This is a genomic window from Roseobacter sp. AzwK-3b (assembly GCF_000170875.1).
Lineage (GTDB): Bacteria > Pseudomonadota > Alphaproteobacteria > Rhodobacterales > Rhodobacteraceae > Roseovarius > Roseovarius litoreus.
Map to the genome: position 1 here is coordinate 221,551 of NZ_ABCR01000003.1, position 57,671 is coordinate 279,221.

At 60.0% G+C, this 57,671-nt stretch carries 51 protein-coding genes and 4 pseudogenes (2 of these 55 only partly in view); 7 read left to right on the top strand and 48 right to left on the bottom strand.

The window, feature by feature from the left end:
• The 8 genes and pseudogenes from RAZWK3B_RS07380 to RAZWK3B_RS07410 form a co-directional block, all read right to left on the bottom strand.
• Positions 1–116: pseudogene (locus RAZWK3B_RS07380) on the bottom strand (FAD-dependent oxidoreductase) (it extends 1,245 nt beyond the left edge of the window).
• Between the two features lie 7 nt (positions 117–123).
• Positions 124–255 (bottom strand): hypothetical protein, encoded by a 132-nt coding sequence (locus tag RAZWK3B_RS21805; RefSeq protein ID WP_286131801.1) that lies wholly within the window; start codon positions 253–255, stop codon positions 124–126.
• A gap of 13 nt (positions 256–268) precedes the next feature.
• The gene (locus tag RAZWK3B_RS07385; RefSeq protein WP_007813712.1) at positions 269–1,696 is read right to left on the bottom strand and encodes an aldehyde dehydrogenase family protein; all 1,428 of its coding nucleotides are present in this window, start codon (positions 1,694–1,696) and stop codon (positions 269–271) included.
• A gap of 16 nt (positions 1,697–1,712) precedes the next feature.
• Positions 1,713–2,873 (bottom strand): iron-containing alcohol dehydrogenase, encoded by a 1,161-nt coding sequence (locus RAZWK3B_RS07390; RefSeq protein WP_198133261.1) that lies wholly within the window; start codon positions 2,871–2,873, stop codon positions 1,713–1,715.
• 79 nt (positions 2,874–2,952) lie between these two features.
• Complete coding sequence (locus RAZWK3B_RS07395; RefSeq protein WP_198133262.1) at positions 2,953–4,707, bottom strand: ABC transporter permease; 1,755 nt, start codon at positions 4,705–4,707, stop codon at positions 2,953–2,955.
• A gap of 314 nt (positions 4,708–5,021) precedes the next feature.
• The gene (locus RAZWK3B_RS07400) at positions 5,022–6,104 is read right to left on the bottom strand and encodes a quaternary amine ABC transporter ATP-binding protein (protein ID WP_007813718.1); all 1,083 of its coding nucleotides are present in this window, start codon (positions 6,102–6,104) and stop codon (positions 5,022–5,024) included.
• A 133-nt stretch (positions 6,105–6,237) separates the two neighbouring features.
• On the bottom strand, positions 6,238–7,233 hold the full coding sequence (locus RAZWK3B_RS07405) for an ABC transporter substrate-binding protein (RefSeq protein ID WP_007813720.1): 996 nt from the start codon (positions 7,231–7,233) through the stop codon (positions 6,238–6,240).
• A 222-nt stretch (positions 7,234–7,455) separates the two neighbouring features.
• On the bottom strand, positions 7,456–7,797 hold the full coding sequence (locus RAZWK3B_RS07410; protein WP_007813722.1) for a GMC family oxidoreductase N-terminal domain-containing protein: 342 nt from the start codon (positions 7,795–7,797) through the stop codon (positions 7,456–7,458).
• Between the two features lie 164 nt (positions 7,798–7,961).
• Between RAZWK3B_RS07410 and RAZWK3B_RS07415 the strand changes: the two genes are divergently transcribed.
• Both RAZWK3B_RS07415 and RAZWK3B_RS07420 read left to right on the top strand, forming a co-directional pair.
• Positions 7,962–9,158 carry a mandelate racemase/muconate lactonizing enzyme family protein gene (locus RAZWK3B_RS07415; protein ID WP_083799050.1) on the top strand — a complete coding sequence of 399 codons (1,197 nt, stop codon included), beginning with the start codon at positions 7,962–7,964 and terminating at the stop codon, positions 9,156–9,158.
• A gap of 241 nt (positions 9,159–9,399) precedes the next feature.
• Positions 9,400–10,200, top strand: coding sequence for an alpha/beta hydrolase (locus RAZWK3B_RS07420; RefSeq protein ID WP_007813726.1), 801 nt, complete (start codon positions 9,400–9,402; stop codon positions 10,198–10,200).
• A gap of 3 nt (positions 10,201–10,203) precedes the next feature.
• Here RAZWK3B_RS07420 and betI read toward each other — a convergent pair whose 3' ends face one another.
• From betI to RAZWK3B_RS07470, 10 genes and pseudogenes are all read right to left on the bottom strand, one after another.
• Positions 10,204–10,887, bottom strand: a complete 684-nt coding sequence (gene betI / locus RAZWK3B_RS07425; RefSeq protein WP_007813728.1) for a transcriptional regulator BetI — start codon at positions 10,885–10,887, stop codon at positions 10,204–10,206.
• A 170-nt stretch (positions 10,888–11,057) separates the two neighbouring features.
• A pseudogene (locus RAZWK3B_RS07430) lies at positions 11,058–12,679 on the bottom strand (ABC transporter ATP-binding protein).
• 3 nt (positions 12,680–12,682) lie between these two features.
• The gene (locus RAZWK3B_RS07435) at positions 12,683–13,597 is read right to left on the bottom strand and encodes an ABC transporter permease (protein WP_007813733.1); all 915 of its coding nucleotides are present in this window, start codon (positions 13,595–13,597) and stop codon (positions 12,683–12,685) included.
• A 4-nt stretch (positions 13,598–13,601) separates the two neighbouring features.
• Positions 13,602–14,555 (bottom strand): ABC transporter permease, encoded by a 954-nt coding sequence (locus RAZWK3B_RS07440; RefSeq protein ID WP_007813735.1) that lies wholly within the window; start codon positions 14,553–14,555, stop codon positions 13,602–13,604.
• A 104-nt stretch (positions 14,556–14,659) separates the two neighbouring features.
• Positions 14,660–16,231: an ABC transporter substrate-binding protein gene (locus RAZWK3B_RS07445; protein WP_007813740.1), complete on the bottom strand. Its 1,572-nt coding sequence runs from the start codon at positions 16,229–16,231 to the stop codon at positions 14,660–14,662.
• A 117-nt stretch (positions 16,232–16,348) separates the two neighbouring features.
• Positions 16,349–16,696 (bottom strand): annotated as a pseudogene (locus RAZWK3B_RS07450) (AMP-binding enzyme); the annotation flags it as partial.
• A gap of 532 nt (positions 16,697–17,228) precedes the next feature.
• Positions 17,229–17,720, bottom strand: coding sequence for a DUF1993 domain-containing protein (locus RAZWK3B_RS07455; protein ID WP_037295243.1), 492 nt, complete (start codon positions 17,718–17,720; stop codon positions 17,229–17,231).
• A 124-nt stretch (positions 17,721–17,844) separates the two neighbouring features.
• Positions 17,845–17,970 (bottom strand): hypothetical protein, encoded by a 126-nt coding sequence (locus RAZWK3B_RS21810; protein ID WP_286131802.1) that lies wholly within the window; start codon positions 17,968–17,970, stop codon positions 17,845–17,847.
• A gap of 133 nt (positions 17,971–18,103) precedes the next feature.
• Complete coding sequence (locus RAZWK3B_RS07465) at positions 18,104–18,370, bottom strand: hypothetical protein (RefSeq protein ID WP_007813747.1); 267 nt, start codon at positions 18,368–18,370, stop codon at positions 18,104–18,106.
• Between the two features lie 193 nt (positions 18,371–18,563).
• The gene (locus RAZWK3B_RS07470; protein WP_198133263.1) at positions 18,564–19,253 is read right to left on the bottom strand and encodes a DUF924 family protein; all 690 of its coding nucleotides are present in this window, start codon (positions 19,251–19,253) and stop codon (positions 18,564–18,566) included.
• A 3-nt stretch (positions 19,254–19,256) separates the two neighbouring features.
• Here RAZWK3B_RS07470 and RAZWK3B_RS07475 point away from each other — a divergent pair, with 3 nt between their 5' ends.
• On the top strand, positions 19,257–19,937 hold the full coding sequence (locus RAZWK3B_RS07475; protein WP_007813751.1) for an SDR family NAD(P)-dependent oxidoreductase: 681 nt from the start codon (positions 19,257–19,259) through the stop codon (positions 19,935–19,937).
• Between the two features lie 512 nt (positions 19,938–20,449).
• Here the strand turns inward: RAZWK3B_RS07475 and RAZWK3B_RS07480 are convergent.
• The 20 genes from RAZWK3B_RS07480 to puuE form a co-directional block, all read right to left on the bottom strand.
• Positions 20,450–22,003 carry an amidase gene (locus RAZWK3B_RS07480; RefSeq protein WP_050774205.1) on the bottom strand — a complete coding sequence of 518 codons (1,554 nt, stop codon included), beginning with the start codon at positions 22,001–22,003 and terminating at the stop codon, positions 20,450–20,452.
• A 131-nt stretch (positions 22,004–22,134) separates the two neighbouring features.
• The gene (locus RAZWK3B_RS07485) at positions 22,135–23,121 is read right to left on the bottom strand and encodes an acetamidase/formamidase family protein (RefSeq protein ID WP_007813755.1); all 987 of its coding nucleotides are present in this window, start codon (positions 23,119–23,121) and stop codon (positions 22,135–22,137) included.
• A gap of 296 nt (positions 23,122–23,417) precedes the next feature.
• Positions 23,418–25,436: a nitric oxide reductase activation protein NorD gene (locus RAZWK3B_RS07490; RefSeq protein ID WP_232279487.1), complete on the bottom strand. Its 2,019-nt coding sequence runs from the start codon at positions 25,434–25,436 to the stop codon at positions 23,418–23,420.
• Positions 25,423–26,232, bottom strand: coding sequence for a CbbQ/NirQ/NorQ/GpvN family protein (locus RAZWK3B_RS07495; protein ID WP_037295247.1), 810 nt, complete (start codon positions 26,230–26,232; stop codon positions 25,423–25,425). The genes RAZWK3B_RS07490 and RAZWK3B_RS07495 overlap by 14 nt, the downstream gene beginning before the upstream one ends.
• Positions 26,233–26,313: 81 nt before the next feature.
• Positions 26,314–27,357 (bottom strand): aliphatic amidase, encoded by a 1,044-nt coding sequence (locus tag RAZWK3B_RS07500; RefSeq protein ID WP_007813762.1) that lies wholly within the window; start codon positions 27,355–27,357, stop codon positions 26,314–26,316.
• 106 nt (positions 27,358–27,463) lie between these two features.
• Positions 27,464–28,291, bottom strand: coding sequence for an urease accessory protein UreD (locus tag RAZWK3B_RS07505; RefSeq protein ID WP_007813764.1), 828 nt, complete (start codon positions 28,289–28,291; stop codon positions 27,464–27,466).
• The gene (ureG, locus tag RAZWK3B_RS07510) at positions 28,288–28,947 is read right to left on the bottom strand and encodes an urease accessory protein UreG (protein ID WP_007813766.1); all 660 of its coding nucleotides are present in this window, start codon (positions 28,945–28,947) and stop codon (positions 28,288–28,290) included. Before ureG ends, RAZWK3B_RS07505 begins: the two co-directional genes overlap by 4 nt.
• Entirely contained in the window at positions 28,944–30,656 is a 1,713-nt protein-coding gene (gene ureC, locus RAZWK3B_RS07515; protein WP_037295249.1) for an urease subunit alpha, read from the bottom strand. The genes ureG and ureC overlap by 4 nt, the downstream gene beginning before the upstream one ends.
• A 2-nt stretch (positions 30,657–30,658) precedes the next feature.
• Positions 30,659–31,342, bottom strand: a complete 684-nt coding sequence (locus RAZWK3B_RS07520; protein WP_007813769.1) for an urease subunit beta — start codon at positions 31,340–31,342, stop codon at positions 30,659–30,661.
• Between the two features lie 14 nt (positions 31,343–31,356).
• The gene (locus RAZWK3B_RS07525; RefSeq protein ID WP_007813771.1) at positions 31,357–32,043 is read right to left on the bottom strand and encodes an urease accessory protein UreF; all 687 of its coding nucleotides are present in this window, start codon (positions 32,041–32,043) and stop codon (positions 31,357–31,359) included.
• Positions 32,040–32,501, bottom strand: coding sequence for an urease accessory protein UreE (gene ureE, locus RAZWK3B_RS07530; RefSeq protein WP_007813773.1), 462 nt, complete (start codon positions 32,499–32,501; stop codon positions 32,040–32,042). Before ureE ends, RAZWK3B_RS07525 begins: the two co-directional genes overlap by 4 nt.
• Positions 32,501–33,193, bottom strand: coding sequence for an urea ABC transporter ATP-binding subunit UrtE (gene urtE / locus RAZWK3B_RS07535; protein WP_007813774.1), 693 nt, complete (start codon positions 33,191–33,193; stop codon positions 32,501–32,503). The genes ureE and urtE overlap by 1 nt, the downstream gene beginning before the upstream one ends.
• Positions 33,193–33,939: an urea ABC transporter ATP-binding protein UrtD gene (urtD, locus tag RAZWK3B_RS07540; protein WP_007813777.1), complete on the bottom strand. Its 747-nt coding sequence runs from the start codon at positions 33,937–33,939 to the stop codon at positions 33,193–33,195. Before urtD ends, urtE begins: the two co-directional genes overlap by 1 nt.
• A gap of 12 nt (positions 33,940–33,951) precedes the next feature.
• Positions 33,952–35,100 (bottom strand): urea ABC transporter permease subunit UrtC, encoded by a 1,149-nt coding sequence (gene urtC, locus RAZWK3B_RS07545; protein WP_007813778.1) that lies wholly within the window; start codon positions 35,098–35,100, stop codon positions 33,952–33,954.
• Positions 35,101–35,106: 6 nt separating this feature from the next.
• Complete coding sequence (gene urtB / locus RAZWK3B_RS07550; RefSeq protein WP_007813780.1) at positions 35,107–36,000, bottom strand: urea ABC transporter permease subunit UrtB; 894 nt, start codon at positions 35,998–36,000, stop codon at positions 35,107–35,109.
• Between the two features lie 60 nt (positions 36,001–36,060).
• Positions 36,061–37,326 (bottom strand): transporter substrate-binding domain-containing protein, encoded by a 1,266-nt coding sequence (locus RAZWK3B_RS07555; RefSeq protein ID WP_232279497.1) that lies wholly within the window; start codon positions 37,324–37,326, stop codon positions 36,061–36,063.
• Positions 37,327–37,635: 309 nt separating this feature from the next.
• Positions 37,636–38,241: an ANTAR domain-containing response regulator gene (locus tag RAZWK3B_RS07560; protein ID WP_007813784.1), complete on the bottom strand. Its 606-nt coding sequence runs from the start codon at positions 38,239–38,241 to the stop codon at positions 37,636–37,638.
• The gene (locus RAZWK3B_RS07565; RefSeq protein WP_232279489.1) at positions 38,241–39,410 is read right to left on the bottom strand and encodes a transporter substrate-binding domain-containing protein; all 1,170 of its coding nucleotides are present in this window, start codon (positions 39,408–39,410) and stop codon (positions 38,241–38,243) included. Before RAZWK3B_RS07565 ends, RAZWK3B_RS07560 begins: the two co-directional genes overlap by 1 nt.
• A 372-nt stretch (positions 39,411–39,782) precedes the next feature.
• The gene (locus tag RAZWK3B_RS07570; protein WP_007813790.1) at positions 39,783–40,592 is read right to left on the bottom strand and encodes a bifunctional allantoicase/(S)-ureidoglycine aminohydrolase; all 810 of its coding nucleotides are present in this window, start codon (positions 40,590–40,592) and stop codon (positions 39,783–39,785) included.
• Positions 40,593–40,601: 9 nt separating this feature from the next.
• Positions 40,602–41,843, bottom strand: a complete 1,242-nt coding sequence (gene puuE, locus RAZWK3B_RS07575; RefSeq protein ID WP_007813792.1) for an allantoinase PuuE — start codon at positions 41,841–41,843, stop codon at positions 40,602–40,604.
• 215 nt (positions 41,844–42,058) lie between these two features.
• On the opposite strand from puuE, the gene RAZWK3B_RS07580 reads away from it, so the two are divergent.
• Complete coding sequence (locus RAZWK3B_RS07580) at positions 42,059–42,556, top strand: ureidoglycolate lyase (protein WP_037295353.1); 498 nt, start codon at positions 42,059–42,061, stop codon at positions 42,554–42,556.
• 43 nt (positions 42,557–42,599) lie between these two features.
• Here the strand turns inward: RAZWK3B_RS07580 and RAZWK3B_RS07585 are convergent, their stop codons facing one another.
• The 7 genes and pseudogenes from RAZWK3B_RS07585 to RAZWK3B_RS07610 all read right to left on the bottom strand — a co-directional run bounded on the left by RAZWK3B_RS07585 (position 42,600) and on the right by RAZWK3B_RS07610 (position 48,800).
• Positions 42,600–43,262: an aspartate/glutamate racemase family protein gene (locus RAZWK3B_RS07585; RefSeq protein WP_007813796.1), complete on the bottom strand. Its 663-nt coding sequence runs from the start codon at positions 43,260–43,262 to the stop codon at positions 42,600–42,602.
• Positions 43,259–44,272, bottom strand: a complete 1,014-nt coding sequence (locus tag RAZWK3B_RS07590; RefSeq protein ID WP_007813798.1) for an ABC transporter ATP-binding protein — start codon at positions 44,270–44,272, stop codon at positions 43,259–43,261. Before RAZWK3B_RS07590 ends, RAZWK3B_RS07585 begins: the two co-directional genes overlap by 4 nt.
• On the bottom strand, positions 44,269–44,556 hold the full coding sequence (locus RAZWK3B_RS21815) for an oligopeptide/dipeptide ABC transporter ATP-binding protein (RefSeq protein WP_007813802.1): 288 nt from the start codon (positions 44,554–44,556) through the stop codon (positions 44,269–44,271). The genes RAZWK3B_RS07590 and RAZWK3B_RS21815 overlap by 4 nt, the downstream gene beginning before the upstream one ends.
• Before the next feature lie 209 nt (positions 44,557–44,765).
• Positions 44,766–45,242, bottom strand: a pseudogene (locus RAZWK3B_RS21820) (ATP-binding cassette domain-containing protein); the annotation flags it as partial.
• On the bottom strand, positions 45,239–46,126 hold the full coding sequence (locus tag RAZWK3B_RS07600) for an ABC transporter permease (protein WP_007813805.1): 888 nt from the start codon (positions 46,124–46,126) through the stop codon (positions 45,239–45,241). The gene RAZWK3B_RS07600 and the pseudogene RAZWK3B_RS21820, both read right to left, overlap by 4 nt.
• 3 nt (positions 46,127–46,129) lie before the next feature.
• Complete coding sequence (locus tag RAZWK3B_RS07605) at positions 46,130–47,083, bottom strand: ABC transporter permease (RefSeq protein ID WP_007813807.1); 954 nt, start codon at positions 47,081–47,083, stop codon at positions 46,130–46,132.
• Between the two features lie 67 nt (positions 47,084–47,150).
• Positions 47,151–48,800: an ABC transporter substrate-binding protein gene (locus RAZWK3B_RS07610; RefSeq protein WP_037295253.1), complete on the bottom strand. Its 1,650-nt coding sequence runs from the start codon at positions 48,798–48,800 to the stop codon at positions 47,151–47,153.
• Positions 48,801–49,088: 288 nt separating this feature from the next.
• On the opposite strand from RAZWK3B_RS07610, the gene RAZWK3B_RS07615 reads away from it, so the two are divergent.
• Together RAZWK3B_RS07615 and RAZWK3B_RS21825 are read left to right on the top strand one after the other, a co-directional pair.
• Positions 49,089–49,802 carry a GntR family transcriptional regulator gene (locus RAZWK3B_RS07615; protein ID WP_007813810.1) on the top strand — a complete coding sequence of 238 codons (714 nt, stop codon included), beginning with the start codon at positions 49,089–49,091 and terminating at the stop codon, positions 49,800–49,802.
• A gap of 398 nt (positions 49,803–50,200) precedes the next feature.
• Positions 50,201–53,620, top strand: coding sequence for a Hint domain-containing protein (locus tag RAZWK3B_RS21825; protein WP_007813812.1), 3,420 nt, complete (start codon positions 50,201–50,203; stop codon positions 53,618–53,620).
• A gap of 131 nt (positions 53,621–53,751) precedes the next feature.
• Here RAZWK3B_RS21825 and RAZWK3B_RS07625 read toward each other — a convergent pair whose 3' ends face one another.
• Both RAZWK3B_RS07625 and RAZWK3B_RS07630 read right to left on the bottom strand, forming a co-directional pair.
• The gene (locus RAZWK3B_RS07625) at positions 53,752–54,051 is read right to left on the bottom strand and encodes a hypothetical protein (protein ID WP_157132190.1); all 300 of its coding nucleotides are present in this window, start codon (positions 54,049–54,051) and stop codon (positions 53,752–53,754) included.
• An 81-nt stretch (positions 54,052–54,132) separates the two neighbouring features.
• Positions 54,133–54,753, bottom strand: coding sequence for an exopolysaccharide biosynthesis protein (locus tag RAZWK3B_RS07630; protein WP_007813816.1), 621 nt, complete (start codon positions 54,751–54,753; stop codon positions 54,133–54,135).
• A gap of 201 nt (positions 54,754–54,954) precedes the next feature.
• On the opposite strand from RAZWK3B_RS07630, the gene RAZWK3B_RS07635 reads away from it, so the two are divergent.
• Positions 54,955–55,914: a calcium/sodium antiporter gene (locus tag RAZWK3B_RS07635; protein WP_007813818.1), complete on the top strand. Its 960-nt coding sequence runs from the start codon at positions 54,955–54,957 to the stop codon at positions 55,912–55,914.
• Between the two features lie 45 nt (positions 55,915–55,959).
• On the opposite strand, the gene RAZWK3B_RS07640 is transcribed toward RAZWK3B_RS07635, so the two are convergent.
• On the bottom strand, positions 55,960–57,671 hold the 3' portion of the coding sequence (locus RAZWK3B_RS07640; RefSeq protein WP_007813819.1) for a sensor histidine kinase. Its footprint extends 100 nt past the window's final position; only the last 1,712 of its 1,812 coding nucleotides appear in the window; its start codon lies off the right edge, out of view; its stop codon occupies positions 55,960–55,962.

Below are 57,671 nucleotides of genomic sequence, written 5' to 3' on the forward strand. Positions count from 1 at the left end.
CCGGCCCGCGCTGCCGCAAGAGCTGCGGCAAGCCCCCCGGGGCCGGATCCGGCCACCAAGACGTCCGTGGTATGGATGACCGGCGTCTGCTGGGCGGGTTCGGTGATAATCGTCATTTCGTCCTCAATGGAATGGCAATTCGCACAGGGTGCCGTCGAAGACTCCTGCCGTGCGACTCCCGATGACACGGTCGCCCAGCTGATGCCGTTTCGGCGCCTCGGCCGCGATATAGCGCAAGGCCTCGATTCCGATCATATCATATTGTTTCTCATCCAAGGCCGTGCAGCGTCTTGGTTTCCAGATAGTCCTCCAACCCCATCAGCCCGCCTTCCCGGCCGTTGCCGGACTGTTTGTAGCCGCCGAAGGGCGAGCCGTAGTTGAAGCCACCGCCGTTGATATGGATTGCCCCGGCGCGCAGCCGTCCAGCGACGCGCAGCGCTCGGCCGGGATCTCCGGTTTGCAGATAGGCAGCAAGTCCGTAGGGCGTATCGTTCGCGATCTCGATGGCTTCAGCTTCGTCTTCGAACGGAATGATCACCAGCACGGGGCCGAAAATCTCTTCCTGGGCGATACGCATATCGTTTGACACATCGGCAAAGATCGTGGGCTTAACGAACCATCCCGTCGTGACACCATCGGGCCTGCCAAGGCCACCGGCCAGAAGCCTCGCCCCCTCGGCAAGCCCAACTTCGATCATGGATTGCACGCGGTCGAATTGAATCTTGTCGAAGAGCGGGCCGATATGATCGCCGTCTTGTGCGGGGTCGCCGACAGCGATGCTTTCGGCGGTTCTCTTAGCGATGCGCAGCGCGTCGTCGTAGCAGGCGCGCTCGACCAGCAGCCGGGTTGGCGCGTCGCATGACTGGCCCGTGTTGAACATGCATTCGCGCACAGACTCCGCCACCCGTGTCTCAAGATCGCAGTCGGCGAACACGAGGTTGGGCGACTTGCCGCCCAGTTCCAGCGTCACGCGCTTTACCGTTTCGGCGGCGTCGCGTGTGACGGCGATCCCGGCGCGGGTCGATCCGGTAAAGGACATCATCTGGACGTCGGGGTGACGCGACAGGGCGGCACCCACAGTGGGGCCATCCCCGTTCACCAGGTTGAAGACCCCCGGCGGATAGCCTGCCTCGTCGATAATCTCGGCATAGACCATCGCCGAGATCGGCGTGTGTTCCGACGGTTTGAGGACACAGGTCGATCCTGTGGCCAGCGCCGGGATGACCTTGAGCGCAATCTGGTTCATCGGCCAGTTCCAGGGTGTGATCAGCCCGCAGACACCGATCGGTTCACGCAACAGAACGTCGCCATTGGCCAGCACCTGGCGCTCATCCAGCTGTTCCAGCGCGTCGATGAAGCCCTGCAGATGACCGATGGCCGCGTCCGCCTGGGCGGACCGCGCCATTGTGATCGGGGCACCCATCTCCATCCGCATGGCCTGCGCCAGATCCTCGAAGCGCCGCTCGGTCGCAGACTTCAACCGATGCAAAAGATCGAGCCTGTCTGCCTTTGACGTGGTGGAGAAGTCCACAAAACCCGCCTTTGCAGCCGCTACGGCGCGATCCACGTCCTGCGCATTGCCCATAGAAACGGTGCCGATCTGTGCCTCGGTCGCCGGGTTCAGAACCGGCAAGGTGACCGAGGATTGCGGGGCAACCCATTTCCCATCGATGTAGAATTTAGTCAGGTTCAGCATTCTTCCCGCCCTATTGTCAGCGCGCATGCGCGATGGCGTTTTCGATCATCGCTTGCACTTCGGCCTGTGTTGCCACACGGGGGTTGGTGCGGGCGGCACTGTCTTTCAACGCCTTGTCCGCGATCCTTGCAGCACAATCTGCAGGTACGCCAATCTCGCCCAGAGACTTCGGAATTTCAATCTGGTCGAGCATGGTTTCCACGGCAGCCATAAACCCTTCGACGGACATATCGGACAGATCCATAGCTTGGGCCATGCGGCGCACCTTTTCTTCCTGACCCGGCAAGTTGAAGCGCAGCACGACGGGCAGAAGGATCGCGTTGGTCAAGCCGTGTTGCGTGTTGAATTCGGCTCCGACCATATGGGAAATCGCATGGACCATGCCGAGACCCTTCAGAAAAGCGATCCCGGCGAGGCTTGAGCCGACCAGCATCCCCCCCCGTGCGTTCAGATTCTGTGGCTCTTCTACGGCGACCGGCAGCCACTTTGCAATCAGGGCCAGCCCTTCCAGCGCCAGGCCATCGCACAACGGGTTAAAGCCCGGCACGAGATAGGCCTCGATCGCATGAACCAGCGCATCCGCCCCGGTCCAGGCCGTGAGCGTGCGAGGAAGGCCAACCGTCAGTTCCGGGTCCAAGAGCGCCAGCGCCGGCTTCAGGTCCGGGTGCCAGACGCAAAACTTCATGCCCTTGGCCGCGTGCGTCACCATGGCGGTGCTTTCGGTTTCGGCACCGGTACCCGCGGTTGTCGGAATGGTGATCAGGACCGGAAAGTTTTCGCCCTGCCCGATAACCGGCACAGGCTGTTCGAATTCAAACGCCCAGAGGTCATGATCGTTGTTGGCCGTCAGGCAGATAGCCTTGCCGCCATCCATGGCGCTCCCGCCGCCGATCGCGATGACTGCATCATGACCGCCCGCGCGGAACGCCTTGCGCCCCAATCCGATTTCGCTGTCCACCGGATTGGGGGAAATGTCCGAAAAGATTGTCGCGCCTAGTTCTTGATCCTCAAGCAAGGATTGAAGTTGACCGATAAAGGGCAAGTCACGGCTGCCGCGATCAGTCACTATCAGCGGATTGCGGATACCAAGTTCTATACAGCGACGCCCCATCTCGGCCAATCGTCCCGGACCATAGGCAATCGGGACCGGAAAGTCCCAGTCGTGTGCGGCCAGCATCGTCAGATCATCTATTTTCATTGTCTTTGGGTCCTTTGGAGAAGCGCGAGGCGCCTGCATTGGGGGGAAGGAAGGGCCATTATCCGGTGCCGAAACCGAGGGCTGACTGGCGCTTTCGGCTCCAACCGTTTGTCATTCGGTCGGCGATGATGGCGATGACCGCCATAGCAAGGCCTGCGATCAGGCCCTCACCCACGTTGCCGTCGGTCAGAGCGGTGTAAACGGTTTGCTCCAATCCTCCCGCACCCACGAGCGCGGCAATCACGAGCATGGCGATGCCGTAGAGAATTGTCTGGTTCAGGCCCAGCATAATGACCGGAAGAGCCAGCGGAATCTGCACCTGCCAGAGCATCTGGCGCGGCGTCGCCCCAACCATCCGCGCCGCCTCGATCACAGTATCCGGCAAGCTGCGCAACCCGTGTTCGGCGTAGCGGATCGCGGGAACAATGGCATAGGCGATGACCGACAGAAGCGCGGTGAAGTCTCCAATCCTGAAAACCATCACGAAAGGGATCAGGATCACGAATAGCGGCATGGTCTGCAACGTGTCGTTGATCGGGCGAACGAAAGCCGAGACCCTGTCATTTTGGGCGGCCCAGATACCGATGGCAGTGCCAATAGTGAACGCAATCACCACGGCAATCCCGCACAAGTATATCGAGAGCACGGCGGCAGGCCAGTTGCCGGTTACGAGGATGAAAGCCAGACCAAGAATCGTGCCAAACGAAAGGACAACGCCACCAATTCCATAGGCCAGGAGGGCTAGGAGCAGGATGAGGGCCGGCCACGGCAAGCCGGTCAGCCCAAAATAATATACAACGGCAAAGACGAGGATTGCGATGCCGACCTTTGGCCCCCGACGTGTCGTTGACCAAAGGGCAAGCGCGACCGTGCTCAGGGCAAAGGCCAGTGAGTGTGCAGTGGTCAGCGAAAAACCCCATGTATAGGGGCTGACCGCGCCTTGCAGACCGATCTTCACGGGCAGCATCAAGAAATAGAAGGCCGCAGTCTTGATCATTTCGATCTGTGTGCGAAACGTGGTGATGAAGCCGCTCAGAGCCTCGTTCATGACAGGCGCGGGGTTGAAGCGATACGCTTCCGGCCATTCGTTCAGTATCGGGGCCACGAGAGACGCGGCGAAAATCACGATGCTGCCCAAAACCGCGATGATCCATAGATGCCGATGGTATCGCGGCATGCCATCCCGGTCCGAACCATTCGCCAGGCCGCTTGTTACGCGATCGATCACCATGGCCATCAGTGCGATCACCAGACCGACTAGTAGGCTTTCACCGAATTGAGCCTTTCGGATTGTTGACAGCACCTCCCAGCCAAGGTCTGCCGTCCCACCGATGATGGACGCGATAATCACCATGCTCAAAGACGCCATGGTCGCCTGATTGACCCCCAGAAGAAGCTGTCGCCGCGCCGAGGGGACGCGAACCTGCCAGAAAAGCTGTCTCGTCGTCGCGCCGGCCATCAGTCCGGATTCGATCACCTCCGGGGCCGCACGGCGCAGCCCAAGGATGGTGTTGCGCACCATCGGGGGAAAGGAATACAAGATGCTCGCGATCAGCCCGACGACCGTTCCAAAGCCAAACAGCATCAAGATTGGAAGCAGGTAGGCGAATGTCGGGACGGTCTGAAGCAGGTCCAGCGCGGGCATGATGATCCGCTCTGCACGTGGCGAACGAAACCCCCAGACGCCGATTGCAAAGCCCACAAGGATTGCCGAAGGGACAGAGATCGCCACCAGAGACAAGGTGTTCATCCCCGCGTCCCAGTAGCCGATGGCAAGCATGTAAGCCGACGCCCCAAAGGTGAACAATGCCAACCGCCAGCCCGAAGCCGCATAGGCCAAAACGCAAAACCCGAACATGGTCACCGACCAGGGAAGCACTTGCAGCACCTGCTGGACAGCCTTGATCGGGACTCCCAGAACAAGGGATATGGCTTGGAAAACCGGGGAAAACTGCCCCACGATCCAGTTGGACAAGGCGTTTAGGACATCTGCAAGCGGCACGACCCATGTTTCAGGGTAGCGCGCCAGCCAGTCCAGATGCTCCTGCACGAACACGCCAATCAGGGTCAGGGCGATTGCGCCAAGCCACAATAGCGTGGCGCGATCAAAACGATCCGGCAACTGCTTCATGCAGGCCCCGAGTGGTTACCGGGAATGCAGCCCCGGGCCAGCGACGCAGCAAAGCTCCGAGCGGTTGCGATCCCAAGAACGGCACCATCGGCGCCTTCGACAACGACGCCGGCTGCCGCGCTGGCCAGATCGGCCAACAGGCTTTCGACAAGCGCATCTGCAGGAACCCGGCGCAGGCTGTCCAAAGGCCCGTCAGCCGGCTCCATGATGTCGCGCGCGCGCATGATGCTTTCCCAGGGAACGTCCTGCGTGAAGTCGCGGATATAGTCATCCGCCGGGTTCAGGATCAGATCAATCGGACGACCGATCTGCACCACGGCACCGTCGCGCATGATGGCCATGCGATCGGCGATCCGGAGTGCCTCCTGGAAATCATGGGTGATGAAGACGATGGACTTGCGCAGTTGCGACTGAATGCGCAGGAATTCGTTCTGCATCTGCTTGCGGATCAAGGGATCGAGCGCCGAAAAGGGTTCGTCCAGGAACCAGACGTCAGGTTCAACCGCGAGCGACCGGGCGATGCCCACACGCTGCTGCTGACCGCCGGACAACGCATTTGGAAAGTCGTGTTCGCGGCCTGCGAGCCCCACCAGATCGATCACACGCGCGGCACATGCATAGCGATCTTCCGCGCGCATGCCCTGCACCTTCAGGGGGAACGCGATGTTGTCGATCACGTTGAGATGCGGCATCAGACCAAAATTCTGGAACACCATGCCCATCTTGTGGCGGCGAATATCGATCAACTCGGCGGTCGACTTTTTCAACAGGTCCTCACCGTCAAGCAGGATCTCACCCGCCGTAGGCTCGACCAAACGGGACAGACAACGCAGGATGGTCGACTTGCCCGATCCCGACAGCCCCATGATCACGAATATCTCCCCCTCGTGGACATCAAAACTGACATCGGCATTGGCGACGATGTGCCCTTCGGCTTGGATTTCGGCAGCCTTTGTCGCGGCATCGCGCCCCGGTCCCGATGCGGCCTCAAAGAACCGATCCGGGTAAGCCCCATAGACCTTCCAGACGTTCCGGCAGGACAATCTGACCGGGCCCGGGTCGGCAGTTGTGTTTGTCATGGCGGGCTCCCGTTGGATCGAAGGCACAACGCGCGATGCGGACGGTCGGCCATAGGCGCACAGCTTTCGGCAGTATCGGGTCGAAACCATGCTTGGCGGACGTCTTCGGCTGTTTGTGCAGGGATGATCGAGGCTATTGCAGGGCCTGTTCGATCCAGGGCTTCCAAGTTGCTTCGTTCTTTGCAACCCAGTCTGCCGCGATGTCTTCGACCTGGGCGCCCTGGGTATCGACAGCAAGAATGGCCGCGTTTTCGTCGGCGTTTGTCAGCGTCAAAGCCGACAGCATCCGGAACGCGGCCGGCCATTCAGCTTCGAAACCGCCCCAGACGACCTTGTCAGCTGTCGCCTGTTGAAAACCACAGGCGGTTTCGCGCATTTGGCTCTCTTCCACGCATTCGCCCTCGATCGGGTTCCACTCGACGAAGTTCAGCTCGTACTCGCTGAATATCCAGTGCGGTTGGTACATCATCATGAGGATGGGCTGTTGCGCGTCGATGGCAGAACGAAGTTCCGCGATCATCGCCCCTTCGCTGCCGCCCGCGATCGGCTCGAGCGGCATGTCGATCGTAGCTACCAGATCCCTTGATCTGGTGCCCCAATCCGCCGGATAGGTGATCAGACGCCCCTTGGGAAAGGTCTCAGGGGCCGCAAAGGCCGGCGCACAATCATAGAGCGCTCTATAATCCGGCAGACCGGGGCAAACCTCTTCCATATAGGGCGGATAGACCCAGCCTTCCTTGAGATCGAGACCGAGGCTGCCCAGGTTCACGACCTCTCCGGCGGCAAGCGCCTTGGGATAGATATCCCCGACATTGTTACTCCAGACTTCGGAGACGAAATGCAGGTTGCCTTGTTGCAGGCCAACATGTTGCGGAAGGGCACCGGCGCTCACATACTCGACATTATAGCCCATCTCCTGCAGCAACAGCCCCGCGACGTTCGCCGAGAAAAGCTGACCAGTCCAGTCGTTCAGAACGACCTTGATCGGATCGGTGGACTCGGGAACCGATTGCCCGGACGCAACGGATGCCGACGCGATAAGAGACGTGGCAACCAGAGCTGCCTTCAGTGTCGAAAAACATGTCTTCCTCCCAGAAATTGACGATTTGGCCGCTGTCTGAAGTGGCACAGGTGTTGGCCTCTCTTCCCCGGATGTAACTTACCTTTGGTCGGTTTTTTATGTCAATGTATAGTTTTCATGCCTACGGATTTCTATTACTTTTCGCGACCCGCGTTCGGCCTTGCCTCTTGCTGCACGGCGTTCCTCAAAGCTGCGGTGTCGCGGCTTGCTCATTGGACCAGACGTCGGCATCGTCCCGCTTCAGGGGCACGCGGCCCAGAATGTCATCGCTCAGCTTTTCGGCCAGCCTGCCGGTCGCCAGCCTTCGTAGTCCAATGCATGTTCCCGGACGAACACCTTCCCGTTGATCGAGGACGAGCCCCCAACCGTCTTGCCACGGTCATGACTTATCTTGCGATCGTTGAGCGATGGTTCAGGCTCACCCTCAAAAGCCCAGTTGTACCTGGTGCCTTTCAGGGTCGTCAAAAGTGCAACCGGAATCTTCAGGGAGAGCGCGCTGTTGTCAGGGCCCGCATCCAGAAGCAAGACCCGGTTGCGTGGATCGCTGGTCAAGCGATTGGCCAGATCGCAACCGGCCGAGCCTGCCCCCACGATGATGTAGTCGAATTTCATGACCGCGTTCCTGCATGGCCTGGCCGGTCCAATACACTCGCGCCGTATACAGGGGGATGGTAACAGGAGCCGTTCGCACTGCCACCCAACCATCTAAACATGCTCATTGTCTATAAACTGACCATAGGTTAGTTTTTTGAATACTCATTTCCTGGACACATCAGATGCAGACAATCGCCCGTCGCCCCTTGGCCCCATCCTCTTTAAATCGGCAAGCGCCCTCCGGGGTCGCACACGTCGTGCTGGCGCAGATCGAGACCTGGATCACCGCCCCGGCAAAGGGCGGCGGAGGCTGGAGTGACGTAAAACCCTGTCTGCTGCTTCGTGTCACCACCGACAGCGGAATAGCCGGCTTGGGCGAGGCATTTGTTCTGCCCTGTCGCGAGAAAGCCGTCGCAGAGATCATTCATGCACTTGGCGAAGCGGCGGCTTCGCTGCAATCTGCATCTCCTTGGGCGTTTCGCGCCATGGCACTTGAAATCGCCTCGAAACATCGCGGCCTGGACTTCTCCGCCGCAACGAGCGCGCTGGAAATGGCATTGTGGGACATCCATGGCAAGCTTGCGGAAAAACCGCTTTGTGACGTTCTTGGCGGGGACCACAGGACGCCCCTGCCGGTTTACGCGAATATCTGGAGCGACACACAATGGGATGACGATTCTCTGGCAATGCGGGCTTCCGACCTGGTCGCTCAGGGATATGTGGCGGTCAAGATCCATCCGATGCTGAACCATTCGGCGCCGCAGGCCGTGGACGTTGTGCGACACGTGCGCGATGCGATCGGCGATGCAATCCATCTCATGGTTGACATGGACAGCCAGGACGACCTCGAGACATCGCTGTTCGTGGCTGAAAGGATCGAAAAATATCGTCCTTACTGGTTTGAAGAGCCTGTCGACGGCCAAGACATCGAGGCCCTGTCAAGGCTCCGTAAGACCACACGAATGCGACTCGTTACGGGTGAAAAGAACTGTGGCCTTCCGCACTTCCGTTCGGTTCTGGCGGCCGATGCCGCAGATATCCTGAACCCGGACATTGCCGGTATGGGCGGCATTCTGGATATGCTTGAACTTGCCGAGGAGGCCCACCGCCAAGATGTCAGAATCTCTCCGCATTGCTGGAACTCAATGACGGTTGCGGCGGCAGCGATGCTGCATATCTGTGCGGCGATCCCAAACGCCGAGATGGCAGAGATATACCCGGAATACATTGAACCTGGAACCGGGTACGCGACCACCGGTTTTCGCGTGGACGGCACGGATGCTCATCTGTCCGGACTACCCGGGCTTGGTGTCGAGATAGACACGGGAGCCTTGGGCAAACTTTCCGAACATTTTCAATCAAGTCGCCCGACTGCGTGATGATCTACAAGATGGCCCCAAGGCCTAACCCACAGATCCGCACCTAAGAATTTTATGACCACTCGTCATTTGTCTTTCAAACGCAAGTCAATCGCATTTGGCCGACAGGCACAATAACCACGGGATCCCAATCATGTCACCCTTCCCACATCTCAGCGACGCCGCCCTGAACTTTCTGGATCAAGGCGTCCGAGCAAGAGACAGATCGGCTCGAAACCTACCCGCCTTGCGGGCAAAAGCGATGGAGTTGGCCAATGCCGAAGCTCCACGCATATGTAAGGAGCATGGCGTTAAGCTAGATGAAGTAACACTTGGCGGGGTGCGCTGCTTGGACGTGCGCCCAACAACCCTGCGGGTCGACTGGCCCATACTCTATGGTTTTGGCGGTGGCATGGTCGAAGGAAGCCCAATCGAAGACCTGCCGATCATAGCCCCAATTTCGGCCCTGAGCGGTGCTAGGGTCATTGTGCCGGACTATCGGCTGGCACCCGAACATCCCTGGCCGGCTGCCGTTGACGATGGCTTTGCGGTCTACCGGACGATTGCCGACCAGACGTTTGCAATTATAGGGGAATCTGCAGGGGGAAACCTGTCGCTCGCTTGGATTCTAAAGGCGAAAGCCGAAGGTTTGCGATTGCCCGGTGCTGCCGCCCTTCTGTCGCCGTGGTGCGATCTGAGCAACGCAGGCGAGAGCCTGACCTTCAACGATGGCCGCGACCCCACGTTGACGCGGCGAAATTCGGATATCGCGGCAAGCTATTATGCTGGGACCAACAATGTGGATCAGCCATTGATTTCACCAATCAACGGCATGTTCGATTCCGGCTTTCCTGCGGTCCTGATCAGCACTGGAACCCGCGACCTGCTGCTAAGCCAAGCGGTTCAGCTGTCACAACGGCTGCGCGACAGCGGAGCGAGGGTCGATCTGCAAGTGTGGGAAGGTCTTTGGCACGTCTTTGAATGGTATAAAAACTTGCCTGAGGCGCAACAGTCCATCCGTCAGATCGCAGACCACCTGACCCGGGTCATGGCCGGTGACTGACCATCAGCGTGCCATTGCGGTCTCAAGAAATGCACGCGTTCCCAGTGCGATACGTGCCACGTTCTCGATCTTTTCGCGTGCAGCCCGATGCTTTTGGATGCTTTCTTCATCCATTGGTAGAAACCGCATCAGGAAATACTCAAGGTCGCCGATTGCACGGTCGCTATCGAGCGGTTCGACCCGCGAGCCAACCCGCACCCAAATGCCGTCAATCAACAGGTTGAGCTGGCGCGCGATGATCTTGGCTTCATCTCTTGTAACAAAGTGCTTCAACTCATGCGAAAAATTACTGGACACGCGCGCATAATTGGCAATCTGCACGCGTTGGCATGACCTGTTATGGGGAACCTCTGCCATAAGCGACACCCATGCCTGGCAGACTGCCTGATTGAAGATCGACTCGTGGAAATTCGCGATGATGATGGCCCAAAGCCGCTCATAGGGTGTCTCAGCGTGCCGATAGAGTTCGACCAGCGACGTGCTGAGCATTCCGTTGGTTCGGCGGATCACGGCCTCAAGCAAAGAGCTCTTGTCTTTGAAATGATGCAAGACGACACCCTTGGAAACGCCTGCAATCTCGCCGACCTTCTCAAGTGTCGTTCCACGAAGTCCATAAAGGACCACAGCCTCGAATGCCGCCTTTGAGAGTTCGGCACGTCGGATCGTACGGATCGACCTTGATCGCAATTGGTAGTTTCCTTTGTCAGTTCTTATCTGCGGACCGAAAACCCGAGAGATTCAACCTTGTCTGACTAAGGTAATCAGAAACTTACCGAAAGAAAAGAACCCGACTGTACTGTCGCGATGATCGTCTTCCTAGCCTGTCGGTCCTCGACCTCCGCAAAGCACCGTGTGCATCAAACATTTGGTGTCAAGTTCGATCGCGTTACCAAGAGGCGGTTGAGCCAGTCAGGATCCATTTCCGGAACCGAAGAAAGAAGGAGTTTAGTGTACTCCTCCTTCGGATCAGCAAATATCTCCGTTTTCGCTCCACGCTCGACCACTTCACCATTCTGCATCACCACCACCTCATCGGCGATCGATTTCACTGTGGCCAGATCATGGGTGATGAACATGTAGCCAAGGTTGAACTCGCTCTGCAGCCGGTCAAGCAGCTTGAGGATGCCCTCTTGCACGATCTGGTCAAGGGCACTGGTCACCTCGTCGCAGACTATAAGCTGCGGTTCAGCAGCAAGGGCCCGCGCGATGCCGATGCGCTGTTTCTGCCCACCCGAAAGCTCAGATGGCAAGCGATCGATGTACTTGTCGGGTTCCAGTTCAATCAGCGCCAGAAGGTCGCGGATGCGCGTGTCCAGTGCCTTTCCTTTCAGCCCCAGATACATCTCTGCCGGTCGACCGATCAACTCGCGCAGGCGAAGCTTTGGGTTCAGAGCCGTATCGGCCATCTGATAGATCATCTGGCACTGGCGAAGTTCGTCGCGGGAGCGAGCCTTGAAGCTGGCGGGTAACGGCTTGCCGTTGAACAGGACCTCGCCCTCACGCGGTGGCAGAAGACCTGTGATGACCCGCGCGGTCGTGGACTTGCCCGATCCGCTCTCACCCACGACTGCCACGGTGCGTCCGGCGTGGATGTCAAAGCTGATATGTTTCAGCACATCGACCGCCCCGTAGCCCGCTGTCACATTGCGAACCGAGACCACCGGTATTCCAGCTACAGACGAATGTTCAGCGCGTGCAAAACTACGTACGGCCCACAGGCTGCGGGTATAGTCCTTGCGTGGGGCGGCGAGCATGGTCCGGGTGTCGGCCTCCTCCACCTCATTGCCTCTGAGCAGAACCTTGATGCGGTCGGCCATCTGAGCAACTACGGCAAGATCATGCGTGATATAGATCGCCGCCGTGCCGAACTGCCGTACGATGTCGCGGATTGCGGCCATAACCTCAATCTGGGTGGTGACGTCAAGCGCAGTGGTTGGTTCGTCAAATATGATCAGGTCTGGACGGCAGGACATCGCCATGGCGGTCATCGCTCGCTGTAGCTGCCCACCTGAGACTTGGTGCGGATATCTGAATCCGATCTCATCCGGGTTGGGCAAACGCATGCGACGGTAGAGTTCTACTGCGTCGTCTTCGGCCTTCTTGCGCGGCATGACACCATGCACGACTGGCGCTTCGCAGTACTGGTCGATCAACTTGTGCGCCGGATTGAAGCTCGCCGCTGCCGATTGAGCGACATAGGCGATACGCTTGCCCCGCAACCCCCGTCGCAGCGCTTCGGAAGCGGTGCGCAGGTCGATCCCGTCGAAGTCGATTGTCCCGCCCGAGATGCGACAGCCGTCCCGGGCAAAGCCCATGCAGCGAGACCCAGCGTGATTTCCAGCCCCGGATTCCCCGATCAGGCCCAGCACCTCGCCTTTATGAAGGGTTAGGTCCACACCTTTGACAATCTCATGCCAGGCATCACCAGATCGGCTTCGATTTTAAGGCCCTTGATGGTCAGCAGCCTTGTCGTTTCCATGGGCTACTCCTTCAAACCGCTTGCGCGGTGCAACTGCCAGTCCACCACGAAGTTCACTGCGACCGTCAGCAGCGCGATGGCCCCGGCGGGCAGCAGGGGGGTGATGTCGCCAAAGGTAATCAGCGTCGCGTTTTCGCGTACCATGCTGCCCCAGTCGGCGGTCGGTGGTTTGATGCCAAGGCCAAGGAACGACAGCGCCGAGATTGACAGGAACACAAAGCAGAACCGCAGGCCAAACTCGGCAACCAGAGGTGCCATGGCGTTCGGAAGGATCTCCCGACGGATGAGACGCCACATGCCTTCGCCCCTGAGGCGGGCAGCCTCGATATAGTCCATGACGACGATCCCTTGGGCGACCGAGCGCGCCAGACGGTACACACGTGTGGCATCAACAGCCGCGATGACGAGGATCAGCGTAAGGACCGATGTCCCAAAGATTGTGAGCAGTAGCAGCGAGAAAATCAGGGCTGGAATGGCCATCAACGCATCGACGAAACGCGACAACCATTGGTCGAGCCAGCCTCCAACGAGCGCCGCCCATATTCCAAGGAACGACCCCACAAAGAACGCAAGCGCAGTGGTGGCAAAAGCGATACCTACGGTATTGCGCGCGCCATAGATTAGCCTAGTCAGCATGTCACGGCCCAGCTTGTCCGTGCCGAGATAGTGGGGGGATGCCCACGGTAAGAACTGGGCACCAAGAACCTCACTCTCGCCGTAAGGGGCAATCAACGGGGCAAAGACAGCGACGAAGACGTAAAGCAGGATGATCGCCAGCCCGAAGGAAGCCGTCAGCGGCATGTCGCGGAAGGTTGGTTTGTGATGGGCCGGGGCAAACGCTTGCAAGACGGCACGAGCGGCAAAACCGATCATGAAGAACAATGCCAGGCCGACGGCTATGGAAAGTAGAATGGTCATGGCTCTACTTCCTGTGCATCAGGCGCGGGTTGGTGATCGTCGAGAGCACATCCGCGAGAAGGTTGAGCAGGACGTAGGCCGAGGCGAAGATCAGCGCGATGGCCTGCACCACGGCGATGTCGCGATTGGACACGGCGTCAATCATCAACTGCCCGAGGCCAGGGTAGACGAAGACCACCTCAACCACCACGACTCCGGTGATCAAATAGGCAAGGTTCAATGCAACTACGTTGATGATCGGGGCCAGCGCATTCGGCACCGCATGGCGTAGAACGACACGTATGGGTGACATACCCTTGAGCCGCGCCATCTCGATATAAGGGCTAGCCAGCAGGTTGATGATCGCGGCCCGCGTCATCCGCATCATGTGGGCTGTGACGACAAGGGTCAGCGTCAGCGCGGGCAAGAAAGCCATGTACAAGAGATTGCCCGTCGTCGTGCTCCCCGTGATGCGCACCATCGATGGGAAGAGACCCGATTGCGCCAGCCACAAGATCAGAGTGTAGGCCACAAAAAACTCGGGAAAGGAAATTGCGGTAAGGGCCAGTGCGTTCGATGCACGTTCAAAAATCGAATTGCGCCAAAGGGCAGCCAAAACGCCAAGCAGCAGTGCGAAGGGAACAGCGAGGGCCGCCGCATACAATGCTAGGAAAAGCGTGTTTCCCAACCGTGCCCCAACCAGTTCCGAGATCGGTTTCTGTGTCGCCATCGACATCCCGAAATCGCCCTGCAAAACGCCGGCCAGCCAGTTCCAGTAGCGCAGGGGCGCCGGATCATTGAGGCCAAGCTGCTCGCGAAGTGCTGCAAGAGTTTCTTCGGTGGCCGACTGCCCAAGCAACTCGCGTGCGAGGTCGCCCGGCAAAAGCTCCGTCGCCCCGAAGATCACCACGGAAATGATGAAAAGGGTCAGCACGCCCAGAAGCAGCCGCTGCCCGATCATTCGCCAGATCTCGTTCATTTTGTCCCCCCGTTTACATGCATGGCCTGCGGTCTTGATGCCGCACTGGCCTGAAGGCTCTGGCGAGGGATGCTCGCCAGAGCCCGTTCAGATGACCGGAAGGATCAGGCGAACCACCAGCGCTCGACGGCGCGGAACCCGTCAAGATCCCAGTTCGCGCCGACGACATCGGGCGTCGCGACCGCGTTGGAAACGCCCATGACAAAGCTCGCGAACATCGGGATCACGACGCCACCTTCATTCGAAACGATGGCTTGCATCTCGTGATAGATCTCCGCCCGCTTCGCTTCATCCAGTTCGGACCGCCCTTGCAACAGCAGGGTGTTGAACCGCTCATTGTCCCAGTAGCTTTCGTTCCAGGGAGCACCCGCCGCATAGGCGGTAGAGAACATCCAGTCACAGGTGGCACGACCGCCCCAGTAGGAAGCAACCCACGGCTTTTGCATCCAGACGTTGCTCCAATACCCATCGTTCGGCGCACGTTCGACGGTGATATTGATGCCGGCGGCTTTGGCCCGTTCGGCATAGAGCGAACCGGAATCCGTGGCACCCGTGAAACCGGCCTCGGCAACCCAAAGCGAAACGTCGAGCGAGGTCAGTCCGGCCTTTTCAAGATGGAATTTGGCCTTGTCAGGGTCATAGCTGTTCACCGGCAGGTCGGCCGCGTAAAATTGTTGGGTCGGTCCGATCGGGTTGTCATTCCCGACCGCGCCATAGCCATACAGAATTTTGTCGACCATTTCCTGGCGATCGAGGGCATGTTTCAGCGCAAGCCGCACATTGTTGTCGTTGAACGGAGCCGCCCGCGTATCCATCGGGAAGCAGAAGTGCTGGTTGCCGGTCACTGAGAGCACGCGGATCGATGAGTTGCGGGACATCATCGAAACAGTCGTCAGATCGACTTGGTTGATGACGTCCACCTGGCCGGTCAGGAGCGCGTTCTGCCGCGCCACAGGATCGGGCAGAGCCAGCAGCAAAAGCCCGTCGAAATGGGCGCGATCCGTCTTCCAGTATCCCGAATGCCGGGTCAGCGAGGCGCTGATACCGGGTTCGAAGTTGTCGACCTTGTAGGGGCCGCAACCGTCAGGCGAGGTCGGATCGATCTTCCCATCCTTGGCGGGCATGATCGGCAGGTGATAGTCCGACATCAGATAGGGGAAATCGGCATTCCCGCCGCTCAACGTGACGATGACCGTATTCGGCCCGTCTGACTTGATTTCGACGATTGGATCGACGATCGGCTTGGCAGCGGATGTGCTCTCTGGGCCGCGGTGGTAGTTGATTGATGCAATGACGTCGTCAGCCGTCACGGTTCCGCCGCTGTGGAAGGTGATGCCTGATCGGATCTTCAGCGTCCAGGTCATCGCATCGGCGCTGGCTTCCCAGCTTTGCGCAACTTCCCCGACCAGAGAGCCGTCAGCCGCGATTTCCGTCAGATAGTTGTGCCGCGCTTGAGCAAAGACCTGAACGAAGTTCGTATCCCAGACGCCGGGGTCGTAATTGTCGACCGTGCTGCCCGAGTTAAAGCCGATCCGCAGGGTCCCGCCCTTCTTCGGTTCCGATTGCGCCATTGCCATGCCGGCCGGCAACACCAACCCTGCGGCCGTCATTGCCATCCCGCTTTTCAAGAGGCCCCGACGGGTCATTCCGCCTTGGCCAATCAAATGTTTGGTCATAAGTCTCTCCTCCCTTGGTTTCCTAAGTTGCGGCGCCTTCCTCCTCGAAGGTCACCGTGGTCTTTCCAAACTCATCTCGCGATGGGCACCTCCAACTTCGTTTCTCTGAGAACCGCCTCAGACTGCATGGACTGCATCTTTGAACTGTTCCCGAAGGATGTTTTTCCGCACCTTGGCCATCGCATTGCGCGGCAATTCCGGCACAAGGATGAGCTTTCTGGGGTGCTTGAACCGCGCGAGCGTTGCCTTAATCGCTTCCATGATCTGCTCTAGGTCCAGCGACTGGCCGGGCTCGGCCACAAGCAACCCGATGGCTGTCTCGCCCAGGTCACGGTGCGGCACGCCGATGACGGCGCTTTCGATCACGCCTGACTGAGCATCCAGCACCAGTTCGATTTCTTTGGGATAGATGTTGTATCCGCCGGAAATGATCAGATCTTTGTTGCGCCCCAGAATGTGGACGTAACTTGCCAAAATGGCGGCGGCTGACGCGAGTCCTGATGCTTCCCCCGCACTGCCGACCAGTTCGAACGCCCGTTCGGCAATTGATTTCTCGCTAGGCGTTGCAGGAGCAGGCCACACCTTGCGACGGTCGAAGACGCTCGCCAGCAGATCGGCCAATGATGTCATGACCCGCCGCCGACAGTGGCAAGTAGAAGGCAACAGGATTGTGTCATGTTGACCGCTCTCCCGCCTGTCCGCGCGTGCTGGCTCGGCCAGATGTTCGAAACTTGCCTCATCTTTGCGATCATCTGCAGCACTCCTCCTAAGTGAGCCCTCGCGGTGCCGATACGGTTCTGCACATGATCCGGCGCGCAGCTAAAGAACTGCCCAGCTCTCCCAAAAACTTACTAACGGTCAGTCCTCGGTGTAAAGGATAGATACGTGGTCCTTGAGGCTGAAAATTGCCGCCAGCGTCGCCCTTGGTGCCTACGTTTCTGGATTGACGGTCTGATCGCTCCGCCTCAGCCCATGGACCGGACTGCTTTTGAGCAGTTCAACTCGCCCATAGAAAATCGCGCTTTCCCAAGGGCACGCCATTGTGGCGCAAGATGTTGTAGGCCGTCGCCAGATGAAAGTAGAAGTTCGGGAGGCCGAAGCGTATGAGATAGGTCCGCCCGTTGCGAGCCGTTCCTTCGGGCGAGAGCGGCACTGCCAGGTCGCGTATTTCGGCAGCAGCGAAAGCGGCATCGGGGATGGTCTCCAGAAATGCGATCGTCTTCGCGATGCGGCCCCGAAGCTCTGCGAATGACGCTTCGTTGTCCTCATATCTCGGTGGTTCGGCCTGCGACAAGCGAGCGGCTGTAAACTTTGCAGAATCGCATGCCGTGGTGACGTTGCGAGTCAGATTGAACATATCTGGATACAGCCGCGCTTTCAGAAGGGCGTCTGGGTCAATCTTGCGATTTCCACAATGGTTTTCCGCCTTTGACAAAATCGAAGATAGGCAACGAAGGCCATGAATGAGATCAGGTACGGGGCTCCGCATTGTGTTAGCTCCAGACAGGTGTTGTGATTACGAAAAGCAGCCAGACATAGCTTACCGCTTGCTTGCGTGCGGACCGTGAGCCCCGCAGCATTGCAGGTGGGTTCATTTCCAAACCGCGCAGCGGTCAGTTGTTGAAGCCGATGTAGTTAAAGATCGCCGCTGCTGCCCAGAACGGCGCGAAGAGGATGCCGACATTGCGCCCGTTGCGGCTGACCCTTGGGGTGATGCCCAAGTCCGGGGATGCCGGCATGATTGGCATTCACCAGCGCGAAGAGCGCGGCCATAATGCCGAAGACCAGGTGCAGGGCATGACGATCCGCGAGGGGCAACGACAGGCCATACAGCACGCCAGCCGCAACTGCGATAAAGGCCAGCGCACCTTGTCATTGCTCAAACAGCATCAGGAAGATGTAGTCCGCGCCCGCAGGTGCCTTGTCTTTCGGGGCGGCGTCCAAGGCCGCATCAAGCATGGCGATCTGATCATGATGAGTCATCGCCTTCGACGGGCGCGGCAGGCCGGGGGCGAAGAAGGGCAGCACCCAGTTCACGACCCACCGGGCCCAGAGGGGGCAGAAGACCTCGACGGCATGGACGACAGCCGGGGCAAGGCAGAGCAGCAGGCCGAGGTTGGAGGCAAATGCGGACGACATTTCGTTCAATCTTTTCGATTACGAAGTTATCGATTGTGACAACGCTTGGAAGAGCCACGGCAACAGTGTCGGGTTCGAGCCCTTCTGCGCCTGGTTCATGCGTCCGGTGCGCAAGTCATGCGAAAACGCAATCATTCGCATGAGCATGCATGCGCATTCGGACTCGCAATTCGGTGTGTGTGCCATGCCTCAATTATCCAATTCTTTGGCTGAACGACGCCCCGCCGCCTGCCCAGATGGGCAGGTTTTCCTTGTCGTCGAGCCATGCTGCCTCAGCCGCCGTAGTCTTTCGACCAAACTCGGTGTTGCGTTGCGGGTAGCGGCCGAACTTTTTCAGAACCTGGCGGTGCTGGTCGATGGCCGGTTTGTTGCGCTCGGCGAACAATCTAAAGTTCGGATGGGCCACGATGGCCAGATCGACAAAGTCGCAGGCAAGGTCCAGATCAGAAACATCTTCGGAATGCGCCAGCGCCCATGGAAGCAGATAGAGGATGGCGGCCGGCTGGGTAAGCGTGTCGTCGATCATCTGCGGGGCCATCAACGCGCGCATCAGGTCGCGCGCAATCGAATCGTAGGAAAAGGCTTCGGCGCTGCCCCTAAAACAGGATCGTGACAATTGATCGGCCAGCAGTACCTTGGCCACTTTGCCTTCAAGGCTATCCCACTGTTCGCCGATCAAACTCGGTGGGTCGGCCTTCAGTTCACGCACAACCGGTGCGAAGGGCTGGCAAAACGCGTCGAGAGTCCGACCGCTTTGAAACCAGATCGTCATCAACGGCCGTACCGTTTCGTCCTGGTTCAGGCTTTCACGGATTTCCGGCTTCGCAGTATCGCAGCCGCACATGTAGTTGAGCACGCTACGCGGGGAAGCGACATCTTGCAAGAAATGGCCTTGGATCTGGGCACCCGTTTCGGCGGCGATGTGCGCGTACTGGCCATGGACCTGTCCGATCCCTCGGCAGTGCCGGACCTGATGTCGAGTACGGAAAGCACGCCCGTGGGCCTTGTCGTAGCCGCTGCGGGCTTTGGCTCCATCGGGCCGTTCCTCGACCAGGACATGGTCTCCGAGATCAACATGGTTGACCTGAACTGCCGGTCGGTCGTGGAGTTGTGCTACGGGTTCGGGCAGCGCATGTCGGCTTCGCAGCGCGGTGGAATCGTGCTGTTCGGCTCACTCGTGGGGTTCAACGGCGCACCCCTCTCCGCCACCTATGCCGCCACGAAAGGGTTTGTGCAAAGCTTTGCCGAGGGCATCGCGGCAGAGATGCGCCCCCATGGCGTGAGTGTCCTGTCGGTCGCCCCCGGCCCGGTTGGCACCGGCTTTGCCGCCCGCGCGGGCATGCGGATGGGGCAGGCCGCCACGCCCGAGTTGGTCGCCCGCAGCGCGCTTGCAGTTCTGGGGCGTCGCACCACGGTCAGGCCAGGTTTCCTGGCCAAATTCCTTGGCTGGTCACTGGCGATGCTGCCCCGCTGGGGCCGCGTGCGGGTGACGGGCGTCATCATGACGGGCATGGTCGGCAAGACCAAATCCGCTGCGGGCGTGGACACATCAGCAGGCCGCGCGTGACAGCATGCCAACCTTGAACCCAGGGGTCGTCTTACCGCGCCCCGGCAGCATCGTCGCAAAGGGCTCCAACAGCGTCTACTCGGCCAACTTGGTGGTTACTTGAGTGTAGATTGGCATCGACCGCCTTGGCAAAAAACGCGCCAAACTGCGAAATCATACGGTTGAAACATGAACATATGCTGCACACGTCGCACTGCAAATACTTGAATTAAATTGAAAATCCCTACCATCCACCGTTGGCGCGGCAGACAATCCAGCGTGTTGATTTACCTTCATTTTTCCCCAAACGGTTGGTGGCGGATGCTGCTACGCTGGACTACGCTCCAATATCCCCGAATTTGCCTTTCTACGGCGACGCCTTGCACACATGAGGCGCCCATGAAAATGGCCTTCATCACCAAGCACCCGCTGGTCCCTACCGGTTCCAGATCAGACCAAAAGGCTGCCAAGCGAGCGAGACGTTCCTTCGTCGCTTAGCAGCCTTAAGTATTCAAATCCTACAAACTCCTGGACTATTTCATCGACCTGCCAGCCCCTGTCGCCTGTTCATACGCAAAGGCCTGAGCCAGCAATTCCGCCTCGTCCCACAGCCGACCGAGGAAGATCAGTTCGAACGGTGCCGAGGATGCATAGAAGCCTGCGGGCACTGTCACCCCTGGAAGCCCTGCAATATTTAGTTCTCCGACGGTCGTTTCCTGAATTGTTTCGCCGGAATGCAGGCCCGGCAATTCTTGACGCATTTGCGGAAAGACGAGGGAATCCAGGCTATGCGCGCGGAAGACAGTCTCGAGGATATCCAGATAAGCCGCCTTCAGGGCTATGAACTCCGGCATGGCCGGCGGCGCGGTCGGGTCAAGCATAGCCGCCTGGAAATCCGGGAGCGAATTGAGGAAATACAACACGCCCTCAGGCCCAAAGGGATTCTCTTCGGAAGTCGCTTCGGCAAATTCAGCAAAAGTCTTGAGCGCGGCATCAGGACCAAGGCGCCGCAGGTAAGACTGCAGATCATACGCGATCGACTCCAATCCCCGTCCGTCGAAATTCGGTGTGGGCGCCGTGGGTTGACGCAAATCCGCAAAGCCGCTCCCGGCAAACGGATCTTCGACCAGAATGGCACCGGCGGCTGTCAGCTCTTCTTGAGCCTGTTCATAGAGTGCCGTTGTTTCAGGGCAAAGCGGCTGATTGCGCCAACCAGAGCCGTACAATCCGATCCGCTTGCCCTTCAGCGCGTCTTTAGAAAGCGCTGCAGTATAGCCTTTGGCAGGAATTTTCCCCACGCTCGCCAGTGTTTTGGGATCTTCGCTGCTGTAGCCTGCGAGACTATCAAGGCATATGGCCGCATCGGTGACTGTGCGCGCAATCGGACCGACCACGTCACGATTTGCGGACAAGGGCACGACACCGGCATTCGGCACCAGACCAATTGTCGGCTTGATTCCGACCAAACCTTGCGCCGAGGCCGGGTTTTGAATGGACCCGCCTGTTTCCTCTGCCAGACCGAGCACACACATCTTTGCGGCAACCGCTGCAGCCGTGCCTGCACTGGAGCCGCCGGGAACGCGGTCTTCGATGGCAACATTCAGTGTGGGTCCGGCCCAACTGTCATTTGCGTGGCTCCCCGTGTGGCTGAGTACCGGGACATTCGTCTTGCCGATGATGACCGCATCAGCCGCGCGCAGCCTTGCCACTACGGGACTGTCGGTCGCCGGCATCAGATCCACCCCTCCGGCTCCCGAATACAGCAATCGCCATCCCGCCGTCGTCGGGAAACCGACCATATCCATGGGGTCTTTCACCACGACAGGCACCCCTGCCAGCGGCCCGAGTTCCTCGCCCTCCGCAATACGACGATCTACGTCACGCGCGGTTTCCAGCGCAGCGTCGTTGTTGTGAAAAATGATCGCGTTGTATTTTGGGTTCGTTGCCTCGACTTGCGCAAGTGATGCCAAGGTGAGCGCCTCGGCGGTGAATGCACCGCTGCGAAGACCCTCTTGAATGCCTTTGACTGTGAGGTTGGCAAGCTCGATGGATGCGGCGCCTGCCGGAACTGTTGTGTCGTCGGTCATGATATGTCCTTTCATGTTGAGTATTTCAGGAAGCTGTGAGGTGGGGCTCTTAAGAGGCTTGCTCTGATACGTCCGGACGAAGGCGGGGTCTTCAATCCAAGGTCCACGGCCCTCAACCCTGATTGAGAATGCTATTTCAGATAGCGCTTCGCGATTGACGCCCCGACGCTGTATTTCGGGTCCACCATGTTCCCCAGACGAACCTTCCCGCACATTGTCAGAAGCATATAGGCGTCGACTTCGCTCTGATCGGTCTCCAGCGCCAGCCAACGAACGAGCTCTCGGTAAGCAATGCGTGTCGCGTCCTCCAGCGGACGGGCGGAGCCGATGAACATCATCATGTCCTCCGTTTCCAGCTGCGGCCAGCTGTTGCCATGCCCCTTTATCAGGTCGATCTGCAATTCCACCGTCGCGGGAATTTCGAGCGCGACTCCGCAAAGCTCGCCATCCCCTTGAATTGCATGGCAATCGCCAAGATAAAGATATCCACCCTCGCGATTGACCGGCAAATAGATGATCGCGCCCGGTGCGACATCCGGCATATCCATGTTGCCGCCGTAATAGTCCGGCTGAAGCGAGGAAATCGCCTCGATCTCGGGCGAGGTGCCGATGGTTCCGATAAACGGCTCATAGGGCAACACCAATCGGTCAGACCAGTGAATGCCTGTTTCGTCGACGCGGATCTTTCTGACCACTTCATCCAGCGGCGCGTTCAACATCGCGGTGTTTCCGGTTCCGACCAGACCACCGAATTCCGGAATGAGACAGGTTGTACCAACTGGCTGCGGACCACGCGGCTTGATGGATATGATCCGCACCGCAAGAGCATCCCCCTTTTCCGCACCTTCCACATGGATCGGACCCGTCTGCGGATTGAGATACGGAAAATTCAACCGTTCGGAGGGCTTGTCGCTTTCGCTGGTGATCTTGCCCTCGAAAGCGTCATGGGTCTCTACCGAAACCACTGCCCCCGGTGACACTTTCAGGACAGGTTCGACGAAAGGGCCATAGACATAGTGAAACGTACCCTGGTCGGCGATAGTGATCTCGTGGTGTTCACCCGCCTTTCCCTTGGCCACGCCTTTTTGAGCCATGACAGAATGTTCCAGCCAGTTCATGCAGTGTCTCCTTTCCCATTGTCGGCCCAGAAGCAGCCAGGGTTGGTTTTCAATTGCCAGATGCGCCTATCTGGCCATCTTCAGATAAAGTGCGGGCAGTTTCGTGGGCAGCGCGTCCAATCGGTCCAATTGAAGGAATCCCCGTCGCGAGAATATTTCGCCATGCCGTTGTCCGGCTGCGTGTCCCAGAGCAATGCAGAAGACATCGATCCGGACGCGTGAGCGACTGCACCGCGCGCTGGCATCATCGCGAGATAATCTGGTCGACACATCCACGTCAGAAGGCTCTCCATCCGTCACGACAAGAACCAGCGCCGATGGCACGGAATTTTGGCAAGTTGCGCGCCCGCATAGCGAATGGCTCCTCCGATCCGAGTCGAGTATCCGGCGCGCAGCCCCGAGAGCGCCATGCCCGTGAGCGGGGTCAACTCGTCCTCGAACCGCTTGACGTGGACCACCCGGAGATCCTCGCGCCCGTCCGATGAAAAGGCTGTGATCGCAAGCGGATCTCCCAACCTGTCCATCGCATGGGCAAGCACGGCCGACGCCTCGCGCAACAGGCTGATCACACTCGTCCCGGCGGCTTCAACAGGGTCTTCGGTCGACTGGGATATATCGAGCAGCAGGTGGACCGCGATGGACCTTTCAGGCCGTGACACACCCTCATAGACGTTTTGATCGGGCGTTTGTCCGGATCTCAATTTGATGGCGGCCTCGATCGTGGCATCAAGATCCAGCGCCCCGCCTTCCGCCTGCCGCTTCAGCCGACGCGCCCTTCCAAGAGACGCGGCACGGACCATCTCACCGATACGCGCGAGCAGGACGGCCTGACGCTCCTTCAGCTTGTGCCAGAAGAGCGGGTCGCCGGGGCCGGGCTCGTATTCCTTCACCGTGACCCAATCGGGGCGTTCGATACCTGCCGTGAAGTCATATTCCGGCAAATGCGCCACGACACGACCGGTACTGGGCTCCACCCGGGCCGATGTGACTGCCTCGACACCGCTATCATGCGTTTGATCTGGCTGGCCCTGTTTGCGCTTTTGCGGGCTATCCTGCGTCTCGGTTTCACGCCGGTCGAAGGTATTTATCTCGAACTGGTGTTGCTGTGGGGGCGCGTTCGTGTCCGGCGGCAAATCCCACAGACCAAGATTGTCATCGCGGTAAGCAGGCTGCACGACATAGTTGCGGGCATTGAACTGAACCCGTGTCTGACCAAGGTCATTTCCAAGGATATTTCCGATATGGCGCGACAAGGCGGGGTTACCGATCTGCTCGATGCCCTCGGTAAACATGGTCACGCCCTTTTGCACCCAGCCATGGCGGATCGGGAAGTCCGGATCGAGCAAGGCACGAGCCAATCGTGCAAAAAGCGATGGTGCCGTCGCCATCCCATCGGGCGAAACATCATGAAAAGGTAGCCAGAGCCGGGAAAGCCCCGGCATTTCACGCATGGCCAGATATTCGACCCGTGCATCTTCAATCAGGGATACGACAGCAATCTGCAAAGGCTTGAGTTGCCCAACGTGAAAGCTTGCACCGCCATAGGCCATATGCGCGCCGATATGGGCAAGAGCGGCCTTGTAGACCGATCTTTCACGCCCGCGGTATCCACTGAAGCTGGCAGGAAGCTGCACGACGCCGCCCCCGAAGCTTGCACGCAATTCGGCTTGTCCCTTGCCCAACGGAAGCGCTTCCCGGATCGGCGGCATGCGTCCCCAAAGCGCCCTGTGACCTGCGCGCAATTCACTCTCGAGGCTCTGGAATGTCTCTTCGCCGGCATAGCGTTCCAGAAGTCTTTGCGCTTCGACCATGTCCAGCGAAAAGTATTGCTGGCGCTTGCGTTCGTCGCCTCCACCCAGCCGCAAACCCGATTGCACCCAAGCCTTCAAGCCGTCCAGTCCCAGACGCTCATCCAGCATCTCGGCTCTTGCAAGCACGGGCTCCACTGACTCCGGCGCGGCGTTGACAAGCGAAATGACAAGCTGAACCCAACTGGAAAACGCCTGCGGCTCTCCAAGCCTGCGAGACATCGGCACCGTCAGGTCAAGGAAGACTGCCGCCGTCCGGGGGCTGCTCCTTATCGCGATGCGCGACGCCGCCGGAGCAAGGGCCAGCGCCTGATCCGTGCCAACAAGCTTGGCGACATCTGGCGCCGCCTGCAGGAAGCTGCGTGGAACCGCGACCCCATATCCCGCCTTGGTCAGACGATCATGTGCCGCCAGGAACTCCGTCAGCGTATGACCGGGAAACGCAGACCGCGTTGCCGCCTGAACCAGGGTATTGGGCGACACGGCAACCATGTCAGCTACAGGCATCGACCGCAGCCTCGAGTGCGGCGCGCATGTCGGGGTCGTCGGTTATGGGTGTAATCATGGCCAAGCGACATGCCTCAGGCAGTGTCAGGCCCTGCTGCATCAACCGCCCGGTATGGATCAGCATCCGCGTAGAGGCCCCCTCGCTCAGGCCCTGCCCACGCAGATTGCGACTTTTCTCGCCAATCTTGACCAGAACCGCAGCGGTCGCACTGGGGATACCTGCCTCTGCGGCGACGATCGAGGTCTCGATCTCGGGCGCAGGGTAGTCAAAATCCAGGGCACAGAACCGCTGCTTGGTGGATTCCTTGAGATCCTTGAGTACAGATTGATAGCCAGGGTTATATGAAATCACGAGTTGAAAATCAGGATGCGCCCGTACCAACTCGCCCTTCTTTTCAAGTGGCAGAATGCGCCTGTCATCCGTCAACGCGTGAATGATGACCGTCGTATCCTGCCGGGCTTCCACAATCTCATCGAGATAACAAATCCCGCCATGACGCACGGCAAGCGTCAAAGGGCCATCCTGCCAAATCGTGCCATCCGGTCCCAGCAGATAACGTCCGACAAGATCGGAAGCTGTCATGTCCTCATGGCAAGACACGGTGACCAGCGGTCGATCAAGTCGCGACGCCATATGTTCGACAAACCGCGTCTTCCCACAGCCTGTCGGCCCTTTCAGCATGACAGGTAGCCGCACGGAATAAGCCGCAGTAAATTGTGCAACCTCTTCTCCCGTCGGGTACCATTTGGGTTCTTCCGTCAAACGATAGGCATCAAGCAGAGGGCTGGTTGTCATGATCTCTCCATCGGTGAAGTCGCTGGCGGCAACAGGCCGCCAGCGGATCCGGGGCCAAACACCCGGATCTGGGAACGAAGGTCAGCGATGCGCTTTGTCCGTGCTCTCGTTTGGCAGGCCTTCGATGGGCGATTCAGATGTCCCCACCGTGGGGCGGGTCATCGCCTCGACCATTTCACGTGTGCCTTCGGGATCTTCGACCCACTTGCGGTAGAAATCATAGGGCAGTTCTGCCGCGCCCTTATCCCCATCACCCGAGTTGATCATGCCGGTGTAGCCACGGTGAACCAGCTTGAACAAATGGTTGTTGGATTGCATCGTGCGGCGCGCGTCGCGGATCATGGACACGGAGAGCTGAGCAAACTGGATGCCCATTTCCTCTGTGCCGCACTCACCGAGCGTGCGCCCGTCAAAGCCGATGATGCTGGAATGACCGAAATAGCTGTAGACGCCGTCAAAGCCCGTGGCATTGGCGACAGCCACATAGCTGTTGTTGGCCCAAGCCATGGCCTTGGCCATGACAATCTGCTGATCTTTCGCCGGATACATATAGCCCTGACACCGAATGATCAGTTCCGCACCCTTCATGGCGCAATCCCGCCAGATCTCTGGGTAGTTGCCATCATCGCAGATAATCAGGCTGATCTTCATGCCCTTGGGGCCTTCGCTGACATAGGTGCAGTTGCCCGGATACCAGCCCTCTATCGGCACCCAAGGCATGATCTTGCGGTATTTCTGTACGATCTCGCCCTTGTTGTTCATCAGGATGAGCGTATTGTACGGCGCCTTCTTGGGGTGCTCCTCGTGGCGTTCCCCGGTGAGCGAGAACACAGCCCAGACATTCGCCTCGCGACAAGCGGCCGCGAATATTTCGGTCTCTTCCCCTGGGATGGCCGCAGCCGTCTCGTACATCTCGGTTTCGTCGTACATGATCCCTTGGGTCGAATATTCAGGGAAAATCGCCAGATCCATACCGGGCAATCCCTTTTTCATCCCCTTGAGCATGTCGGCGATCTTGTGGCAGTTTTCGATCACTTCTGCTTTGGTATGCATTCGTGGCATCTTGTAGTTGACGACGGCGACCCCGACCGTGTCATTGCTGCTTCCGATATCACCATGATACATCTCGTCTCTCCTCTTTCGTCACATGCGTGCCGGCGAAGCGCAAAAACAAAGCCAGCACTGGTTTAACCACGGGACCGTTTCCCGCAGCGATAAAAGCCGACCACCGCTATTTGCGGCGTGCCACGGGAGTGTCTCCGGTCATTGCCTGGCGCGCGGCCATCCAAATGGCCTTGAGCGCACGACTGAGAGCGACACCGTCCTCCGCAAGAAAGCGCACTATGGTCACCTCGCGATCTGCGAGGTTCGATAGACCTGCATAGACACCCGGAACACTGGCAGCCGCATCCAGCATCGCCGCGCCGGGCCGCGTATCGCCAGCGACAAGCATCATCCCGGCACAGCGATAGCCCCCGGTGCGGGTCAACCAGTCGGCACCCTGCAATTCGAAACGGTCCAGCAAAAGCGTTTTGCCCGCAGCCGTAATGGCAACCTCGCACTCCAACGCATCGAAAGGTCGGCCATTGTCTTCGGGGTCATGACAAAGCTGCGCGTCAGCCAACAGGACCTTCGCACCGTCAGCCAGATTTGCATGGATGCGGGTCTTGAGCCGTGATCCAGCCATCATGATCGCCGGGTCCGGCACGTATTCCAGCAAAGCGCCCGCGCCCACGTCCAGTGATATGGTCTGGCTGGCCCCGTCGCGCCCCCGCGCATCATGCACCACGGTTGATGCCTGCGTGGTCAGGTGAACCGCTGAGCCGGGCTTCAGACCGACAGACAACGCCAGATCATCGTCCCCATATACCCCCCCGGAAGAGCTTTGCAGGTAAAGCGTGACCATTCCTTGAGGGTCGCAGGGATGACGAAACGGGCGCGTGATGTGAAACGGATGCGGCGTATGCTGGCGCATCAGATGCGTCCGCCCCGAGACGCAGGCAAAGGTCAACTCGCCGTGCACACTGCGTGCCCGGGACGGGACGTGCGCCACGTTCATGTCACAACATCCCGAAACAGAAGGTCGCGCACGATCGCGTCGGCGATATCGGTCAAGCCCTCTGTCTGCGCGCCTTTGCAACGACAGCCTATGACAGGTTTTCCCGCGCGCACATCGCGCGCTTCCGACAGGATCGACGCGGCATCGACGAAGACATGCGGGGCGATGTCCAACTTGTTGATGACCAGCAGATCACACAGCATGATCCCCGGCCCGCGCTTGCGCGGGATGTCATCCCCCTGCCCCACATCGATGACGAACATCCACCAGTCCACCAGATCGAGCGAGAAGGTCGACGCAAGATTGTCCCCGCCGCTTTCGATCAGGATCAGATCCAGATCGGGAAACCGCGCCTCCAGATCGTCGGCTGCGGCGATGTTCAGCGTCGGGTCCTCCCGGATGACGGTATGCGGACAGGCCCCCGCCTCCACGGCCACAACCCGCTGTGGATCGATCAGCCCACCCGCTTGCAAGCGACGGGCATCTTCCTTGGTGACAAGATCATTCGTCACGACCGCCACCTCGATGCCACGCTCGTGGAAAATCGGGATCAGCGCCTCGATCAGGGCCGTCTTGCCCGAACCGACCGGGCCTCCGATACCTACGCGCGCGGGTCCTGTGGCAAGGCGTTCGGGAATAGGTGCGCTATCGGTCATCGGAGCATGTACCTTTGCGTCAGGGGAAGCTCCGTTGCGGGTTCACAGGTCGCCAGAACGCCATCAACGAAGACATCAAATGTCGCCGGATCAACGCGGATATCCGGAAGCGCGTCGTTCAGCAGCATGTCCCGCTTGCTCAAGCCGCGGCAGCCGACTGCCGGCAACAAGGGCTTGCAGATGTCCAGCTCCTCCTGCAGTCCGCCCTCAATGGCACGCGGGTTCACAAAGCAGGCGCCAAGCGTCGGGGCGGCTCGACCGAACGCGCCCCATTGCGGTCGCATGACAAGCGGCTCGCAGGTCATCAGCGATGCAGCGCTGTCGCCCATCGCACCCCATGCAATGAAGCCTCCCTTGACCACAAGTTCGGGCTTTATGCCGAAGTAGCCGGGACGCCACAGGACGATATCGGCCATCTTTCCGGGCTCTATCGAGCCGACATGCGCCTCTATCCCAAAGCATCTCGCGGCATTGATCGTGTATTTGGCAATGTAGCGCTTGATCCTGAGGTTATCTCCCTTTGCGGAAGTTTCCTCGGGCAATCGTCCCCGTTGCACCCGCATCTTGGATGCAAGCTGCCATGTCCGGCAGATCACCTCATGAATGCGCCCCATGCCCTGACTGTCCGACCCCAGCATCGAGATCGCCCCCATATCGTGCAGGATGTCTTCGGCGGCGATGGTCTGCGCACGGATCCGACTTTCGGCGAAAGCCACGTCCTCTGGGATCGACGGGTTCAGATGGTGGCACACCATCGTCATGTCGAGATGTTCGTCGAATGTATTGACGGTAAAGGGATTGGTCGGATTGGTAGACGACGGAAGGCAATTCGCGATACCCGCGACGCGGATGATGTCCGGCGCATGCCCGCCACCGGCCCCTTCGGTGTGGTACATGTGGATGACGCGGTCGCCAATCGCCGCAAGCGTATTTTCCAGAAATCCGCTTTCATTGAGCGTGTCGGTATGGATCTGAACCTGAAAATCCAACTCGTCTGCAACACTGAGGCAGGTATCGATGGCAGCAGGCATCGCACCCCAATCCTCGTGGATCTTCAGGCCAAGCGCCCCCTTATGGATTTGTTCATGCATCGCTTCGGGACGATGCGCATTGCCACGACCCAGAAACCCGAAATTCATCGGCCATTGCTGGGACGCCTGAATCATCTTGCCGACATTGAAGACACCGCCGCAATCGATCCCCACGGTGATCGGGCCAAGCGATCCGCCCAGCATGGTCGTGATGCCTGAAGACATCGCGTGCTCCACAAGCTGTGCGCTATCGAAATGCACATGCACATCAATCGCGCCAGCTGTCGCGATCAGGCCCTCGGCGTCACGCACCGTGGTGCTCGCCCCCACAATCAGGCGCGGATCCACACCGTTCATCACATCGGGATTGCCGGCCTTGCCGATGGCCACGATACGACCATCCTTGATGCCGATATCGCCCTTCACGATACCGGCCACGGCATCGATCACCACCACGTTGCAGATCAGCATATCCAGTGCGCCCTGAGCACTGGTCACGCCCACAGCCATTCCCAGACCATCGCGCAGGGTCTTGCCTCCACCGTGCAGGCATTCATCGCCGTAGGATGTGTAGTCGTGCTCGATCTCAGCCCATAATTCCGTATCGGCCAGCCGGATCATGTCACCCTTGGTCGGGCCAAACATCGCGGCATAGTCTGCTCGGGTCATTGATACCATGGTCAGGCTCCCTTGAATCCTGCGGCGCGCGCACGCTCCAAAGCCGCCTCTTTGCCTTCACCTCGCGTCAGGTTGTTCAGTCCCGTCAGGTGCTTGTTGCCCCCAAAGCTGCACAGCGTGACTTCCTTTTCCTGCCCCGGCTCGAAACGAACCGCCGTGCCCGCAGGAATATCGAGCCGGAAGCCAAAAGCGGCTGCACGGTCGAAATCTAGCGCCTTGTTCGTCTCGAAGAAGTGGTAGTGGCTGCCAACCTGAACCGGGCGATCGCCGGTGTTCTTCACCGTCAAGGTTGCCTTTTCACGGCCCGCATTGAGTTCGATCTCGCCCTCGCCTGCGCGAATTTCGCCCGGACGGCCCACCGTATCCTCAATCGGCAAGTCACCGGGACGGATCGGGTCATGCACCGTGACCAGTTTTGTGCCATCGGGAAAGACCGCCTCCACCTGGATCATCGGCAAAAGGTCTGCGACACCGGGCATCACATCGTCGGTGCTCAGCACGGTCGAGCCGAAACTGATCATGGCAGCGACCGACGAGCCGTCGCGCGCACCTTCCAGGATTTCATCGGCAATCAGCGCAACCGCCTCCGGTGCATTCAGCCGAAGGCCGCGTGCACGTCGCTTGCGGGCAAGTTCCGCTGCGGTAAAGATCGTCAATCGCTCAAGTTCCGTAGGTGTCAGCAGCATGGATCAAACCTTCATCATGTGGCGAACAGGTTGGCATTGCCCGTGCTTCGGCGCAGAGCCGCGATCTCTGCGAAGGGCGAAAATGCTCCGGGACGGGCCGGAACCGGGCTATCAAGGATGTCCGCCATCTCCGGCGCGGCAGCGGCCAGAACGGCTTGCGCCTCTATTGCGCCAAGCCGCCCCAAACGTATGGCGGCCGAAACGAACCCCATCGTGACAGTGTGCAGCGCGCTCATTTCCGTCTGAGCGGCACTCAAACCAAGTCCGAACCCGATCAGACCCTGCACCACGGGTTCATACCCGCTCCTATCCCGCAAATCCGGCGCACTTGTCGCCGCGCGATATTCTGCCGTGCCCCGTGTCCCGATCCGGGCGTGCACCGAGAGAAGCGACCTGCCGATACGCCGTGCAGCCTCGGCCAAGCGGTCTGCACTGCTTTGAGCATGACAGCGTTCGTCGATCTCGGCCAATCGTGCGATATCCGCCTCGGCGGCATGGGCCGCATGAAGGAACGGGCGGTCGAAACTTGCCCAACGGGGCAGAACCTGACCCGTCAGAACAGCACGGATATCCGCGGCATCGTGTATGCGCCCCTCGTTCACAAGCGTTTCCAAACCAGACGAAAACGCGAACGCACCAGAGGGAAAGGCCGAATCCGAAACCTGCAACAGCCGAATGACGGTGCCAGTCTTAGACGTCATCCCGCCTCTCCGTTATCTGGCAAAAGAGTAACGGCACCCTCTTCCAGAAGGCCCTCCAGACGCTCCAGATAGACGTGCTCTTCGGTTTCCACTGCAACGCAGAGGTCGTCATCTTCAAAGCGGACGCGCCAGTGCAGGTTGCCACAGAAATACCCAAGCCTGAGTGCCGCCGCCGAATCGCGCGGCGCCAGTCGGATCCAGCGCTCCGTCTCGACGCGCACAACCAGCGCGCTGTCCTCTTTCAGCGCCAGCAAAGCGCCCTCGAACAGCTTCTGGTCACGGGGCAAGGCAATCGCGACCTCGCGACCTGCGTCTGTCCGGATCCGGAGTCGACGGCGTGCAAGGTCGGCGCGAGGCAGCCGCACGACATCCACAGCGTGTTTATGCGCCAGATGGTGCAGCGCATCGTGATGCTCCGGTGCGTCCGCGGTTCCGAGTATGGAGGTGTAGATATCCATCAGATCGCCATATGCCGCGAAACGATCTCGTCGGTCAGGTCCTCGATTTTTCCTGCCGATACATTGGTTCCGTTCTCGATCATGGCGAATGTGCTTGCCGCACGTTTTGCAAAATCGACATTCTGCTCCACCAGAAGGATTGTCAGCCCAAGCTCCGTGTTCAGTCGGATGATGCAATCCTCGATCTGGTGCACGATATTTGGCTGGATACCCTCCGTCGGCTCATCCATGAGCAAGATCTTCGGATCGCACGCCAAGGCGCGCGCAATGGCCAGTTGCTGTTGCTGGCCGCCGGACAGCACACCGCCGGGGCGTTCAAGATTTTCCATCAGGTAGGGAAACAGCTCCGCGACGATCTCCGGAATACGACGCTGACCGGAGGCGGCGAACCCTCCCATCATGATATTCTCGCGAATGCTGAAATCAGGGATGATCATGCGGCCCTGCGGCACATAGGCAATACCCGCACGTGCCCTGGCGAAGGTGGGCATGGACCCGATCTCGACCCCAGACAGGTCGATCTGCCCCTCGGTGCGGTCGGTCAACCCGATGATGGTGCGCAAAAGCGTTGTTTTGCCGACCCCGTTACGACCGAGGATCGCCACGATCTGACCCTCTGGGGCATCGAAGTTCAGGTCATGCAATGCCTGACTGCGGCCATAGAAGCTGTTGACGTTGCGTAGAGCCAGCATCAATGCAACCCTCCCGATCCAAGATAGGCGTCGCGCACGGCAGGGTCTGCCTCGATCGCATGCATCGGCCCTTCCGCAAGCAACTTGCCCAGATGCATGACCGTCACTTTCTCGGCAATCTTGCGCACGAAAGCCATGTCATGCTCGACGACAAGGATGGTATGCGTGCCCTTCAAGCGCAGGATGATATCGGCGGTTTTCGAGGTTTCGCCCTGCGTCATGCCCGCCGTCGGCTCATCCAGCAAGATCACCTTTGATTGCTGCGTGATGAGCATCCCGAGTTCGAGCCATTGCATCTGACCGTGGCTGAGATCCCCTGCCAAAGTGTCGAGCACCGCTCCCAGCCCGGTCAGATCGATGACCTCGTCGATGCGCTTGCGGTCGGCCCGGCTCATGCCAAGCCGCAAGTTCCGAAACACACGGGGCTCATGGCTGACCGCCACTTCAAGGTTTTGCAAAACAGACAGGTCGCGGAAAACCGACGGGATCTGGAACTTGCGCCCCACCCCGGCCCGAGCGATCTCGTGCTCAGGACGATTGGTGATGTCACGACCAAACAGGTGAACCTTCCCGCCCGTCACCGCCGTCTTGCCGCTGATGAGATCCATCAGCGTGGTCTTGCCTGCGCCGTTCGGGCCCAGGATGACGCGCAATTCACCGTCATCTATCACCGTGGTCATTGAATCCACAGCCTTGAAGCCGCCGAAATCAACCTCCAGCCCCTCGATCGTCAATGCAGCTTTCATGTGCTGTCCCCCTTATTCGGCTGCGGTGTGGGAAGATTGGCTGTCCTTGCCGCCCGAGCGCTGCGACAACGCGACCACGCGGGCCAGAGCGTCACGGGCCAAGCCGGCAAGACCGCGCGGCATGAACAGGACCACCAGGACGAACACGATGCCGATGATCAGTCGCCACGCCTGCTGGAACATCTCGCTTTCGGACACCGAGGCCTCGATCGTATTGATCAGGATCGCTCCCAAAGCAGCGCCGATCAGCGACGAGCGCCCCCCGACCGCCGCCCAGACCACCATCGAGATCGAAAAGGCGATGTCGAAATAGGTGGGCGTCGCGAATTCCGATACGATGACAAAGAGCATCCCCGCAAACCCGGCGATCCCTGCCGAGACGGTAAAGAAGAAGACCTGGTAGGACGCCACGTCATAGCCAAGGTAACGGGAACGGTTGGGATCATCCCGCGTCGACTGCAGGATCAGCCCCGCGCGGGTCGAGATCAGCCAGCGTGAAAATAGCAGCACGACGCAGACAGAAACCGCGATGATATAATAGGTCGCGACCATGAACGGATCGAATTCGATCCCAGCGATCGTCAGCCACCCAAGATCTGTCAGGCCGTTGAACCCGTTTGTGACCGGCTGCAGATCGATGAACAACAGCCGCGCCAGCAGCACCAGCGCCAGCGTGATGATCGCCACATAGACGCCAGACACCCGCAAACGGAAGATGGTGGAACCGATGATCAACGCAAACACGACGGGAACGACAATCGCCATGGCCATCCCGAACCATTGCGCCTGGAAGGGGATCCACAACCACGAGCCGGGCGTGATGCAGCACAGATCGGTCGGCGCGCCCGGTTCGGCATTCCACAACATGAAATCGGGGATCGGCTTGTCAGAGCCCTGTTGCAGCGATGTGTAGCTTTGCAGCTTCAGCGACATCGCGATCATGTAGGCGCCAAGACCAAAGAACAGCCCCTGCCCCAGATTGAGAATGCCGGCATAGCCCCAGGACAGCGCAATCGCGAGACCGAGCATACCGAACACAAGGTATTTGGCGATCCGGTTCAGCCAAAAGACGTCGTCCACCAGAAGCGGCAGCGCAAGGACGATGATGATGAAGGCTGCATAGACAGCCCGATCACCCAGGATGAAGATCCTGTTGGACATGATCGCTTACCTCGATTTGAAGGAGAAAAGACCACGCGGCCGCCACAGGATGATGGCAATGACCACGCCGAATACGACGGCCCGCGCAATGATGTCGTTGGAAAACACCGACACGATCCCGTTAATCTGCCCCAAAAGCGCGGAGGACAGGATTGTGCCCAACAGGCTGCCTACACCGCCAACCACCACGACAAGGAACCCGTCAACCACAACGGTGGCCCCCATTTCGGGCATCACCGTGCGGAACCCGGCCAGCAGAACGCCGGCCACGCCAGCAAGGCCCGATCCATAGGCGAAGGTCAGGGCCGATACGCGCCGCACGTCGATACCGCAGGCTGCGGCCATCTGGGGGTTGCGCATGATCGCCCGCACCTGCACCCCGATGGCCGTGCGATACACAAGGTACCACGTCAGCGCCGTCAGCAGGATCGTGACGCACAGGATAAAGGTCCGATAGGGTTGGATGGAGAGCCCCATCAGATCGAAGGGTTCCATCATGAAGGTCGGCACGCGCATGTTCTGAAGACCCGGGCCAAGCCCTTCGATACTGATGCCGAAAAATGTCAGCCCGAATTCCAGCCTGATAAGCTGCTGCAGGATGATCGCCACACCCCAGGTGGCAAGCAGCGTGTCGATGATCCGCCCGTACAGCCTGCGAATGACAACCCGCTCGATCAGCAACCCAACAAGCGCGGCGACCACAAAAGCCAAGGGCAATGACAGGAAGATATTGAAGCCAAGATGGATACCGGCCAACACCGCGGTGTAGGCGCCGATCATAACCAACTCGCCATGCGCCATGTTGATGACGCCCATGGCGCCGTAGGTTATGGACAATCCCAACGCGATAAGCAGCAGGACAGATGTCAGCGACAGACCGATGAACAGGACTTCAAACATTGCGCTCTCCGAAAGACTTTGAGAGTGGCGGGCACCGCGTCGATGCCCGCCCTTTTGGCCTTACAGCCGTGACGAATCGAGCCCTGCAGCGGAGCAGAAAAGGTCACCATCCGTTTCGCCATAGGCGACATAGGGCAGCGGCTTGATCGGTTCGGGGTATTCGTCGATGATCTCGCCCTGGCCATCCCCGCCCCATTGCGCGATGCGCGGGGTCAGGAATGTGTGCAGGTTCTCACCATCAACGGTGACCTTGCCGTTCGGCGCATCGAAGGTCTGTCCCTTGATGCCTTCTCTGATCGCATCCGGCGTGACCTCGCCGGCTTTCTCGACGGCCTGTTTCCAGAGGTAGACCTGGAAATAGGAACATTCGAGCGCGTGCTGGGTCACCGCAGAGGAGTCATCCACGAACCGCCGGTAGCGCTCCACGAAATCGTTGTTCGCCGTCGTGTCGATGGCCTGGAAATAGGGGAAGGACGTAAACGAGCCCGCCGCAACTTCCGCGCCCATGGCCGCAATCTCGATTTCCGAGGTCACGGTCGCGCAGATCGGCAACTGGTCATGGGTCAGACCCTGATTGCGGAACTCACGATAGAAGGCGATGACGGAATCCCCGACCACGTTGGACAGCACGACATCGCAGCCCGACGACTTGATCCGGGACACCATCGCCCCCCATTCAGAGTGCCCCAGCTCCAGGTACTCGTCGGCAACCCATTCCCCGCCATTCTGCTCGATCAGGATCTTGGAAACTTTGGCCATCTCACGCGGGTAGATGTAGTTCGACCCGACGATGAAGAATTTCTTTTTTCCCAAGGTGTTGATGATCCAAGGGATATAGTTCGACAGCTGCTGGTTCGGAACCGCACCGGTGTAGACCACGTTCTTCGAGCACTCGAAGCCTTCGTAGTAGGTCGGGTAGAACAGCATGTTGTTGCGACGCTCGAAAATCGGCAAAACCGCCTTGCGCGACGCCGACGTGTAGCAGCCAAACACCGTGGGAACCTGATCGCGAAGCACGAGTTTCGAGGCCCGCTCGTTGAACGTCCGGGCGTCTGAGGCACCATCTTCAACGATCGGATTGAGTTTCTTGCCCATCACGCCACCCGCGGCGTTGATTTCGTCGATGGCCATGAGCGTCGCATCTGCCAGCGATTGCTCGACAATCGACAACCCGCCGGTGAGCGAAAAGAGCACACCAACATCAATTTCCGATTCCGCTCTCGCAGCAGAGGCCCACAGACCTGGGCCAAGTGCTGCGGTCGCACCGTAAGCAGCTGACTGTTTTAGAAAATTCCGGCGATTATTCGACATTATCTTCGTCTCCATCAAGAAGTGTGTTGGGATGGGCGCATGCGAACGGGCGGCACGCCAAGAAGGTGTGTGACCGAAGGTGAAGAGTGGCGTCCGCAGACGCATGCAGTGCAGGAATGACGGCAGTGTTCGACGGAACGCGCGCAAGGCATACCAGCGTGCAGTGTTCCTGCTTATTTTTGCAAAGTGTGGCCGGGATTTAGCGGCCTGCAGTCAGGGGCAGCGTTGCGCCTTTCTGCCTACGCGTTTCACCGACCAAGATGGTTCGGCGGCAGCGTGGATTGGTCAGAGCGTGGGCATCTTTGGCCACGTCCTGAGGTTACGTTACGACAGGCTCGGTCCGGACAAAAGCTCATTTGCGTTGATTATTGCCTGGGCCATGTCTTCTATCGTCGTTCGCTTATACATTGCCTGCTCTCTGATTAATTTATAGGCATCTTCTTCACTGAACCCGTGCATATTGATGAGAATTGCCTTTGCCTTGGCGATGACTTTCTTGCCCAGAAGCTTCTTTTCCAGCCGCGTGATTCGTTCCTGTGCCTCGAACTGGCGCAGCATGCTGGAATATCCGACCACGAGATTGGTCAATATTCCGAAGCTGCGCACGGGCTTGGATGTGACGGCGATTGCCCCGACCTCCAGCACGAACTCAAGCATTGCAGGGTTCTCGTAATCGACCACACCTATGATTGCCGGCCCCGGCTTTTCAGATCGGCGGATCATGTTGGTGATGTCTTTCCGGCTGTCGAAGAAAAGCCCAAGAAAGACGACATCCGCATTCGGTGGAAGACGGCGCTTCGGAGGCCAGACCAGCTCGGTCCTGCAACCGATCCGCTCCATCTGTTCAAGCATCGCCCGACCGTCGCTGTCGGACGGGTGCACGATCACAACGAACAGGTCACGCAAATCCCTCAGACGGAAACGGGGCATCAGGAACTCCCGTGAGCCAAATCTGAAGGAAGCATCCAGGAGCTGTTTTCCAGCTCTACAAGATAAGGATCAGGTGCCACCGGTTCCGTGGCTTCACGCACAATCTCAAACTCTCCGTCTTTTCCGACGACAGCTACGCGGGGCCACAGATGCGTATGATGCGTGACGCCATCCACACGCACCGTGCCTTGCGGCGCCTCGAAGCTGAACGTGGGCAGGGTTCGAATGACCGAGGCGCGATCCGACTTGCCCGCACGGCGCACCGCCTCTGCAAAAAGCTTCACCTGGAAATATGCCGCTTCAGCCTCGGCCGAGATGGGCGCGTCCGGCCCGAAAGTCTCGCGGTAGGACTTGACGAAGTCCCGATTTGCGGCGGTGTCCAGCACACTGAAATAGGGCGCGGCTTTGATATGCCCCGTCGCCGCCTCGCTTCCGAGCGCTTGTATTTCCGGCTCTCCAAAGGTCAGGGACGCGATCGGCTGCGCGGTCCGGTCGAACCCCGCCTTGTCGTAAGCCTTGTAAAACCGCACCGCGCCATCACCAACGAGGGTAGAAAACACCACCACCGGACCGGCATCCTTCAGCATCGCGATGACACGTGCGATTTCTTCATCGCTTGGATCCAGAGAAATATAAACTTCATCTACGACCGTGGCCCCGCGGTTCGACAGCAGGTCGCGCATGATGCGGTTGCATTCATAGGGATAAACATAATTTGATCCGACAAAATAATAGCTTTGCCCATGCGTTTCCGTCAGATAATCCGCCAACATGCCCGCATTTTGATTGGGTGCGGCGCCAGAGTAGATGCAATATGGCGTGTATTCGAAACCTTCATAAAGCGTTGGGTAGAACAGCAACGAGTTTCGCGACTCGACGACTGGCAATACAGCCTTGCGCGTTGACGACATGTAACAACCGAACAACGTTTCCGCCCCGGCATCCAGCAGCCGTTTGGCCTCTGCCCTGAACTGACCGGGACTGGACGCCGGATCAGAGTCGAGCAACACAACCTCGCGGTCCAACAGGCCGCCCTCTGAATTTATCTGAGAGACCGCCAGCATCGCGGCCTGACGCTGCGAGCGTTCGAGCACCGCAGTGACACCGGTTTGCGAGAACAACATGCCGATTGTGACCGGCGCTCCACAAGAAGTCATCGGGACATCCATTTATGCAACAGTGCCAAAAAACCGTCTGGCACTTGGGATATCGGTCACTCGTTATGGTTAGCCTGACACCGTTGCGTTGCCAATAAAGTTGGAGGATCAGGAATTAGAATGCGCAAAATAATGGTCCCACAACCGCGCGATGCGTCAAAAATGACGTGAATTTAGGCGTTGTGTTTAGAATTCAGGCAGTCTTGAACTTCAGCATCGCGTGACCGGGTGATCTCGCGGCGCTCGTTACCCTCGAGCCGCTGCACCGTGTCATCCTTGCGCTCGGCATTGTTTTCACCTGGCGCCCCGGATTCCACAGCTTGATCCGCACAGCGCATATGCTTTGCACGCCCTTCGGCTAACCCGAACTCTGCCTGTCCCGGCTCATCGCATCGGCATGTGCCGGTTCACATCCTTGTACAGCAGATAGCGAAACGGCCCCGGCCCACCGGCATAACAGGCCTGCGGGCAGAACGCCCTCAACCACATGAAATCCCCGGCCTCGACCTCGACCCAATCCTGATTGAGCCGGTAAACCGCCTTGCCCTCCAGCACATAAAGGCCGTGTTCCATCACATGCGTCTCGGCAAACGGGATCACGCCACCGGGTTGGAACGTCACGATCGTGACATGCATGTCATGGCGCATGTCCTGCGGGTCGACAAATCGGGTCGTGGCCCAGACCCCGTTGGTATCGGGCATGGCCAACGGCGCGATATCGCGCTCGTTGGTGACCACCAGATCGGGCACATCCAGCCCCTCCACGGCCTGATAGGCCTTGCGGATCCAGTGAAACCGCACATCCGCCGCCGAAGCGTTGCGCAGCGTCCAATCCGCACCGGGCGGGATATAGGCATAGCCCCCCGCCACCATCTCATGGGGGACACCATCGACAGTCAACACCAGCGCCCCCTCGACGACGAAGAGCACCGCCTCGATGCCAGCTTCCGTTTCCGGCCGGGTGCTGCCACCGCCGGGTTTGACCTCGGCAATGTATTGCGAGAACGTCTCGGCAAAGCCCGACAAGGGCCGCGCCAACACCCAGAACCGCGCCCCCTCCCAGAAGGGCAACAGGCTGGTCACGATATCGGAATACGTGCCTTTCGGGATCACCGCATAGGCTTCGGTGAACATGGCACGGTCGGTCAACAGGCTGGTCTGCGGCGGCAAGCCGCCCTTGGGCGCGTAATACATATCGGATCCTCAGGACTGTGATCGTTCGGATTGGGGCAAGCCCTTCAGCAGGGCGGTGAGCCGTTGTCGTGCGATGGCCTCGACCGCGCAGCGTAGATCATCCGGCGCGCGCGTGGTATCCAGATCATGCCCAAGCGCCGCGAACCTCTCGGCAACCGCCCGCTGTTCATCGGGCGACGCACAACGATACACGCGGCACAACAGGCTATGTAAACCTGCGGCACAATCATGCGCGGGTCCGCGTTCAAGCCGCAGCGCCCGTTCCACCACCCAGTCCAGATTGCCGAACACCTGTGCGAAACGCGCCGTGAACTCCGTATTCGACAAGGCACTGACCTGCAGGCCTCTCACCGGCGGATGCACCCGCTGCCAATGCTCGGCGATATCGATGCGCCTTGGGCACCAGACCCCCTCGAATCCTTGAATATAGGCGATGAACCGCTGCAACCCCGCCAGCTTGCCGGGGCGCCCGATCAGACGGCAATGCAGGCCGATACTCAACATCTTGGCCGCGCCCGCCTGCCCCTCGGTATAGAGCACGTCGAAACTGTCCTTGAGATACTGAAAAAACTGCTCGCCCGTGACATAGCCCGGCGTGGCGGCAAAACGCATGTCATTGGCCTCCAGCGTGTAGGGAATGACCAATTGCTCGCGCGCTCCAACCCGCACCCAATGCGGCAGGTCGTCATCGTAGCTGTCCGAAATATACGCGAACCCGCCCTCCTCGGCCACCAGCCTGACGGTATTCATGCTGCACCGTCCGGTGTACCACCCCCTCGGTCGCTCACCGACAACCTCGGCATGCAGACGGATCGTCTCGGCGATCGCGGCGCGTTCCTCGGCTTCGGACATGTCCTTGTGCTCGATCCATTTCAAACCATGGCTGGCAATCTCCCACCCGGCATCCAGCATGGCCTCGACCTGCTCGGGGCACCGCGCCAACGCCGAGGCAACGCCGTAGATCGTCACCGGAATGCCCGCCCCCGTGAACAGCCGGTGCAACCGCCAAAACCCCGCCCTTGCACCATATTCATAGATCGATTCCATGTTCCAATGACGCTGCCCCGGCCATGGCGCCGCACCCGGAATATCCGACAGGAACCCCTCCGAGGCCGCATCGCCGTGCAACAGGCAATTCTCCCCGCCCTCTTCGTAATTCAGCACGAACTGCACCGCGATGCGTGCGCCTCCGGGCCATTGGGCATCGGGCGGATTTGGCCCATACCCGCGCAGATTTCTCGAATAGCTCATATCCCCTCCACGACTGACCGCACCGTCCCGCCGCGCCGCCTGCGCCTATGCGCCCGCGTGCCGTCACGAGACAGGCGTTGCCTCCCGAAACCCCCTGTCTGACATCGTTCCCCGGTGCTATCTTCACCCCGACCGCGATCCTGCGCAAAGATCAGGGCCACCACCAAGGCTGCCCGCGACCGGCACGCGGCACGACACGCAAGGGACGTGACACCATGACCGACCGCATTCTGACAGCAGCCCCTCTCACGGCCGAAGCGTTTCACCCCTTCGGCGATGTCATCGACACGCAGCGCACCCCTGACAAGATCATCAATCAGGGCATGTGCGACCGGTATACCGACCTTGCAAAGCTCGATTTTTCCGATGGTCGCGCCGGGATCAGCCTGTTTGACGCCAAGGCGCGGCACCTGCCCTACAGCGTCGACCTGCTCGAACGGCATCCCGATGGAAGTCAGGCGTTCATCCCGATCACCCCGACGCGCTTTCTGGTCATCGTGGCGCCTGACGCAGGCGGCGTTCCGGGTGCGGCGCAGGCATTTCTCACCGACCCCGGTCAAGGCGTGAACCTCCATCGCGGTGTCTGGCATGGTGTTCTGGCCCCCTTCGAAGCACCGGGCCTCTTTGCGGTGATCGACCGCATCGGCAGCGGGGCCAACCTCGAAGAGCACCCTCTTGATCGCCCCTATATCGTGACAGCGGCCCCGGCCTGAGCCAAGCCGCGCATCCTGCAACCGCAAAGCCCCGGTCACCGTCTCACGCCAGCGCAGCAAGGCACATATGCACTGCCGCGACCACCGGATCGATCACGCGCGATGTCCCCGGCGCCCGGAGCTTGTGCGCAAGCGTCGTCATGCCACCGCATCCCAGCACGATGCTGCACCCGGGATGCAGATCCGCCATGCGGTCCAGCCCCGCCTGCACACGGCGGAGACTGTCCGCCCCCTCGTTCAGCTCCAACACCGGCACCCCCGACGCATGCACCCCGGCGCAGCGATGCTCGAGACGCATGACACGGATATTCTCCGAGATCACCGGCACCGCGACATCCAGACTGGTCACCACGGCAAAGGATGTCGCCGCAAGGCTTCCGGCGATGCATCCCGCCTCGCCCATGCCGATCACCGGCACACCGGCTGTCGCCCGCAACGTGGCAAGACCGGTATCGTCGAAGCACCCGATGACGATGGCATCCACGCCCATGCCGCGGGCTTCCTCGACCACGGCAAACAACCCCTCAAGGCAGCGCTCGGCATCCTCGGGGCCTTGGATCGACGCAGGCCCCTGACGGTTGGTCAAGCCGATCACCTCGGCCATGTCTGCGATCGCAGAGCGTGCCGACGTGACCATTTCATCCGTCATGCGCTGCGTCGAATTGGGATTGAGGATGGCGATCCTCGGCGCGGTCCGCGTGGTCATGCGTTTGCTCCGGCATCAGCCTCGGCGCGGCTGGCATGAACGCATCTGGCCCAACGCCCACCCCCACCCGTCCAGACAGGCAGCGGGCTTATTGCGCAGGCGGGCTCCGCATGGGCACAGCGCGGCGCAAAGGAACAGCCCTCCGGCAAGGCGCTCAGCGGCGGCGGCGCGCCCGGCACCGCATCCAGCCGCGTCCCCGGCACCGCACCAACAAGATTGGCCGCCAACAGCCCCCTCGAATAGGGGTGCCTTGCATCGCGGATGATATCCGCAACCGACCCCGTTTCGACAAAGCTCCCCGCATACATCACAGCCAGCCGGTCCGACACCTCGACCGCCACACCGATATCATGGGTCACGAAAATCACCCCCATGCCCATCTCCTGTTGCAACTCGCGCAACAGCAGCAGGATCTGGATCTGCACCGTGGCATCCAGCGCCGTGGTCGGCTCATCCGCCAGCAGCAACTTGGGTCTGCACGCCAGCGCCAGCGCAATCATCGCGCGCTGCCGCATGCCGCCGGACATCTCGTGCGGGTAATTGTCCAACCGCCGCTTTGCCGACGGAATCCTGACCAGTTCCAGCATCTCCAGCGCACGCGCCATGGCGTCGCTGTTGGACACCCCCTCATGACGGACCACGGTTTCCGCGATCTGACGCCCGATCGTATAGACCGGGTCCAGCGCCAGCGCCGGGTCCTGAAAGATCATCGATGCCACGCCGCCCCGATGATCGGCCAGCGCGCGCCCCTGCAACGACAGAATATCCTGCCCCTCCACCTCGACCGTGCCGGTAATTGTGGTCTTTCGTTCCGGCAACAGGCGCAACAGGGTCTTGAGCGTCACGCTCTTGCCCGACCCGCTTTCCCCCAGAATGCCCAGCACCTCGCCCGCCGCCAGATCGAAGCTGACCGAATTGACCGCATGCACCGGCGGTGTGCCCGCAAACCGCACACACAGATCACGCACCCGCACAAGGGGCGTGTCGCTCATCAAAGGGGCGGGCGTCATGCAACATGCTCCTTGGGATTGTTGAGATGGCAAGCGGCGACATGCCCTCCACCAAGTGTATAGGACGCAGGCACCTGGCTTGCGCACGGCGCGAAAGCCCGAGCGCAGCGCGTATGGAACCGACAGCCCGGCGGCGGATCGATCGGGTTGGGCGGATCGCCCGCAAGCGGCGCCTCCAGCGTCCGCCGATCCGGATCAAGCGACGGCATCGCCGCCAGAAGCGCCTCGGTATAGGGATGGCGCGGCGCGCTATACAGGCGTTCGGCCGGGCCGATCTCGGCCACCTCCCCAGATACATGACCATCACCCGGTCCGAGATATGCCGCACCACGTTCAGGTCATGACTGATGAACACATAGGTCAGACCGCGTTCGCGCCGCAGGTCCATCAGCAGGTTCAGCACCTGCGCCTCGACCGATTTATCCAGCGCCGACACCGCCTCATCCAGCACGATCACCTGCGGATCGAAGGCCAGCGCGCGCGCGATATTGACCCTTTGGCGCTGCCCGCCTGACAATTCATGCGCATATCGCCCGCCAAAACGCGCAGGATCCAGCCCGACCCGTTCCAACAGATCCTGCGCCTTGCGCCGCGCCTCAGATTTGGCGACACCATGCACCGACGGCCCGAAGGCCACCGCGTCGATCATCGTCATGCGTGGGTTCAGCGATGCGAAACTGTCCTGAAACACCATCTGCACCTTGCTGCGAAACGCCTTGAGCGGCAATTCCGGGCCGACCACCTTGCCGTCATAGCGCACCGCGCCGCTATCGGGTGTCAGAAGCTGCACCAGCAGACGCGCAGTCGTGGACTTGCCGCACCCGCTTTCTCCGACGACACCCAGGGTCTCGCCATGGGCCAGCTCGAAACTCACATCATCGACCGCGCGCACCACCTTGCGGCCCGCGCCGAAACCGCCGGCGTTGAAATGCTTGACGAGGTTGTGGGCGGACAGGATCGGGGGCTTCATTGCTTCACATCCATGGCGGATCTCAACCCATCGCTGAGCATGTTGAACGAGATCGAGGTCAGAAAGATCATCACACCCGGCAGCGCCGCCAGCCACGGCTGCACATAGATCGCGTTGCGCAGCGTGTTCAGCATCAGGCCCCATTCCGCGTTCGGCGGGCTGACACCCAGCCCCAGAAACGACAGACCCGCCGCAAGGATCATCGACACCGAGATAAGGCTTGTCGCATAGACGAAGATCGGCCCCAGCACATTACCCAGAACGTGATCGCGCACGATCCGCAGGCTCGATGCGCCACTGGCCTGCGCCGCCTCGATATATTCCAGCTTGCGCACCGACGTGGTGACGCTTTCCGCCACCCGCGCGATCGGCGGGATGAACACGACCGTCAGCGACAACAGCCCGTTGAGGATACCCGCACCCAACGCCCCCGAAATCGCGATCGCCAGAAGGACCGACGGAAACGCATACAGCACATCCAGAACGCGCATCGTGATCGTGTTGACCCAGCCGCCCAGATACCCGGCGGCAATACCGATGGCCCCGCCGATGGCAAAGGCGATCAACACGGGCACGACCCCCATGAACAACGACAGCCTCGCGCCGTAAATCAACCGGCTCAGCATGTCGCGCCCCAACTCGTCGGCGCCCAGCGGATAGCCTTCGGTCCCGATGGGCGACAGGCGCTTGATCATGCTGCCATCCAAAGGATCTGCCGGCGCGATCCAAGGCGCGAAGATCGCCATCAGGATCAGCCCCGCCGCGACAAGCCCGGCACAGACCGCGACCTTGTCGCGCAAAAACCGGACGCCAACCGAGCGCCAATACCCTCGTGATTTCTCGACAGTTGCAAGCTGCGTGATGCTCTCTGCGGTCATGGCCATGGCTCAGCCCCTTTGCAAGCGCGGATCAAGCGCGGTCTGCGCCACATCCACCAACAGGTTGAGGATCACGAAGAACATCGCCAGCACCAGGATCGTGCCCTGCAGCAACGGCAGATCGCGCTGGAAAATGGCCTGCCCCAGCAAGAAGCCCGTGCCCGGCCACGAAAACACCGTCTCGATCAGGATCGACCCCCCCAGCAGATACCCCAGCTGCAGGCCCATCACAGCCAGCGCCGTGGGGGCCGCATTCTTGATGACATGCGCCAGCACCCCACGATCCAGCAGCCCCTTGGCGCGCAGGCCAGAGACGAATTCTTGTTGCAGGATATCGGCCACCAGCGCGCGCACCGTGCGTGCCACGATGCCCATCGGGATCACCGACATCGTGATCGCCGGCAGGATCAGATACTGCATATGCTCCCAGTCCCAGACCCATTGGCTCGACCCGCCCGGCCCCGCGCCCGTCGCCGGCAGCCAGCGCAGCTCGACCGAAAAGATGATCACCATCACCATGCCCAGCCAGTAATGCGGCACCGACACGCCGATCACCGAAATCGCGGTGGCCAGCTTGTCGATCCAGCTGTCGCGAAAATACCCCGCGACAAAGCCGAACAGACCGCCCAGCGTGAAGCCGATGATCGTCGCCGTCACCGCAAGGATCAGCGTATTGCCCACCGCGTTGAACACTTCCGTCGCCACAGGCCGCCCGGTGGCGATCGAATTTCCCAGATCGCCCTGAACCGCCAGCGCCAGCCAGCGCATGAATTGCTCAGGGTAGGACCGGTCGAAGCCGTAGATCGCCATCATCTGTTCCTGCAACTCCACCGACGCATCCGGCGGCAGGATCGACACCAGCGGATCACCGGGCGAGATATGGACCAGCGCGAAACAGACCAGCGACACGCCAAGCATGATCGGGATGGTATAAACGACGCGGCGCAGGATGAACGAAATCATGGGCAAGTCAGCCTGTCAAAAAGGGGGCCGTCCCGTTTGCAGGGACGACCCCGATGGGTGCAAGGGATCACTCTTCGATGGTCATCGGCGCGATATCGATGAACCAGTTCTTCGGCTGGGTCACATTGCCGACCTTCGGCGACATGGCGCGCGGGCCGACATCATGGGCGATCCAGACGAACGGCGCCTCTTCCACGATCCGCGTATGCAGACGGCCCAGCGCCGCATCCCGATCCGCATCCGCAAACGACGTCCGCGCATCCGCGATCAGCGCGTCGAACTCGTCATTGCCGAACAGACCCCAGTTGTTGGACACCGGCGGGAAGGTCCCGGTCGAGACGAACCGCACCATGGCAAAGAACGGGTCCATCGTCGCGAAGGACACGTTGATCGCATGCGCACCGCGCGCGCTTTCATCCGCAGCGCCCTTGCGCCAGTTGGTGAAGAGCGTGTTCCATTCGATCACGTCCAGTTCGACATCGAAGAAGCAGTCTCGCAGGCCCTGCTGGACATACTCGTTCATCGTGACCGGCTGCATCTGACCGGAACCGGATGCCGATGTCTGCACCTTCACCTTCACCGGATTATCGGCCGAGAAACCCGCTTCGCTCATCAGGCTGCGCGCCGTGTCCGGATCATAGCGAATGTCGAAGGACGGGTTGCCCCACCACGGATGCCCCGGCTCGACCGAGCCCTTGGGAATGCCCATGTACCCGCCCAGCAGAACCTGAAGCTCCTCGCGGTTGACACACAGGTTGGCCGCGTGACGCACCCGCTTGTCCAACCAGGGCGAGCCTTCGTGGAACGACAACTGCCACGGCCAGACATGCGGCTGCGGGTTCGAATAGATCACGTTGCCTTCGCTCTGGATACGCGGGATCGCATCCGGTGCTGGCGCCTCGATCCAGTCCACCTGCCCCGACAGCAGCGCCGCTGTGCGGGCATTGGCATCGGGCAACGGCACCAGAACGACGCGGTCGATGCTGGGCGTGCGCGCCGGATCCCAGTAATTTTCGTTCTTCACCATCTCGAAGCGCTCGCGCGGCACGAAAAGATCGCCCTCGAACGGGCCGGTGCCCGACGGATCGAACGTAAACGCCGTCCACGCCGCAGCCGCGCGTTCCTTCGGGTCGGTGATCGCCGCATCCACCGCGTCATACAGCGCCTGCCAATGGGTCGGCGAGGCCATGAACAGCATCGTCATGTTCAGCGGCAGGAAGCTGTCGGGCTGCGTCGTGGTCAGCTCGACCGTCAGCTCGTCGATTGCCCGCGCCGAGGCCAGCGTCGGCATCCGCGACTTCGTGGCGCCCACCTGATCCGGGGCGAAATGCGGCGCAGCTTCATCCAGCACCTTCTGCACGTTCCACACCACCGCATCGGCATTGAACGGGGATCCGTCATGGAACGTCACACCCTCGCGCAGGGTAAAGGTCCATTTCGTGGTGTCATCGGGGTTCACTTCCCAAGCGGTCGCAAGGCCCGGCACGATGCCGCTCGCCTCTGTTTCCGACGACAAATCCCAATGCGTCAACGCGTCATACATCGGGATACCGGTGAACCGGTTGCCCTCGAAGCCCTGATCGGGCTGGCCCGATGTGCGCGGAATATCCGCCGCCGTCATGCCGATTGTCAGGGTCTTTTCGGCCCAGACCGGTCCAGCCGCCAGAACGGCTGCCGTCAATGCGATCGCAGAGGATCGGTACAAGATAGTCCTCATGTCATAACTCCTGTTGAACGTCCGGACCGAGCCGCAGTCATTGGCCGTGTCCCTGCAGCGACAATGAGATGCCGCCCGGCCACGTCGACAAATGATTACCGGATTGTATACGTTTTCAATTAAAAAAGTTCACAGATGCCCTTTTTTTGTTCAATCACGATGTGAAATGCCTGTTTACAAGGCGTGAAATGGCGCCCAGCCCGCAGGTATGAAACAGGGGATGACAATTGAATTCAAAAAGGCCACAAAGGGCGATATAAACTGTATACAACCGTCAACGGGCACCCCATGAGCATGTCGCAACAAGAAGCGGACTTCGCCAGCAGAATCGAAGCCGAGTTTGTGCAAAACCCCGTCTATACAGGCGTCGAACAGGCCATCCTCGAACAGCGCCTGCCCCCCGGCACCCGTCTGGCGGAAACCGATCTGGCCGAATTCTACGGCGTGTCGCGCACCATCGTGCGCAGCGGGCTGCAGGCGCTTGCGCATTCCCACCTCGCGACACTGCGACCGAATCGCGGTGCCAGCGTCGCCAACCCCTCCCCCCGCGAGGCCCGCGAGGTGTTCGAGGCCCGCGAATTGCTGGAGCCGCGCTCCGCCCGCGAGGCGGCGCTCCATGCCAACAAGTCCGACATCCGCGCCCTGCGCCGTCACGCGCAGGAAGAACACGACGCCATGAGCCGCAATGAATCGGGCCGTGCCCTGCGGCTATCGGGACGCTTTCACGTGATGATCGCTCAGATCGCCAATCAGCGCACCATCGCCGGGATGATCGAAAACCTCGTGTCCCGCTCTTCTCTCATCATCGCGCTCTACTGGACCCGCTCCAGCACGCGCTGCGACGAGAGCTGTCACAACGCCCTGATCGACGCGATCGAACGCAACGATGCCGACGAGGCAGAAGAGCTGATGCGCAGCCATCTTGTCGAACTGCACTCCGCCCTGCGTTTCGACGTGACCGATACCTCCAACCTCACGCTCAAGGACATGCTGAGCCAATAAAGCGTTTCGCGACATGCAGGGCTCCGTTCGATCATTGCGCTCTGACCCACCTGCACGCGCGCGCCCTGCGCGACATCACCGTTCTCGCCGACTTTCGACTTAGGGCACGCCCAGCCCGAAATCCCCTTGTTTTCCGCACAAGGCGCCGCTCCACACGCCCAGGTTGCCTCAACCATCCTCAACTTTACTTTTTTCAGACCCTGCCACAATGTCACCACATTCTCATAGGATATTGTTTTCAATTCGAGACAAAACCTGAGAATAAAGGACGACTGTTCGGAATTTGGGTTCTTGATGCGTCGGATGCCGATTTTGGCACTGCCGCATACGACATGAAAGAGCGGCGCATAAAGATCGCTTGGCCCCTTCCGGAATTGAGTATGAGTGGGCAGTAAGCAATGGCAACGAGTTTTGAAGTCATCTCTCTGGGGATCAGCCCGACCGAGATCGACACAACGGAATCGGACAACATCTCGGACGCGGCAGCCGATCTGGTCGGTACGACCTATGGCAGCAGCGGTGCTCCCCTCTTCAACGACGTCCGCACCCTCGCCCTGGTCTCGGGCGGCGCGCAATACGACACCGACAACGCCACCGCCAACGACCAGTTCTCGGTCGACGGCACCACCTTCACCATCGACGGGGCCGCCACCTATCTGGCCACCATCACCTATGCCGATGGCACCTCCGCCACGCTCGAGGTGACGCTGGCGCAGGCCACGACGGGCGATCTGTTCCTGCTCCCCCCCGAGACCGGCGCCACCGGTCAGCAAGCCCTCCTCGAAGCAGGCCCGATCCAGTCCCTGACCCTCGACAGCCTGATCTCCAACACCATCGAGCCGGCAACCGACCGGCTCGCCACCGACTTCGCCGAGCCCGTCGATGGCGCGGCGACCGCCGAACAGATGGCGCCGGGCTATACCGACACCGACGGCGACCGCATCGGCGATGGCAATGACGTCATCTTCGGCAATGGCGGCGCGGACACGATCTTTGCCGGCGCAGGCAACGATATCGTCGATGGCGGCGCCGACAATGACCTGATCGCCGGCAATATCGGCAATGACATGCTGGCTGGTGGCGACGGCGACGATACGCTTTACGGCGACAATGCCGGCCCCACCACCGTTGCGGTGACCAACGGTGATTTCGCCAACAACTCCACCACCGGCTGGACGATCAGCGGCGGCGGCGCGACCTTCTCCTATGACGGGATCCTCGCGTTCAACGCCAGTGACAGCGGCTTTGGCGGCGTCGCCCAACAGACCGTCGCCACCCAGCCCGGCGCGCGCTTCCAGCTCTCGCTCGATGCCGCCGAATTCGGCGGCGGTGCCGCCACGCATACGCTGGTCGTGGACATCCTCGACAGCACCGGCCAGGTGATCGCCACCCAGACGGTTCTTGTCGATGACGCCACCACCCAGACCGTCACCGTCGATTTCACCGCGGCCACCGATACCACGACGCTGCGCTTCACGAACCCGACATCCACCGGCACCGTGACCACCGATCTTGTGCTCGACAACATCGCCGTCACGACCCTGCCCGGCGATGAGATCGACGGCGACGACACGCTCGATGGCGGTTCCGGCAATGATGCCCTCTTCGGCGGAGGCGGCAACGACTCCCTTCTTGGCGGCGCCGGCAACGACACCATCCTGGGCGACACGGGCCCCTTTGCCGATGTCGATGTGGTCAACGGCGATTTCGCCACGAACACGACCGCTGGCTGGACGATCAGCGGCGGTGGCAGCACCTTTGCCTATGACGGGTTTCTGGGCTTCAATGCCGCAGACAGTGGCGTCGGCGGTGTGGCCCAACAGACTGTCACCACCCAACCCGGCGTCGACTATCAGCTGTCTGTCGATGCCGCCGAAAACGGTAGCGCCGTCGCCTCTCACACCCTCGTGGTCGATATACTCGACGCAAGCGGGCTGGTGCTCGGCACCCAGACCGTCGTTGTCGCCAACGGCACCAGCCAGACGATCACGATTGATTTCACCGCGACCGGCACCGCCACGACCCTGCGCTTCTCGAACCCCACCTCCACCGGCACCGTCAACACCGATTTGGTGATCGACAACATCAGCGTCACCGTGACCTCCCCGCCGGACCCGACAGGCGATGGCAACGACACGATCGATGGCGGCACGGGGGATGACCAGATCTTCGCCGCCGGCGGCAGCGACCGCATCCAGCTGTCCAATGACTTCGGCAATGATGTCATTTTCGGCGGCGAAGATACCGACGGGCTCGACGTGGACGTGCTGGATGCCTCCGGGATCACCGGGAGCGGCATCACCTTCACCCTGACGGGCGGAGAAAGCGGCACCGTGACCCTCGGGGCCAACTCCGCCGCGTTCACCGAGATCGAAGAGATCGTCTTCACCGATCAGGGCGATATCTTCAACGGCAATTTCATCACCGACGATATCGACATCGACACCGGCGATGGCGACGACACCCTGACCGAAGGCAACGGCAACAACACGCTGTCGGGCGGCGCGGGTGACGATCTGTTCTTCGTCGGCTTCGGCGACAGTACCATCGACGGCGGCAGCGGGACCGATACGCTTTCGGCCGCCAGCTCGGATGACCCGTTGAACGTGCTCTTCACCGGCACCGGAACCGGCACCTATACCGATCTCGACGCCAACCCCGATCAGGGCATCTTTTCCAGCATCGAAGCCATCGAAGGCTCGTCGGGGGCCGACACGATCGACGCCTCCGGCGATCTCGTCGGGGTGGATCTGTGGGGCTTTGACGGCGACGACACCATTACCGGCGGCCAGGGCGACGACACGATCACCGGCGACTTGGGCAATGACCTTCTGACCGGCGGGGCGGGCGATGACTTTTTCAACTATATACCGGGCGACGGGCTCGACACGATCTCGGATTTCAACACCGGCAATACCGGCCCCATCAATGACGGGGATACCACCAACAACGATTTCATCGACCTGTCCGGCTTTTACGACCACTTGTTCGAACTCTGGGCTGACCAGGCAGATGACGGCATCCTGAGCCAGTCGAACACCACCGACACCCAAGGGAACGCGGTCGATTATTCGGACAACACCCAATTCGACACCGACGGCATCCCCGGCAACGAAGGCATCGTCTTTACCGGCGCCTCCCCCTCGCCCACGTTTTTCAACGCCGACAATACCGGCGTGATCTGCTTTGCCGATGGCACGCTGATCGAAACGCCGCGCGGCCTCGTGCCGGTCGAAAAGCTGGCCGCGGGCGATATGGTCCGCACCATTGACCACGGCTTCCGCCCCCTGATCTGGGCTTCGCATACAAAAATGTCCTGGGATGCCTCGCCCCATTCCGACAAGCCGATCATCATCAAGGCAGGCGCTTTGGGCCACGGCCTGCCCGCGACCGACCTCAAGGTATCCCCGCAGCATCGCATCCTGCTGCCCGACACCGATCACCACTCCGGTGTTTTCGCCCCCGCCATTGCCCTTTTGGGCCTGCCCGGCGTGCGTCAGATGGAAGGATGCCGCAAAGTCACCTATCACCACATCATGTTTGCCGCGCATGAGGTGATCGTCGCCAATGGCCTGCCCTGCGAAAGCTTCTTTCCCGGACGCATGGCGTTGCGCGCACTGTCCGCCGAAAACCGGCGCTCGCTGCGGCACTGTCTGCTCAAGGCGACCGCCGGCTCGCTGGAGAGTTTCACACTGGCCCGCCCGATCCTCAAGACCCGCGCCGCAAGAAAACGTGTCGACCGCGATCAGGTCAGCTGGATCGACCGCACACTGGCCGATGCCGGTCTCAAAATGCCGGCGCTCTGCGCTTTTGGCTGAGTGGGTCTTTCGGCACCCTCTCGGGCAGTTGCGTACCAAAGGGACACAAATGCGCCGGGCAGCCCCCGATTTTGTACGAAACCCGCGTAGGATTGGTACGAACCCTACACATCCCGCACCCGCGCGCCCCGTCAGGTGACACTCAATATCGCCATCAGCGCCACCGTCCCCCCGCGTGCCAGATCCGCATGCAGCGTCGGCCCCTCATATCGCGCGGCCGCACGCCAGACCCCGACCACCGCAACCATGTTGTAAGGCAGCGAAATCCCATAGCCGACAAGCAATGCCGGGATTGGATAATCAAATGAAATCAACGCCATGAATGCTATACTTGTGACTGCATTGACAGCAAGCCCCAGCATCAGCGCCCAGGTCCAGAACGCCTCGGACAGCGATACATCCCCTCGCCAAAGGGCGCTGATCCCGGACATGACCCCCACCTCACTTCCCATAGGGCATCTCATTTTCCATATATTGCAAAGATATTTATCTGGCGAAGCTAAAGCATCACATCAATGAAGCATCGCATCCGCTTCAATAACAATCGAAATCAGGATCACCGCCGTCAGCATCACCGAGGCCACACCAAAGCCAAGCCCCAACAGACTGACCAGCCCATCCCGCTCCACCAGCCCAACCCCCACAACAAACAAGGAAATCGCAGGAAACCAACCACTTAGCGGCAAGGGCAGAAACAACGCGAAGGCGATCACGAACAGCAAAAGCCCCATCGGCCGCTCATTGCGCCGCGCAAAAAACGCCGAGTAGCGCGGCGTCAGCACCCTCTCCAACCGCCGCGTCACCGGCCTCAGACGCAACACCGTGCGCCGAAGTTTCTCTTGCTCGATGCTCAGCCGCGCCAGTCGCCCGGGCAGCTTAACATGCGGATATCCCAGCATCATTTGCCCCGTCGTGACCAACAGCGGCAGCGCCGTTATCAGCGTGGCCCCCGGCGGAAGCGGCAAAAGTGTCAGCAAAGAAAACACAACGATCGCCCATCCGAACGACGCCTCCCCAAGCTCCGACAGCAGATTGCCAAGCGTCAGCGTCCCCGCCAGATGCTGACTCCGCGATGTCCGCAGGATCGGCAGCGACAGCGAAGGCCTGCGTTTTCTCTCATCCCCGCGCTGCATGTCTTCCCTTTCAAGGTCTTGGCCGGGATATCATGCTCCACGCATCCAATTGCAACCCAAACGTGCTTGGTCATATCGCCTTATTACCAACGCCTTGCGACAAATTTCTGATAGCCGTGTTTCTTTTTGCCAATCTTCATCTTACGTGTGTCAGTGCGGCGTTTGATCATCACTGCCGATATGCAGCGAACAGGAACTTGCATGCTTGATGATCTCCTTCTGGTTGCCGGCGGCCTTGGTCTTTTGTTTGTCGGCGGCGAGGGGCTGGTGCGCGGCTCGGTCGCCTTGGCGGAACGCATGGGTATCTCCAAGCTCTTGATCGGGCTTGTTATTGTCGGCTTTGGCACCTCGACACCGGAGCTGTTGGTATCGGTCAATGCGGCTCTCGACGGGGCGCCGGAGATCGCGCTCGGCAATGTCGTCGGCTCGAACATCGCCAACATCCTGCTGATTATCGGCATAGCGGCGCTGATCGCCCCGATCATCGGGTGGAACCGCTCTGCGCTGCGCGAGGCACTGATCGCAACGCTCGTCTCGCTTGTCGCCCTTGCGCTGATGCAAGCCGCCGTCATCACCCAGACCCAAGGCATCGCGATGTTGGTGGTTTTGGCGGGCTATCTTTTTGCAAGCTACTGGCTGGAACGGCGGGACCGCTTGGCCAGGACATTCCAGCACGAGGCCGCAGAATTCGAGGATATCCCCCTCTCGCGCCCATGGCTGCCGCCCGTTCTTGCACTGGGCGGTATCGCGGCGCTGGTGTTCGGGGCCGATCTGCTGGTCGAGGGGGCGGTCAACATCGCCCGCGATGTCGGCGTTCCGGACGCGGTCATCGGCCTTTCGTTGGTTGCGATCGGCACATCCCTGCCCGAGCTTGCCACCGCCATCGTCGCGGCCATCCGCCGTCATTCAGATGTCGTTCTGGGCAATGTCATCGGCTCGAATATCTTTAATATCCTTGCAATTCTTGGGGTTACGGTTGTCATTCAACCCATCGAGGTCACGGCCCGGTTCCGCGATATCGATGCGCCGATCATGCTTGCGGCCAGCATCCTGCTGCTGGCACTCCTGTTCGCGACCAAATCGATCGGGCGGATCTGGGGCGGCCTGATGCTGGCTCTCTATGCAGGATACATGGCGTTTCTTTTTTCAAGCGGCATGTGATCGCCACCACGGGCCAATCACCCGATCACGACAAACGGCGTGCCATCATGCGAAGTCAAGCATGACATCCGTGCCCTTGGGCGAGCTTGAAATCGAGAACCGCGCCCCAAGCAACTGGCTGCGGCGCTTCATATTGGCCAACCCGTGCGACGGGTTTTCGGCGATCCCCGGATCGTCCGCCACGAAACCCACGCCATTGTCGGAAATCCGGATCCTGTTTTCGTCCACGTAAATCGTGATCGTATCCGCCTGTGCGTGCTTGATGACGTTTGTAATGGCCTCCTGCACGATCCGTGACAGGTTCAGGGCCTGCGACGGCCCGGAATTCCGCAGCTGCGGCTCGCCTTGCACCTGCCAGTCGAATTCGATGCCATTCTCGCTCAGCAAGCCCTCCAGCCGGGTGCGCAGCATCCCCAGAAGTGTCACCAGACTGTCGTGGTTTTCCATGCTGTCCAGCATCAGCGCCAGATCGCGCAGCGCATCCTCCAGCGCAAGGCGGCATTTGTCATCGCCCACGTCATTGCGGCGCATATAGGACAGCGTGCTGACAAGCTGCCCCCCGATCCCGTCATGCAGGTCCAGCATGATGCGGCCGCGCTCGGCGGCAATCGCCTCACGCTGCCGGATTTCCGCCAGTTCGGCAAAACTAGCCTCCAGTTCTTCGGATTTCTCGATGATGCGATTATTGAGCGACGCCGTAAGGTCCTCGTAATCCTTCAAGGACTGGATCAACCGCGACAGGATCAGCCAGATACCCGCAAGCGACATCACAAGCGGCATGAAATGAAACAGATGCATGGTCCGCACCGGGGCCTCGTGCAACATCATGTAAAGCTCGTAAGCCCCCATGATCGTGCCAATATTCAGGCAGGGGAAGAACACACCGAAATCCCTTCGGGTCATCAGATGCCGGTTGCTCCAGACCACCAACAGACCGAAATACGCCGCAGGCACGGTGATCAGCACATTGCCCCACAGCGACACCGCAAACGTGTATTCCAGCGGAAGCAACAAGATCAAACTGACATAGAGTATCAGCGTGACGGCATGTATCTGCTCCGGCAAACGCGATGTGAAGCCCAGAAAGCGAAACAGGAATTTCAACAAAAAAAGCGTATAAAGCGCCGGCGACAGCGTCCACGATATTGTCCAGATCCGGTATTCTTCGGACGCCACCCCATATCCGAAATGCACAAGCGTGATCATCGCCGTGGCACAGGACAGCCCCAGCCAAAGGTATTCGTGATCCTTGCGCCGGAACATCCACACCACCAGCAACGCCACGGCCAGGATACACATCAACCCCAGTGCGAACCTCGCCAGCCCCTGACCGAAGAAGGACCGCGACGCCTGGTATGGCTGCAGAATGTCCTTTGGCCCAAAGAAGAACGGATGAAGATCCAGCCCCTCGGACGGCATCCCGTGCAGGGCCAGCTCGATCTGCACCTCTCGTGTTGCCACCAGAGGCCCCGGCAAAGTCACCAAAAGAGGCGTGTTCCACAACCGGTACGGAAGCGTGTTGGGATGAAGAAGCTGCCCATTGACCCGCACATCGACATTATCGGCCAGCTTGGGAAAATAAACCGCGTTCACACCTTCAGCCGGTGTCACGTGCTCAAGCGTGGCGCGCATGTGCAGGGTCGTGGGCTCGGGATCAAAACGGATGGGCGAGGAAAACGGCAGATCCACCATGTCACCGCTGGCACAGGCCGGCCCGTCGCACAGCATCACCTGCTGAACCTTAACTGCCCCCGGAA

Coding starts and splice junctions, on each gene's coding strand:
- ureC (WP_037295249.1), bottom strand. CDS start 30,656: ATGGTATCAATGACCCGAGCAGACTATGCCGCGATGTTTGGCCCGACC.
- RAZWK3B_RS07615 (WP_007813810.1), top strand. CDS start 49,089: ATGAGCATGTCGCAACAAGAAGCGGACTTCGCCAGCAGAATCGAAGCC.
- RAZWK3B_RS07555 (WP_232279497.1), bottom strand. CDS start 37,326: ATGGAGACGAAGATAATGTCGAATAATCGCCGGAATTTTCTAAAACAG.
- RAZWK3B_RS07400 (WP_007813718.1), bottom strand. CDS start 6,104: ATGACAAACACAACTGCCGACCCGGGCCCGGTCAGATTGTCCTGCCGG.
- RAZWK3B_RS07580 (WP_037295353.1), top strand. CDS start 42,059: ATGACCGACCGCATTCTGACAGCAGCCCCTCTCACGGCCGAAGCGTTT.
- RAZWK3B_RS07505 (WP_007813764.1), bottom strand. CDS start 28,291: ATGAACGTGGCGCACGTCCCGTCCCGGGCACGCAGTGTGCACGGCGAG.
- RAZWK3B_RS07520 (WP_007813769.1), bottom strand. CDS start 31,342: ATGCTGCTGACACCTACGGAACTTGAGCGATTGACGATCTTTACCGCA.
- RAZWK3B_RS07420 (WP_007813726.1), top strand. CDS start 9,400: ATGGAGTTGGCCAATGCCGAAGCTCCACGCATATGTAAGGAGCATGGC.
- RAZWK3B_RS21805 (WP_286131801.1), bottom strand. CDS start 255: ATGATCGGAATCGAGGCCTTGCGCTATATCGCGGCCGAGGCGCCGAAA.
- RAZWK3B_RS21810 (WP_286131802.1), bottom strand. CDS start 17,970: ATGCCGGCATCCCCGGACTTGGGCATCACCCCAAGGGTCAGCCGCAAC.
- RAZWK3B_RS07500 (WP_007813762.1), bottom strand. CDS start 27,357: ATGTATCATGGTGATATCGGAAGCAGCAATGACACGGTCGGGGTCGCC.
- RAZWK3B_RS07445 (WP_007813740.1), bottom strand. CDS start 16,231: ATGACCAAACATTTGATTGGCCAAGGCGGAATGACCCGTCGGGGCCTC.
- RAZWK3B_RS07585 (WP_007813796.1), bottom strand. CDS start 43,262: ATGACCACGCGGACCGCGCCGAGGATCGCCATCCTCAATCCCAATTCG.
- RAZWK3B_RS07385 (WP_007813712.1), bottom strand. CDS start 1,696: ATGCTGAACCTGACTAAATTCTACATCGATGGGAAATGGGTTGCCCCG.
- RAZWK3B_RS07630 (WP_007813816.1), bottom strand. CDS start 54,753: ATGCAGCGCGGGGATGAGAGAAAACGCAGGCCTTCGCTGTCGCTGCCG.
- RAZWK3B_RS07410 (WP_007813722.1), bottom strand. CDS start 7,797: ATGAAATTCGACTACATCATCGTGGGGGCAGGCTCGGCCGGTTGCGAT.
- RAZWK3B_RS07490 (WP_232279487.1), bottom strand. CDS start 25,436: ATGCCTGTAGCTGACATGGTTGCCGTGTCGCCCAATACCCTGGTTCAG.
- RAZWK3B_RS07610 (WP_037295253.1), bottom strand. CDS start 48,800: ATGAGGACTATCTTGTACCGATCCTCTGCGATCGCATTGACGGCAGCC.
- RAZWK3B_RS07570 (WP_007813790.1), bottom strand. CDS start 40,592: ATGTATTACGCGCCCAAGGGCGGCTTGCCGCCGCAGACCAGCCTGTTG.
- RAZWK3B_RS07465 (WP_007813747.1), bottom strand. CDS start 18,370: ATGTCGTCCGCATTTGCCTCCAACCTCGGCCTGCTGCTCTGCCTTGCC.
- RAZWK3B_RS07565 (WP_232279489.1), bottom strand. CDS start 39,410: ATGGATGTCCCGATGACTTCTTGTGGAGCGCCGGTCACAATCGGCATG.
- RAZWK3B_RS07600 (WP_007813805.1), bottom strand. CDS start 46,126: ATGGCCATGACCGCAGAGAGCATCACGCAGCTTGCAACTGTCGAGAAA.
- RAZWK3B_RS07390 (WP_198133261.1), bottom strand. CDS start 2,873: ATGCTGGCCGCACACGACTGGGACTTTCCGGTCCCGATTGCCTATGGT.
- urtC (WP_007813778.1), bottom strand. CDS start 35,100: ATGTCCAACAGGATCTTCATCCTGGGTGATCGGGCTGTCTATGCAGCC.
- RAZWK3B_RS07495 (WP_037295247.1), bottom strand. CDS start 26,232: ATGACAACCAGCCCTCTGCTTGATGCCTATCGTTTGACGGAAGAACCC.
- RAZWK3B_RS07525 (WP_007813771.1), bottom strand. CDS start 32,043: ATGACGTCTAAGACTGGCACCGTCATTCGGCTGTTGCAGGTTTCGGAT.
- puuE (WP_007813792.1), bottom strand. CDS start 41,843: ATGAGCTATTCGAGAAATCTGCGCGGGTATGGGCCAAATCCGCCCGAT.
- RAZWK3B_RS07625 (WP_157132190.1), bottom strand. CDS start 54,051: ATGTCCGGGATCAGCGCCCTTTGGCGAGGGGATGTATCGCTGTCCGAG.
- RAZWK3B_RS07560 (WP_007813784.1), bottom strand. CDS start 38,241: ATGCCCCGTTTCCGTCTGAGGGATTTGCGTGACCTGTTCGTTGTGATC.
- urtD (WP_007813777.1), bottom strand. CDS start 33,939: ATGAAAGCTGCATTGACGATCGAGGGGCTGGAGGTTGATTTCGGCGGC.
- RAZWK3B_RS07475 (WP_007813751.1), top strand. CDS start 19,257: ATGGCCTTGGATCTGGGCACCCGTTTCGGCGGCGATGTGCGCGTACTG.
- ureG (WP_007813766.1), bottom strand. CDS start 28,947: ATGACCGATAGCGCACCTATTCCCGAACGCCTTGCCACAGGACCCGCG.
- RAZWK3B_RS07440 (WP_007813735.1), bottom strand. CDS start 14,555: ATGAACGAGATCTGGCGAATGATCGGGCAGCGGCTGCTTCTGGGCGTG.
- urtE (WP_007813774.1), bottom strand. CDS start 33,193: ATGCTGGCTCTACGCAACGTCAACAGCTTCTATGGCCGCAGTCAGGCA.
- RAZWK3B_RS21825 (WP_007813812.1), top strand. CDS start 50,201: ATGGCAACGAGTTTTGAAGTCATCTCTCTGGGGATCAGCCCGACCGAG.
- RAZWK3B_RS07635 (WP_007813818.1), top strand. CDS start 54,955: ATGCTTGATGATCTCCTTCTGGTTGCCGGCGGCCTTGGTCTTTTGTTT.
- RAZWK3B_RS07590 (WP_007813798.1), bottom strand. CDS start 44,272: ATGACGCCCGCCCCTTTGATGAGCGACACGCCCCTTGTGCGGGTGCGT.
- RAZWK3B_RS07415 (WP_083799050.1), top strand. CDS start 7,962: ATGCAGACAATCGCCCGTCGCCCCTTGGCCCCATCCTCTTTAAATCGG.
- RAZWK3B_RS07485 (WP_007813755.1), bottom strand. CDS start 23,121: ATGAACTGGCTGGAACATTCTGTCATGGCTCAAAAAGGCGTGGCCAAG.
- urtB (WP_007813780.1), bottom strand. CDS start 36,000: ATGTTTGAAGTCCTGTTCATCGGTCTGTCGCTGACATCTGTCCTGCTG.
- RAZWK3B_RS07455 (WP_037295243.1), bottom strand. CDS start 17,720: ATGCGGAGCCCCGTACCTGATCTCATTCATGGCCTTCGTTGCCTATCT.
- RAZWK3B_RS07435 (WP_007813733.1), bottom strand. CDS start 13,597: ATGACCATTCTACTTTCCATAGCCGTCGGCCTGGCATTGTTCTTCATG.
- RAZWK3B_RS07605 (WP_007813807.1), bottom strand. CDS start 47,083: ATGATTTCGTTCATCCTGCGCCGCGTCGTTTATACCATCCCGATCATG.
- RAZWK3B_RS07480 (WP_050774205.1), bottom strand. CDS start 22,003: ATGACCGACGACACAACAGTTCCGGCAGGCGCCGCATCCATCGAGCTT.
- ureE (WP_007813773.1), bottom strand. CDS start 32,501: ATGGATATCTACACCTCCATACTCGGAACCGCGGACGCACCGGAGCAT.